The 57671-nt window shown below is 41.3% G+C and carries 49 protein-coding genes and 2 pseudogenes (1 of these 51 running past the window's edge); 22 read left to right on the top strand and 29 right to left on the bottom strand.

Annotated elements, in window-relative coordinates; translation table 11 throughout:
• From OGM63_RS15640 to OGM63_RS15620, 5 genes and pseudogenes are all read right to left on the bottom strand, one after another.
• A protein-coding gene (locus OGM63_RS15640) for a putative bifunctional diguanylate cyclase/phosphodiesterase (protein WP_263746510.1) crosses the window boundary here: on the bottom strand, positions 1-897 show its 5' portion. The gene continues 813 nt to the left of window position 1, outside the view; the window shows 897 of its 1710 coding nt (coding positions 1-897); its start codon is at positions 895-897; its stop codon lies beyond the left edge, outside the window.
• 1149 nt (positions 898-2046) lie between these two features.
• Positions 2047-2709, bottom strand: a pseudogene (locus OGM63_RS15635) (DNA double-strand break repair nuclease NurA); the annotation flags it as partial.
• Positions 2710-2849: 140 nt separating this feature from the next.
• Positions 2850-3410 (bottom strand): annotated as a pseudogene (locus OGM63_RS15630) (SAM-dependent methyltransferase); the annotation flags it as partial.
• A gap of 80 nt (positions 3411-3490) precedes the next feature.
• Positions 3491-4015 carry an IS200/IS605 family accessory protein TnpB-related protein gene (locus OGM63_RS15625; protein WP_263746509.1) on the bottom strand — a complete coding sequence of 175 codons (525 nt, stop codon included), beginning with the start codon at positions 4013-4015 and terminating at the stop codon, positions 3491-3493.
• The gene (locus tag OGM63_RS15620) at positions 4008-4682 is read right to left on the bottom strand and encodes an RNA-guided endonuclease InsQ/TnpB family protein (RefSeq protein ID WP_263746508.1); all 675 of its coding nucleotides are present in this window, start codon (positions 4680-4682) and stop codon (positions 4008-4010) included. The genes OGM63_RS15625 and OGM63_RS15620 overlap by 8 nt, the downstream gene beginning before the upstream one ends.
• Positions 4683-4820: 138 nt before the next feature.
• Here OGM63_RS15620 and OGM63_RS15615 point away from each other — a divergent pair, with 138 nt between their 5' ends.
• Positions 4821-4964: a hypothetical protein gene (locus tag OGM63_RS15615; protein ID WP_263746507.1), complete on the top strand. Its 144-nt coding sequence runs from the start codon at positions 4821-4823 to the stop codon at positions 4962-4964.
• Positions 4965-5098: 134 nt separating this feature from the next.
• Here OGM63_RS15615 and OGM63_RS15610 read toward each other — a convergent pair whose 3' ends face one another.
• The 4 genes from OGM63_RS15610 to OGM63_RS15595 form a co-directional block, all read right to left on the bottom strand.
• Positions 5099-6562: a hypothetical protein gene (locus OGM63_RS15610; protein WP_263746506.1), complete on the bottom strand. Its 1464-nt coding sequence runs from the start codon at positions 6560-6562 to the stop codon at positions 5099-5101.
• 288 nt (positions 6563-6850) lie between these two features.
• On the bottom strand, positions 6851-8404 hold the full coding sequence (locus OGM63_RS15605) for a hypothetical protein (protein ID WP_263746505.1): 1554 nt from the start codon (positions 8402-8404) through the stop codon (positions 6851-6853).
• A gap of 452 nt (positions 8405-8856) precedes the next feature.
• A complete protein-coding gene (locus tag OGM63_RS15600; protein ID WP_263746504.1) occupies positions 8857-9624 on the bottom strand; it encodes a TIGR03943 family putative permease subunit in 768 nt (255 codons plus the stop codon).
• 469 nt (positions 9625-10093) lie between these two features.
• Positions 10094-11137: a permease gene (locus OGM63_RS15595; RefSeq protein ID WP_263746503.1), complete on the bottom strand. Its 1044-nt coding sequence runs from the start codon at positions 11135-11137 to the stop codon at positions 10094-10096.
• A 706-nt stretch (positions 11138-11843) separates the two neighbouring features.
• Between OGM63_RS15595 and OGM63_RS15590 the strand changes: the two genes are divergently transcribed.
• The 3 genes from OGM63_RS15590 to OGM63_RS15580 are packed head-to-tail and all read left to right on the top strand — an operon-like array spanning position 11844 to position 13885.
• Positions 11844-12551 (top strand): thioredoxin family protein, encoded by a 708-nt coding sequence (locus tag OGM63_RS15590; protein ID WP_263746502.1) that lies wholly within the window; start codon positions 11844-11846, stop codon positions 12549-12551.
• Between the two features lie 5 nt (positions 12552-12556).
• On the top strand, positions 12557-13255 hold the full coding sequence (locus OGM63_RS15585) for a cytochrome c biogenesis CcdA family protein (protein WP_263746501.1): 699 nt from the start codon (positions 12557-12559) through the stop codon (positions 13253-13255).
• Positions 13256-13279: 24 nt separating this feature from the next.
• The gene (locus OGM63_RS15580) at positions 13280-13885 is read left to right on the top strand and encodes a cytochrome b/b6 domain-containing protein (protein WP_263746500.1); all 606 of its coding nucleotides are present in this window, start codon (positions 13280-13282) and stop codon (positions 13883-13885) included.
• Positions 13886-14012: 127 nt separating this feature from the next.
• Here OGM63_RS15580 and OGM63_RS15575 read toward each other — a convergent pair whose 3' ends face one another.
• Both OGM63_RS15575 and OGM63_RS15570 read right to left on the bottom strand, forming a co-directional pair.
• On the bottom strand, positions 14013-14456 hold the full coding sequence (locus tag OGM63_RS15575) for a type II toxin-antitoxin system PemK/MazF family toxin (protein ID WP_263746499.1): 444 nt from the start codon (positions 14454-14456) through the stop codon (positions 14013-14015).
• On the bottom strand, positions 14450-14692 hold the full coding sequence (locus tag OGM63_RS15570) for an AbrB/MazE/SpoVT family DNA-binding domain-containing protein (protein WP_263746498.1): 243 nt from the start codon (positions 14690-14692) through the stop codon (positions 14450-14452). Before OGM63_RS15570 ends, OGM63_RS15575 begins: the two co-directional genes overlap by 7 nt.
• Before the next feature lie 276 nt (positions 14693-14968).
• On the opposite strand from OGM63_RS15570, the gene OGM63_RS15565 reads away from it, so the two are divergent.
• Positions 14969-16315 carry a sensor histidine kinase gene (locus tag OGM63_RS15565; RefSeq protein ID WP_263746497.1) on the top strand — a complete coding sequence of 449 codons (1347 nt, stop codon included), beginning with the start codon at positions 14969-14971 and terminating at the stop codon, positions 16313-16315.
• A 112-nt stretch (positions 16316-16427) separates the two neighbouring features.
• On the opposite strand, the gene OGM63_RS15560 is transcribed toward OGM63_RS15565, so the two are convergent.
• Positions 16428-17900: a polysaccharide deacetylase family protein gene (locus OGM63_RS15560; protein ID WP_263746496.1), complete on the bottom strand. Its 1473-nt coding sequence runs from the start codon at positions 17898-17900 to the stop codon at positions 16428-16430.
• Between the two features lie 534 nt (positions 17901-18434).
• Between OGM63_RS15560 and OGM63_RS15555 the strand changes: the two genes are divergently transcribed.
• On the top strand, positions 18435-19025 hold the full coding sequence (locus OGM63_RS15555; protein WP_263746495.1) for a transposase: 591 nt from the start codon (positions 18435-18437) through the stop codon (positions 19023-19025).
• A 279-nt stretch (positions 19026-19304) separates the two neighbouring features.
• Here OGM63_RS15555 and OGM63_RS15550 read toward each other — a convergent pair whose 3' ends face one another.
• From OGM63_RS15550 to OGM63_RS15540, 3 genes are all read right to left on the bottom strand, one after another.
• On the bottom strand, positions 19305-20198 hold the full coding sequence (locus tag OGM63_RS15550; protein WP_263746494.1) for an SDR family NAD(P)-dependent oxidoreductase: 894 nt from the start codon (positions 20196-20198) through the stop codon (positions 19305-19307).
• 698 nt (positions 20199-20896) lie between these two features.
• Positions 20897-23284, bottom strand: coding sequence for a PhoX family protein (locus tag OGM63_RS15545; RefSeq protein ID WP_263746493.1), 2388 nt, complete (start codon positions 23282-23284; stop codon positions 20897-20899).
• Positions 23285-23914: 630 nt separating this feature from the next.
• Positions 23915-25537, bottom strand: a complete 1623-nt coding sequence (locus tag OGM63_RS15540; protein ID WP_263746492.1) for a cyclic peptide export ABC transporter — start codon at positions 25535-25537, stop codon at positions 23915-23917.
• 379 nt (positions 25538-25916) lie between these two features.
• On the opposite strand from OGM63_RS15540, the gene OGM63_RS15535 reads away from it, so the two are divergent.
• From OGM63_RS15535 to hpnI, 3 genes are all read left to right on the top strand, one after another.
• Positions 25917-27575 (top strand): B12-binding domain-containing radical SAM protein, encoded by a 1659-nt coding sequence (locus OGM63_RS15535; RefSeq protein WP_263746491.1) that lies wholly within the window; start codon positions 25917-25919, stop codon positions 27573-27575.
• Positions 27576-27724: 149 nt separating this feature from the next.
• On the top strand, positions 27725-29194 hold the full coding sequence (gene hpnJ / locus OGM63_RS15530) for a hopanoid biosynthesis associated radical SAM protein HpnJ (RefSeq protein WP_263746490.1): 1470 nt from the start codon (positions 27725-27727) through the stop codon (positions 29192-29194).
• Between the two features lie 289 nt (positions 29195-29483).
• Positions 29484-30677, top strand: a complete 1194-nt coding sequence (gene hpnI, locus OGM63_RS15525) for a bacteriohopanetetrol glucosamine biosynthesis glycosyltransferase HpnI (protein WP_263746489.1) — start codon at positions 29484-29486, stop codon at positions 30675-30677.
• 364 nt (positions 30678-31041) lie between these two features.
• On the opposite strand, the gene OGM63_RS29580 is transcribed toward hpnI, so the two are convergent.
• The 6 genes from OGM63_RS29580 to OGM63_RS15495 all read right to left on the bottom strand — a co-directional run bounded on the left by OGM63_RS29580 (position 31042) and on the right by OGM63_RS15495 (position 37367).
• Positions 31042-31530: a calcium-binding protein gene (locus OGM63_RS29580; RefSeq protein WP_318528466.1), complete on the bottom strand. Its 489-nt coding sequence runs from the start codon at positions 31528-31530 to the stop codon at positions 31042-31044.
• A gap of 666 nt (positions 31531-32196) precedes the next feature.
• Complete coding sequence (locus tag OGM63_RS15515; RefSeq protein WP_263746488.1) at positions 32197-32670, bottom strand: transposase; 474 nt, start codon at positions 32668-32670, stop codon at positions 32197-32199.
• 54 nt (positions 32671-32724) lie between these two features.
• Positions 32725-32940, bottom strand: a complete 216-nt coding sequence (locus OGM63_RS15510) for a hypothetical protein (protein ID WP_263746487.1) — start codon at positions 32938-32940, stop codon at positions 32725-32727.
• 1158 nt (positions 32941-34098) lie between these two features.
• Positions 34099-34818 carry a calcium-binding protein gene (locus OGM63_RS15505; RefSeq protein ID WP_318528465.1) on the bottom strand — a complete coding sequence of 240 codons (720 nt, stop codon included), beginning with the start codon at positions 34816-34818 and terminating at the stop codon, positions 34099-34101.
• Positions 34819-36058: 1240 nt separating this feature from the next.
• Positions 36059-36733 carry a 5'-methylthioadenosine/S-adenosylhomocysteine nucleosidase family protein gene (locus tag OGM63_RS15500; RefSeq protein WP_263746485.1) on the bottom strand — a complete coding sequence of 225 codons (675 nt, stop codon included), beginning with the start codon at positions 36731-36733 and terminating at the stop codon, positions 36059-36061.
• A 34-nt stretch (positions 36734-36767) separates the two neighbouring features.
• Positions 36768-37367, bottom strand: a complete 600-nt coding sequence (locus tag OGM63_RS15495) for an REP-associated tyrosine transposase (RefSeq protein WP_263746484.1) — start codon at positions 37365-37367, stop codon at positions 36768-36770.
• A gap of 348 nt (positions 37368-37715) precedes the next feature.
• Here OGM63_RS15495 and OGM63_RS15490 point away from each other — a divergent pair, with 348 nt between their 5' ends.
• The 4 genes from OGM63_RS15490 (at position 37716) to OGM63_RS15475 (ending at position 43402) form a co-directional block, all read left to right on the top strand.
• A complete protein-coding gene (locus tag OGM63_RS15490; protein ID WP_263746483.1) occupies positions 37716-40406 on the top strand; it encodes an efflux RND transporter permease subunit in 2691 nt (896 codons plus the stop codon).
• A 69-nt stretch (positions 40407-40475) separates the two neighbouring features.
• Positions 40476-41480, top strand: a complete 1005-nt coding sequence (hpnA, locus tag OGM63_RS15485) for a hopanoid-associated sugar epimerase (RefSeq protein ID WP_263746482.1) — start codon at positions 40476-40478, stop codon at positions 41478-41480.
• A gap of 83 nt (positions 41481-41563) precedes the next feature.
• Entirely contained in the window at positions 41564-42583 is a 1020-nt protein-coding gene (hpnH, locus tag OGM63_RS15480; RefSeq protein WP_263746481.1) for an adenosyl-hopene transferase HpnH, read from the top strand.
• Positions 42584-42799: 216 nt separating this feature from the next.
• Positions 42800-43402 (top strand): hypothetical protein, encoded by a 603-nt coding sequence (locus tag OGM63_RS15475; protein WP_263746480.1) that lies wholly within the window; start codon positions 42800-42802, stop codon positions 43400-43402.
• A gap of 159 nt (positions 43403-43561) precedes the next feature.
• On the opposite strand, the gene OGM63_RS15470 is transcribed toward OGM63_RS15475, so the two are convergent.
• The gene (locus OGM63_RS15470) at positions 43562-44299 is read right to left on the bottom strand and encodes an SDR family oxidoreductase (protein WP_263746479.1); all 738 of its coding nucleotides are present in this window, start codon (positions 44297-44299) and stop codon (positions 43562-43564) included.
• A gap of 114 nt (positions 44300-44413) precedes the next feature.
• Between OGM63_RS15470 and OGM63_RS15465 the strand changes: the two genes are divergently transcribed.
• The 4 genes from OGM63_RS15465 (at position 44414) to OGM63_RS15450 (ending at position 47130) form a co-directional block, all read left to right on the top strand.
• A complete protein-coding gene (locus OGM63_RS15465; RefSeq protein ID WP_263746478.1) occupies positions 44414-45334 on the top strand; it encodes a LysR family transcriptional regulator in 921 nt (306 codons plus the stop codon).
• Between the two features lie 88 nt (positions 45335-45422).
• Positions 45423-46028, top strand: coding sequence for a vWA domain-containing protein (locus OGM63_RS15460; RefSeq protein WP_318528464.1), 606 nt, complete (start codon positions 45423-45425; stop codon positions 46026-46028).
• A gap of 81 nt (positions 46029-46109) precedes the next feature.
• A complete protein-coding gene (locus tag OGM63_RS15455) occupies positions 46110-46715 on the top strand; it encodes a vWA domain-containing protein (protein ID WP_263746477.1) in 606 nt (201 codons plus the stop codon).
• 25 nt (positions 46716-46740) lie between these two features.
• On the top strand, positions 46741-47130 hold the full coding sequence (locus tag OGM63_RS15450) for a salt stress protein, Slr1339 family (RefSeq protein ID WP_263746476.1): 390 nt from the start codon (positions 46741-46743) through the stop codon (positions 47128-47130).
• 87 nt (positions 47131-47217) lie between these two features.
• Here the strand turns inward: OGM63_RS15450 and OGM63_RS15445 are convergent, their stop codons facing one another.
• Positions 47218-47592 (bottom strand): winged helix-turn-helix transcriptional regulator, encoded by a 375-nt coding sequence (locus tag OGM63_RS15445; RefSeq protein WP_263746475.1) that lies wholly within the window; start codon positions 47590-47592, stop codon positions 47218-47220.
• Between the two features lie 153 nt (positions 47593-47745).
• On the opposite strand from OGM63_RS15445, the gene OGM63_RS15440 reads away from it, so the two are divergent.
• A complete protein-coding gene (locus OGM63_RS15440; protein WP_263746474.1) occupies positions 47746-48369 on the top strand; it encodes an FMN-dependent NADH-azoreductase in 624 nt (207 codons plus the stop codon).
• A gap of 57 nt (positions 48370-48426) precedes the next feature.
• On the opposite strand, the gene OGM63_RS15435 is transcribed toward OGM63_RS15440, so the two are convergent.
• The gene (locus tag OGM63_RS15435) at positions 48427-48924 is read right to left on the bottom strand and encodes a 2TM domain-containing protein (protein ID WP_263746473.1); all 498 of its coding nucleotides are present in this window, start codon (positions 48922-48924) and stop codon (positions 48427-48429) included.
• Positions 48925-49432: 508 nt separating this feature from the next.
• Here OGM63_RS15435 and OGM63_RS15430 point away from each other — a divergent pair.
• Positions 49433-50137, top strand: coding sequence for an ROK family protein (locus tag OGM63_RS15430; protein WP_263746472.1), 705 nt, complete (start codon positions 49433-49435; stop codon positions 50135-50137).
• On the opposite strand, the gene OGM63_RS15425 is transcribed toward OGM63_RS15430, so the two are convergent.
• Positions 50097-50342 (bottom strand): dihydrofolate reductase family protein, encoded by a 246-nt coding sequence (locus OGM63_RS15425; protein ID WP_263746471.1) that lies wholly within the window; start codon positions 50340-50342, stop codon positions 50097-50099. The genes OGM63_RS15430 and OGM63_RS15425 overlap by 41 nt on opposite strands.
• Positions 50343-50447: 105 nt before the next feature.
• Here OGM63_RS15425 and OGM63_RS15420 point away from each other — a divergent pair, with 105 nt between their 5' ends.
• Together OGM63_RS15420 and OGM63_RS15415 are read left to right on the top strand one after the other, a co-directional pair.
• Positions 50448-50747 (top strand): hypothetical protein, encoded by a 300-nt coding sequence (locus tag OGM63_RS15420; protein WP_263746470.1) that lies wholly within the window; start codon positions 50448-50450, stop codon positions 50745-50747.
• On the top strand, positions 50737-51102 hold the full coding sequence (locus OGM63_RS15415) for a type II toxin-antitoxin system PemK/MazF family toxin (RefSeq protein ID WP_263746469.1): 366 nt from the start codon (positions 50737-50739) through the stop codon (positions 51100-51102). Before OGM63_RS15420 ends, OGM63_RS15415 begins: the two co-directional genes overlap by 11 nt.
• Positions 51103-51232: 130 nt before the next feature.
• Here OGM63_RS15415 and OGM63_RS15410 read toward each other — a convergent pair whose 3' ends face one another.
• The 4 genes from OGM63_RS15410 to OGM63_RS15395 form a co-directional block, all read right to left on the bottom strand.
• Positions 51233-52318: a toll/interleukin-1 receptor domain-containing protein gene (locus OGM63_RS15410; protein ID WP_263746468.1), complete on the bottom strand. Its 1086-nt coding sequence runs from the start codon at positions 52316-52318 to the stop codon at positions 51233-51235.
• Positions 52319-52423: 105 nt separating this feature from the next.
• A complete protein-coding gene (locus OGM63_RS15405; RefSeq protein WP_263746467.1) occupies positions 52424-53527 on the bottom strand; it encodes a TIR domain-containing protein in 1104 nt (367 codons plus the stop codon).
• 140 nt (positions 53528-53667) lie between these two features.
• Positions 53668-54714 (bottom strand): RNA 3'-terminal phosphate cyclase, encoded by a 1047-nt coding sequence (rtcA, locus tag OGM63_RS15400; protein ID WP_263746466.1) that lies wholly within the window; start codon positions 54712-54714, stop codon positions 53668-53670.
• 620 nt (positions 54715-55334) lie between these two features.
• Entirely contained in the window at positions 55335-55805 is a 471-nt protein-coding gene (locus tag OGM63_RS15395) for a tetratricopeptide repeat protein (protein WP_263746465.1), read from the bottom strand.
• 443 nt (positions 55806-56248) lie between these two features.
• Here OGM63_RS15395 and OGM63_RS15390 point away from each other — a divergent pair, with 443 nt between their 5' ends.
• Complete coding sequence (locus OGM63_RS15390; RefSeq protein ID WP_263746464.1) at positions 56249-57505, top strand: GTP cyclohydrolase II; 1257 nt, start codon at positions 56249-56251, stop codon at positions 57503-57505.
• Positions 57506-57671 lie beyond the last annotated feature (166 nt).

Genomic DNA, 57671 nt, shown 5'->3' with positions numbered 1-57671 from the left:
TTCTGGCGAATAGAATTGGTATTGGCTACGTCCCTGGTGCTTTGCCTGGTACAGCGCCATGTGAGCCTGTTGCAAGAGTTGATCTACACCATTAGGATCATCAAGATCATTAATTGTGATACCGATGCTGGCAGTGATATGAATTTGGTTGCCCTCTAGAAAGAAGGGTTTTGCCAGCGTACTCAATAGCAATTGGGATAGCTTGATTACATTCTCAAAAGAGAGAATGTCCGTTTGAGCAATCGCAAATTCATCTCCACTCAAATGGGCAAGGATATCTGTTTGGTTTACGCAGGTTGTCAAACGCTGGGCAACTGCTCTTAATAGCAAATTTGATATTTCACGATCTAATGCATGACTCATGCCAGTGAAATCATCGATACCCAGCAAAAGAACAGCTACAAGCCGCTGGTTGCCTTGAGGTTGGGATATTTGATGGAGGCGATCGCGGAATAAATCCCGATTAGGCAATCCAGTCAGTTCGTCATAGTTGGTAATGTAGTGAATTAACTCATCTAACTTGTGAAGAGTTTGTGAGGTATCCGCCATCAGCGTACCCGCTTCATCGGCAAATCCTGTAGGCAATTCTGGTAATGTTTTATTGCTTAGATAGTCTTGCAATGCAGTAGATGTCAAAATGACTGGGGCAAGAAGGTGGCGTAACCCATACAGAGTGGCTGCCGTACCCGCTAACGTAGCCAACAAAGCAATCACCAAAACTCGCACTGCCATTTCCAAGGAATAAGAGTTTGAGGTCACGAAACTAACAAGTAAGGTCAGAAGTGGTACGTGAGTGCCTAGAAATGCCACAAACATGATTTTGGCTGTGTAACTTTTCTTAAGCAATCCAAAATTAGCCAGAGATGAATACAGGGAAAGTTTGGGATTAAGCTGCATATATTCTGAGCGAGGGTTAGCACTTCGCAAATTGTTTATCAGATATCTTGGCAAAAGAGTGTTTTTGATTCACCAGCTAGTGGAATAAAGTCCAGTAACTATAGCGCTATATTAGCTATATATTATGCTTAAAAATATTGCTTTACACTGAATTTATATTTGCCGATAGTCTCTACAAAGCTTATACAATAAGCAATAAAACGAAAACATGTTTTTCAGTATAATTACTGTAAATAATTTTAAAATATACAAATAGTTTGAAGAATTTGATAATTAATTAGTAATTCTCTATCGACTTCATCTAACCAAACTTGATGTTTAAATTCCACTATCAAAGTTGGTTTTTATCGACATATAATATTTGTATGAGCTTCAAAAATACTGACAATATTTTGATGAAGCGGAACTTTTTTTAAGTAAAATCATGTAGTATAGTAGTAACAAGCGTCACTTGTCTTCCGGAAATTAAGCAGTAGTTGCGTTTAAGAATATTACTTATGGCATCACGTTTGAATCGACATAAAGCTATAAGTTCGCTCCGTGAATGGAAAACGTTGACCATCAACCATTAGCTGCCTCTTGTGCTGCTGCCAGAATATCTGACAAGGCTTGAACTGCCTCATGATCCAATACGCGGACGTGTTAAGGATTTTTGGTATTGATTTTAGACCTGTAGAGACGCGATCGTCTGAAGTCTCTACACTGGTATTTTGGCTTAACACCAACGGTATTGCCTCACGATCTGCTTGAGGAGACCATACAACAGCTTCAGTTGATGATAGTTGATTTATAAGTGCGCTTTCTGATTCAATATCTGCAACAGGTTCTAAGCTACATCCTTCTTCCTTCGCAACTGCTAAAAGAAGAAAATGGATCAACCGAAGTTTATCTTCATCAGGACTTACGCACTCTCTACGAATTCTTAGCGTTCTTGGCGTTTTGGCGGTTCGATAAATTAAGCTTTTTGACGATTTTTGCGTAAGTCCTATTCATGAGAAAGTTGACTGACGGTTGGTAAAATTTACCTCAGAGGCATATAGAAAAACAAAAGGGACTGAAAGGTTCTCTTCTCATGCTATTACAGGAAAATTAATCCATTAACAAGCAAAAAACATCATCTGAGAGAGAATTTACTTTCATAGCGTCAAATCAAGCGATGCTACCGCGTTTTCTGGCTTCTTTATAAGAAGTGCCCACATTTTTCAAGCCGGCTTTAATCATTTGTTGTTCCAATAAAGCAAAGAAACGCGCTTTATCAGCACCTTTGACTACAGCTTGATTATGCGCTTCCGCGATCGCTACTGGATACCCATATCCTTTTTGCACTTGCGCTAACATCAATCCCAATGCTTGGTCTAACATGGTAGTATTTTCTGCTACCCATGCCGGAACTTCTATCCGGGCAATTTCGGTCCCAACGTGAACGTAGCAAAAGTAAATTTTTTGGTCTTCATACTGTTCTAAAATGTGAGCATTACTACGCCATAAATTACTGCGTTGTCCTGGTTTGAGTTGAGTTGACCACAGTGTAGTATCTCGTAAAGGTTCAAATATTTTACAAGGTACTTTTTCTAATTGATTGGGGCAAAAACTTTTACAATCAGGTACTGGGTGAGAACAAGCTGTTAAACGTAAAAAGTTCATCGCTTCAATGTTGCGAGAAGCGCTGAGATAACCCATGATGGGAATTTCAGCAGAGCGCATCTGCTTCCAAGCTTCGAGGATGGGAGGTAAAATGCGATCGCGTGCTTCAAAGGGCAACTGTTCCAAAAACCAATAAATTAACGAACCATCCACCATTGCGAGAGTGGGTATTTGAGGAGTGGGAGAGGGGGGGCTTTGGGGTCCCCTACTTGTGGGGTTGGGGGGAATGGGGAGAAAGAAGAATTATTCTCCAAGGAGTCCTCCACACCACGCTTCCCCCACTCCTCCACACCACGCTTCCCCCACTCTTCCCGCGTTGTTACATAAATTTCTCGCAGTTCCCCTGCTTCTAAGGTAAACTGATGCACTGGCAAGGCATCCACTAACTCGTTAGAAAAAAAGCAGCCAGTGATTGATTCAGGTGGTATATCCTCTAAATTGCACCAGCGTAAGGGGAAATCTTGCAAACGTTGCTGTTGTTCTTGCCTTAAGGCTAGAGACTTCTCTACAATCACATACTCTAATGAGTCAAAAAAGTCAAGATATTCCTGTTGTAAATAGTTAAGAATATCTGCTGCTAAAAATCCTTGACCGGCTCCCATTTCTACTAGAGTAAATGGTTTTGGTCGCCCTAAAATCTCCCACATCTGAACAAATTGTTCAGCAAGCAACTCCCCAAAGTCACCACCGAGGTGAACAGAGGTGAAAAAATCACCTTGTTTTCCCAGGTTCACAGCTTTGGTGGAATAATAGCCATGTTCTGGATGATACAGAGCTATGTCCATATATTCGGCAAACGTAATTCGCCGTTGGGGACTTGAGGCAATGCGGGAACTGATGATTTTACATAAAGCTGGATTAGAATCCATATTGGGGACTGGGGATTAGTAGTTCATATGATGAATTTTGATGGGTTTTGACACTCCCCGGTCTGAAGACACGGGGATTCTTAAGACCACAATTTGAGTCTTAAAGGTGCTGACAAATCACCTCTACTGATTCCGCTTAGATCAAGTCCAAGCATCATCGCTACTTTTCTGCCAATATTTGCAGCGCCGTTGCAATCTGCATTGATTAGCCAACCTTGTGCCGTTCGGTACAGACCACGCTTAACCCGCTTACCGCTTGCTTGCCACCCTTCTCCTTCGGAGACGCTAGCGCGAACAGGTTTTTCACCGAATGTAGGTAGCGAGTCATGATCGACAAACGAAGATGACGAAGAATACGATTCTTCCGTTTCCACAAACCTGATACCGTACTGCTCACACAGTTGAGCAATTCTGTCTTTCAGTCTGCCTGTGGGAATCTGCACAAACTTTTGATTTGTCTTAGCACCCATGTTGGCTGAATCTTTCTGACCCTTGTTCCAGCCAAAAACAACCGTACCGATACGATTATCTAAGCAATGCTGAATTACTTTTCTTCCAGCTTTGTTCATGGCATCTCGAAGAAGGCGATTACGTCTTTCAGTCAAAAAAAGCAAGTCGTTTAGACCAAAACCCGTTAGCTTTTCCCTCCATCAAAAAAGCAACTCGTTTGTTGTATCCCTGATTAATCGATTTCAGATGCTTGCCATCAACGATAAAGCTAGTGCCTGCATTGCTCACGCAGGTTAGCCAGTTATTCATCCCGTGATCAATAGATAGGCATTTAGCCACATCAACATCGGCTTGGATATCGTTAGTTTTGTAGATCAATTCCAAATAAAAGCACCCGTTACGGGGAAGGATTCGATATTCTCGGATTGCTTTGAAATCCAGATTTGACGGCATTGGTAGATAGAAAGAATCCAACCCAAACCATGCTTTAACTTTGCTTCCTAGCGGAAATCGAAGCATTCCATCTTTGAGCTTTACTGACCGTCCTGTAAATGTCACTAGCGCCATTCCACCTTGACGGTATCCCGGTAATTTGGGACGTTGCGTAACGGTTCCATTTTTGACACCTTTGAGCAGCCCGAAGAACGACTTAAAAGACTCTGCCACACCCGTTAGAATTTGTTGAGCGGTATCAGAATAGAACGCTTGATAGTGCAAGTTTTGATTCTCAGTCCCCAAAACTTTGTGCAACTCAGCACGATTTGGGATTCTGCCAGTTTTGAAATACAACTGACGGGAATAGTAAATCCCGCAATTAGACAACTTTGAGGACTCGGAGCAAAGATACTCAAGGATTGCTTGAACCAATGAATCCGCTTTGATTAAAACCTGTTGACATCCAAACATTGCTTTACCTCCTGTTTTTATAATAACATAGTGTTATTACGTTCAGGGTAAGTTATGGCTACTAAAAAGCATCCGGTTCCTGCTTATTTAGACGATTACGAATTTGAAAAGCTCGTCAAGATTGCCGCTAAGTGGGGAGGTAGTCTATCAGCAGCAATCAAAAGAATGATTAGAGAGAATGAAGATGTAGGCGAATAAATTCGCTCGCGTGGGCTTTCCTCCCTGCTCGCTCAGAGACAGGGCTTCCAGCCCTACCGCTATTTTCTGTGAAAGTTCGCACCTCAGGGCTGAAGTTGTTGAAATTGAGTGATTTATCGCTCACTACCTAATAACTACTTTTTCTTGGGACGAAAATTCGGTAATTCTACAGATGCTAATGACTTTCGTCCTTTGGGTGGACGCTGGGGATAAATCACCGGTGAGGGGGAGTTGGTATGAGCAGTGTAGTCTGTCAATGGTTCTTGAGAAAAATTAGTTGACTGTAATTCCAACGGGTTAAATGGTGTCACTTCTGACCAATAATCTTCTGGTTCTTCAGCGGTCGTTTCGGTAATGGGTAAATTTATTGTTTTTTCATCGTTTGAAATCGGTGTGGCGATCGCTTCCCATATTGGCGTAATCGGCTGATTTGTTTCTGTATCTTTTTTATCAACACGTTTGACTGCAAAAAACATCTCAATCACATCATCCACCTGCTCGTCTATATTCTTTGATGAAGGTGGGGTGTGGGGTGCGTTATAGCTCACCGTAGGTATCGCTTCATCATCAATTGAGGGCGATTCTGGCTCGGTGTTTAGGTCGATGCTTGCTGGTTGTGAAGTTGAGAATTTCCAGGTAGACGAAATAAAATCAGATCCTTCGCTTGTGTTTGTGCGTGATAATAAAGATTCTCCCCACGGATAATTTAGCTCGTTAGTCAAAGAATCTATCTGTGCCGACCAAGGTTTAATCGGCTCGGCGTTAGAGAATGAAGACGAAGCTTGTTTAAAGTTTCTTGGTTGGCAGATGTTGATATCGTCTGACTTATTGGCGCTATCATCTAAAGAATCATCGCTGGGGACAGGGCTTTCCAGACACTTTTCCAAAGCTGCTTTAAATTGCAGAGTCTGACGCTGTTGTCGCATCAACCGATTACGTAGCTCTCGACAAGTCGTTTCTGATTGTAATACCTGGTGAGACTGTTCGTTGTAGCTAGTTTGAATTTTGGCACATTCCCGCTCTAACTGGGCAAGCCGTTGTTGGCTAATTTCTAGCTGTGATTTATAATTTTCAATTAAACTTTCCTGACGTTGAACAGTTTGCACAGCGGTTTCTAACTGTTGGAATAAAGACTTTATTTGCTCACCGGCTGCGGTTAGTTCCTGAGTTTGTTGCCCAAGCATCGACTCGGCAACGCTTGAGCGCTTTTTCTGCCACTGCAATGCTTTTTCTGACTCAGATAAGTCACCTTTTAACACCTCCACTTGTTCATATAAGTTGGTGTTAGCCGAACGCAATTCTTCATTCAATTCGAGCAGCTTCTTAAATTCGCGATCAACCAGTGCTTGTTTGTCGCTATCAGGTTCTGCCACCCAATCTTGGGAGGGAGGGGATGCGAGAGACTCCGACGCTAGGCTGACTTTGGCTTCGCGTAACTTGTCTTCTGCTGGCATCAAAAGTGGCAATTTCATGATTGCCATGTTGTTATTGGGCAAAACTGAATCAAAAGGACAATTCCCCGGATCTGATTGTGGCGAATTTGTCAAATTTTCTCGTTCAATAAAAGTTTCATTATTTATGTTGTCCGCTTGATTCATCACTCTTTACCACCCAGCAGCTTCAAACTGTTCAGCACTAACACAGTATAATTACTCATGTATCCTGTCTGATCCAAGTTTACTTTAGAAGACAAGTGCAGCTCTCCCAAACACGAGTCATTTGTTATCAATCCGTGTTATTTATTTTCCCGTATAAGGGCGCTGATGACGTTATAACATTTTGAATTAGAGATGGGAAATTATTGCGGCGTTGCAGTGAGGCAATTAAACAAAATCGTATTATTAAGAATATTAAACTAAAGACGTTCCGGACCGAACGTCTCTAGTTCAAGGTAGCCACCTAGGGTGAAATCCAGTTAAGGGAAGTTGTTCAGGCTTGATTTCCGTAGTTGTTCCCGCATCGGTGATGGGTAACAGAGGCATTAACCATAAACTACTAGTTGCGATCGCTTCTCCATCATCACTTCTGAGGGTGTTTTCCGGTGATGGGGGAGTGTTCGGATCTTGAGGTACTACTTGGTCAAATAACAACCCTAAACCATCCGGTGCTAAACTCATTTCGACATTTCGTTGAGCGGGGGGTAACACTAGCAGTGGTTTCTGTTGCGCCGTTTTGATGTCAATTGCAACTAAGTATGGCTGTTCTTGATATACTTCTTTTCCTTGTAATAGCTGTGTTACCAAGCAATATAAAGTGGGTGAGGCACTATCAAACTGACACTGAACAATTGAGCCTGTAGTTTTTAACAGCAGTTTGTTGACACCTTGATTTGTAACTAAAAACAAATCTCGCGTGTAATCTGTATTAAACTTGACCATTGCCGCTTGGGAACCGTCTTTAGAAAAAGCTTGCACCAAGCCAAATTGTGGGAAAAAAGCTAGGGGTTTACTACCATCTGTTTTCAGAGGTAGAATCGCTGTTCCCTCTCCTTGGGCAACTGCTACAGATTTACTATCTGGGGTGATGGTAAAATCTCCCCCTGGGGGACTTTGCACGCGCTTCAGATTGGGTTTTTCTCCTGGTTTAGTGTTTGCTGACATAAACCACAGCCCAAAGTCGCCAGGACTTGCTCTATTTCCTCGCTGGATGGCGATTGTTTGCCCATCTTGAGATATATCAAATTTTAAGTTTTGAAAGTCTTTATTATCTAAAATTAGGTCAACTTTTCCTGCTGGTTCTGCTTCTTTTTTCGGTTGTAAAGAGATGCCTGTGGTTACTGTATATAACTGCGCCGAAAGTAAGTCTTGACTTGATGATGTGCGAGCAGAAAATATAATTTTGTCTCCTTCTGAAAATGGCTTATAGTCCATCACCACCAAATCTTTGGGAGTCAGTATTTTGTTTTGGTCTTGAGTCAAATTAAAAAGAACTAATCGTCCCTTTTCTTCTTTGTCTGCGCCGATATAAAGCATGACGCGATCGCGTGTGCGAAAGTTACCGACAAAAGGTGCGTTCGTCCGTTTTTTTCGATATGATTCCGCAAACTTATCTTTTGCACCTTGTAACTGCACTTTATAAGTTGTACCATAAGGCGCTGGTGTCAAAAGCGTATAAAACATTTTCCGCCCTGCCCAACTAAATTTACCTGCTAGGGGGGGGTCAATTTTCAAGTTTTGCTCAACGCTTTTTGTGTCCATTGGACGACTAAAAGAAAGAGCAAAACGGTTATATTCTGCCCCAATTTTTTGATTCTCCCAATTGGAATTAGTTAAGGATAAATCTTTTGTCTCAGTTTCTTGATGTTGCCAGGTAAAGTCTCGCACACGAGATGTTACCACGTCACCTTGCAATAGCATTACTCCGATCGCGAAACACAGTAGGAGCATACTTGCGATCGCTGCACGATCTAGCGGTTGGATAGAGGCTTTAAAATTGGTCATTGGATAGTGGATGGTGGATAGTTGGAGCGTGGATAGTTGTTATATTATTTCTGTATGAAGATGCGCCTAAGAGTGCCCACGCAGGTAAGCTCTTGTACGCACAACGCCCCACCCTTCCAGGGCTTGTCATTACCAAGATATTTCAAAACCCTCGATCTTGCCGCTAACCCGACGAGCGAATTAATTTATCAGGCTAGTAGCACAAGTCCATTAAAATGGACTGAAATCTTTATTTAGTCCATTTTAATGGACTTTTGCTGTTAGACAACGGTTTACAACCGTTGGCGGGATAAGGGTTTTACGAGATAAATAAATGTTGGTAATGGCAAGCCCTTCTAGGGTGAGGGGAATAAAGCGCAACCTCACATAGAATTGGTATTAGTAAATAGTAATTAGCAACTAACAAATAACTATTAACTACTATCCACTATCAAATAACAACTAATAATTAATTAATAACTATACGGATCTTTTGGTTGGGGAATTTTTTTTATGGAATTAGCCGCGATGGTGAGTTGACGTTTGCCGGACAGTGTTTCTGTCACCATTTCTCCTTCTACTTCTAGCCAGCTATCAGGTTTGTATTGTTCGCTATTTGGAGTTAATTTGACGGGTAATCCTACAGGATAAGCGTCTGCGGCACAACAAGTCAGAACAAATTTACCCAAGAAAAAATAATCTTTTTGTAAAGAAGGTGGGTGAATCACAAATCCTTGTACTTTGACTTTTTGTCCTGAATATTTATCTGGCTCTGGATAAACATTGAGTTCGCGTACCCAATCTACAAGCGATCGCTTCTCTGGAGGAGTGGAAGCACTAAATGCTTGGGGTTTGATGCGGGCTGTTCCCAATAATTCACTGGCATCGCGTTGCAGTGCTTGATCGCTAGCAAAGACTCGCGGTGTAAAAATTAATCCGAGAATTGCCGCTGTTAATACTAAACCACTACCCCAACCAGGGGGAAATAAATTTATATGCTCGGCACTAGGTACAATATCACGCCGTCGTCGCCACAGTTCTTCTGCTCTGAAAAAAGCGATAATTAGTAAGCTGATACCGCTTGCGATCGCTAACCAAAAATAATTCGGATGAATCAACAAATTTAGCTTACCAGTCAGCCAGTATTTCAACAATAAAATTCCCCAAGCTGCAATTGCTATAACATCCAGCCAAGGAAGTAACAAATTTGGTCTTTTAGGTTTTCGATTTTGGGTAGTCATTCTAAACAAAAGTTAGGAGTTATAAGTGAGCAGTGAGGAATTTAACATGATAATTGAGTAGTTAAAAGCAAGCGTTTATGAGTCTCTTTTAATTCTTAACTCCTAACTCATTCTAAACAAAAGTTAGGAGTTATAAGTGAGGAGTGAGGAATTTAACATGATAATTGAGTAGTTAAAAGTAAGCGTTTATGAGTCTCTTTTAATTCTTAACTCCTAACTCCTAACTCCTAACTCTTAATAATTTAGTAGTTTCAAGCAAGCGTTTATCAGTCTCTTTTAATTCTTAACTCCTAACTCATTCTAAACAAAAGTTAGGAGTTATAAGTCAGCAGTGAGGAATTTAACATGATAATTGAGTAGTTTCAAGCAAGCGTTTATCAGTCTCTTTTAATTCTTAACTCCTAACTCCTAACTCCTAACTCCTAATTCCTAACTCCTAATTCCTAATTCCTAACTCTTAACTCATTTATTAAATTACGTGCAAGTTGATGAAAAGTGTCAGTAAAAATGTCAATAGTCCTGACAAGCCAAATAAGTAAAATACAGTTCTTGGCTTGAAAATTGTCAACATCAAACCAACACCTTTAATGTCAATCATCGGACCATATACGAGGAATGCTAATAAAGAGCCGCTGGTAAACGTGGAAGCAAAAGATAGGGCAAAGAATGAATCAACTGTGGAACAAATTGACACAACAACCGCTAATATCAGCATGGTAGTGATTGAGCTAACCGGACCCGCACCCAGACTGAGTATTAAGTCACGGGGGGCTAACACTTGAATAGCTGCGGCGATCGCACTGCCGATAACCATCACCGCACCCAATTCTCGCAATTCTTGGACGGTATTATCTAGCAATAACCGCAGTTTATCTTTTAGCGGTTTGCTGCGGCTAGAAGTTGGCTCAGTCGTCTGCATTAAATTATTATCTATCCTAATGCTTGAACCCGCTTTTCCTCCTAAAAAATAAGTCCCTGACTGTAATAAACCAGAGGAAGCTGCATGTGTACGATGATTTCGTCGTTTGGGTTCTGCTTTGCGTGGTGGGTTAAACTTCAGATAACGAGCGATCGCTGGTTGCAAAATCGGACTCAAATCTTTTTGAAAGCTAAAAACAAACCCGATTATCGTGGCAATTAATAGCGAAAACACCACTCGTAACACCACTATTTCTGGCTGATCTCGAAATGCCGTCCAAGTTGCCCAAATCACAATCGGGTTAACAGTTGGTGCTGCTAGCAAAAAACCAATTGCTACGGGTGTAGGTACTCCTTGCATCAACAACCGTCGCGCTACCGGCACGTTGCCACACTCACACACCGGAAACAAAAAGCCGATCAAACTCCCGGCAAACGCACCCAGCAGCGGATTTTTCGGCATTATTCCCACAAGAGTGCTCTCATCGACAAACAATAACAGCAAACTGGAGAACAAGACCCCTAGCAATAAAAACGGTATCGCCTCTACTAGTAGACTAAGAAATAGGGTGAAACCATTGTTCAGTTGATTCATGTGTGTCGCTGATCGAAGCGGTGTGAGTTATCAGGTGATCCCCAGCTATTTTATCTAAATGGGGATCAAAAACAGATAGAAATCATTAAACATTACTTAAAAAAAGTTGGGAGCTGGGAGAGAAATATTTCTTCTTTCTTACCCTTTCCCCTTTCCCCTTTCCCCTTTCCCCCTCTTTTTCATGAGGTTATAGTTGTGCTAGATTGCTTGAGTTTCAAAATGGTTCCCATTCTAAGCGTAACTACCTAAAAGCATCATTTTTTATCATGCATCTTTAAATACTTACAGTAATTTGGCTAGATTGAGTGTTAGCTTAGACGTATTTTCATCAAAAATTTACAGGTTTTAAACATAAGCGCGATTTTTTGCTCTATGCGATCGCCTCACTAGTCGAAAATATTTGCGTAAATACCCGAAGAGAGAACTATAGATTATAAAGTAAAAATTAAGAATCAGTCAAACAATTTCCAGCAGACGAGGGCAGACTCTGTAGGCGCTACGCCGCACTTGCTGCAATGCGGGCTATTATCATCATCAAGGGGACACATTGAACCGAGTCAGAAGCTAACGTCAAAAATTATTTCTCAGCATTTTCTCAGCAGATTTATCATGTATTTTTAATATTAAGCTGATAAATTAGTTTTATATTAAATGACAAATACATCAGTAAAAAACAAAGAAATTCAATTTACCAAAATCCTTTTGGATGAAACATTGGTTAACATTTCAGTTTTTGGTGATGGTAGCTTTATTTATGCCCATTTTTTACTACCGTGCTCTCAATGTGATAAAATTTACAATGAATAAAAACCTTTTGCGACGACGCCAGTTGCTTTATTACTTTGGAATTGGAGCTATGCTAAGTGGGTGTGGAAAACCAATCATTGACTTAGCTTCAAAAAAAACTGAGAGCTCTACTCCTTTAAATAATAATCCCAGCAAATCATCTCCGGCAACTGTTGTTGCGGCACAGTCTTCAGATAGTAAGGCTTTACCAGAATTTGAGGGCATAAGTCAATGGCTGAATTCTGCTCCTTTAACGACTCAAGACCTGAAAGGTAAAGTTGTATTAATTCACATTTGGACTTTTGCGTGCATCAATTGTCAGCGGACTATTCCTTCTGTTGTTCGTTGGCATCAACAATTTGCTAGTCAAGGACTCCAGGTGATAGGAGTTCATACTCCTGAGTTTGGATACGAGCGGGATGTAAACAATGTCAAAAGAGCATTGAAAGAACACAAAATTACTTATCCAGTTCCCATCGATAACGATTATAAAACTTGGAAAGCCTATAACAACGAGTATTGGCCTCATCTATTTTTGGCAGACCGTCAGGGGTTCGTGCAATATGACCACATAGGAGAAGGTGCTTATGATACAACTGAGCAGAAAATCCGTCAGTTATTAGGATAAGGAATGTGGATATTTCTACTTTATCTACGGCAGGTTTAGCACTGCTAGGGGGATTTTTAACTGTAATGTCCCCCTGTGTTCTACCTATTCTGCCAGTGTTAGTGGGTCGATCGCTTCAATCTCACAAGTATGGTCCGGTGGCTTTGGTTGCAGGGTTGGTAAGTGGATTTGCTGTAGCCGGCAGTCTTTTGGGAGTGACGGCAACCTGGTTGACTTTTTTAGCTAGTGGGCTAAGAAATGTCGCGATTTTCCTGCTTTTATTCATGGGGATTCTCGCAGTTTTTCCTAAGTGGAGTTACCGTTTATTCAGTTATATAAAACTAGGTAAAAGTACTAGAAAGCCTGGACAGATAGGATTAAAGGGAGAGTTTTGGCTTGGAACTCAACTAGGCTTGCTGTGGACGCCTTGTGCTGGACCTGTTTTAGGAAGTATTTTAGTTTTGGCAGCAGTTAAACATCAGATTGCAAATGCCTTTGTTTTGCTTGTTGTCTATGGAATAGGGGCAGCATTACCAATGATTGCACTTGCTTACGGGGGTCGTCGTTTGAGTGAGAAACTGCTGAAAAAGATCCGATCGCATAGTATGATTTTGCAAAGAGTCGGCGGAGTCATGATCGCCGGTAGTGCGATCGCTATTCTCTTAGGCTGGGACGTACAAGTGCAACTTTGGCTAGCTCCATTTTTTCCCCGTTTACCACTATAAAATCTCTTAAAAAAGAAAACACCTATGACTGCATCTACTCCTTCCAAAAAATCACGACCTAAACAACCAAGTCAGGCTCTTTTAGCCAAGATATTTCACTGGGTCAACATCATTGCTTTGTTGTTAATGATTACCAGTGGGTTACAGATTTATAATGCTAATCCGGTTTTTGGTGGACGTGCAGGTTGGCACTTTCCATCTCTATTTTTGCTAGGAGGATGGTTAGGTGCGGGTAGACACTGGCATTTTGCAGCTATGTGGGTGTTTGCCCTAAATTTACTTTGGTACGGGTTATACATTTTTATTACGCAACGCTGGAAGCGTCGCTTTGTTGCTGTTAATGACTTGAAAGCACTGCAAACGAGTCAAAACCCAAAACGCAGAATCTACGTCTGGCATCGATTAGCGTACACTGTGATCATTCCGATTCTTTTGCTAGCTATACTCAGCGGCATCGGCATGTATAAACCTGCTCAGTTTCATTGGATAGTTGGCATTCTCGGTAGCTGGCAAGCTTTGCGAGTACTTCACTTTGCAACCATCCCCATAGTACTTATATTTGTGATTTTCCACTCTTGGTTAGGATTGAAAGCGGGAGGTTATAAATTGATTAAATCGATGTTGTGGTAAAGGTGATTATTTATGACATATATATCAGTCCCGGAAGATCCCCGACTTCTTAAATAATTCGGGGATCTGAATCCTGGGAATTTACACAAATCATATAGGGTGGTTGCGCTTTTAATTAGATTTTTATTTAAAAAATTAATGTTTCAAGTTTTGCTTGTACTTCTTCAATTAAATCTTGTGTAACTTTTTCGACAAATGTGACTTTTCTAGCTTTCCAATCCAGTGTTTTGATTTGGTCAGCTAACACAACCCCCTGTGTTTTCATTCCCTTAACAAGCAGAACTTCAAAACTCAGACCCTTTGTTTTACTAGTGATTGGACATGCTAAAATCAAGGAAGCCATTCGATTGTACCTAATTGGAGACATAACAAGAACCGGGCGGTAGCCAATCTGCTCACGTCCTTGTTGTTCTAGTTCATTATTTAATGTTCTAGCAATATCATCGAACGACATTCCTGATGTCCTGAGAGTAAATGCACGCTGAATCGAATCACCCGTAAATTGTTGTGCAGAGCCGAATTCTAGTTTGACAATATCTCCCCTGTCGGGAAAGTATGAATTAACTACCAATCTTCATTCTCCACAGCGTTTCCAGTTTCAAACTCAGGATGAAATTTATCAGGTGTCATACCTTCAAGTAACTCATCAAGCGTATATTTTTTTCTTTTTTGCGGTGTGATTACAATACTGTTGCCTGAGACAGTAAAAGTTATATCCGTTCCTTCTGTTACATGAACTTGTTCAGCTATTGCTCTTGGAATCCGAATAGCTAAACTGTTTCCCCACTTAGCAACAACTGCTGTCATAGCTATCTCCAAATATTTTGTTAGAGATCCACACCGCTAAATTTCCAAATTTCAGAGTGAGATGCTCTTAATGGTTTTTGGTTGATGTATATACTCTGAATATACATATTTAATTAGCCGGTGTCAACACCCCGCAAGTAGCACAGTTGTTAGTTATTAATGGTTAGTTGTCCCCCACACCACGCTTCCCCAGACAGAGACGTGCAGAAGTGAAAATGTTAGCCTATTGGTTAGCTTTCAGCCTTTAAGCTGTCTTTGTACAAACCAGGGTTTCCAGTGGAACAGAAATTCAATTCGCAAATATCACCACCAATTTTATCTGAGGGTAGCGATCGCAATCTCGTTATAGAGTCAACTCTCCAAGAACTGCCACTATACAACTTCGGCGTGGAAATTAGCTGTACTGGCACAGAAGTTGCTGAATACTTTGAAAAATACCCCCTGCTACCTGGAGTAATCTTGCTAGATCGGGGAAAATTTATTGGTATGATTTCCCGACGACGATTGCTGGAATTTTTGATTCGTCCCCACGGACAAGAGTTATTTTTGACTGAGCCGCTAAGTGTTCTCTACAGCTATGCTCGTACAGGCATTTTGCTACTTCCTGATAGTACAACGATTTTGAGCGCCATGCAAATCGCATTAAAGCGATCGCCTGAACTTTTGGCTGAACCAGTCATCGTCAAAACAGCACCTGATACCCACAGATTATTAGATATACAAGAGTTGGGCATTGCCTCTTGGCAAATTCGCGGAATAGAAACTCAGGTGCGCTATGAACGCAGCCAAGCTCAAATGATTCAAAATGATAAAATGGCGAGTTTGGGACGTTTGGTAGATGGAGTAGCACATGAAATTTTAGATCCCGTAGGTTTTATTTGGGGTAACTTAACTTATGTCTCAAATTACAGCCAAGACTTGCTCAAATTGATCCAAGCTTACGAGAAAGAGTTCCCATTAGCTACAGAAATAATCGCTCTTAAAGAAGATATTGAATTTGATTTTTTAGAACAAGACTTATCAAAAGCGCTGAAGAGTATCCGCACCGGTGCAGAAAGATTAAAAAAACTTGTTTCCAGTTTGCAAAATTTTTGTTACATCGACGAACTTTATCCTAAACCAGCAGATTTACACGCTTGCATCAACAGTATTTTATTGTTAATTAACAGCCGGATTAAAGGAGAAATTGAAATTCTCCAATCTTATGGTAATCTGCCCCCAGTATATTGCTTTGTAGGGCAGTTTAGTCAGGTAGTGATGAATATTTTGAGTCAAGCTGTTGATGCGTTGCTTGATGAAGCTGTCCGACAAAAGTTTAATTCCAATACACATGACAAACCAAAAATTAAAATTACTACAGAAGTTATTTCACAGGCAGCGACGAAATCTGACGCACCAGATTCTCGCTGGGTTTCCATTCGCATCACTGATAATGGTCCCGGAATACCTGAGGAGTTGCAACAGCAAATTATTGAGTCTTTTTCTGTTGAAAAACGCGCTGATAAAGAAACTAGTTTAGCAGTAAGTTATCAAATTATCACCGCAAGACATGGAGGTAAATTAAATTTTACCTCCCAACTTGGCATCGGTACAGAATTTGAAATCCTTTTACCTTTAGTTTGATTTTTCGTAGTGAGCGCTTCAGCGCTCTCTTAATTAAGATTAAATTCCCAACTGAAGTCAGTAAAAAATTTGAAATCCTTTTACTTTTGATGAATTTCGTAGTTAGTGATAACTAATAAAGCGCTTCAGCGCTTACTACGATTAACTTTTCGCCACGTTGGTAAATTTCACGAGCATAATCAGTCCAAGCACCTTGTCCCCAATAACGAAAGCAACTTGTTTGCAACAATAAGTTATGTAGCAAGGCACTGCGGTAATGAGAATCTCTGGTCAGGCTGGAATCAACTTTTTGATGAAATAAACTGCTAAGTTGATTCATCGGACTGAGAACATTTTCATATCCATTTACCCAACTGATATGATTAGTCCAAGAAGCTCCATCCATGTGAAAATTTGAATTAATTTGCTTGATTTCTTCAATTGCTTTTTCTACTTCTCCCGGTTGAATATTCTCGGATGAAACTCGCTGCCAAATTTGATGTTGTCCTACTGGTTGACAAGTTGGATAATCTTCACTTTTGCAACCCGCTGCTTCTATTAATTCTAAATATTCTGTACCTGTGACACCAACAGTGCCTGTTTTTCCGATTTGATGCCAAGCTTGTTTAAAAGCGCTAGGAAATTCATTCATCATCACCCCACCATTTTCACCATCGCCGATTTGACTTACTATTGGGGGGATATTTACACCACCTAATTGTTGTTTAGATAATGTTTTAGCTTCGTAATAAGGTTGCATTTGAGCAACTAATTTAGTATCTGAACCTTGGGTTTTAATTAAAGCTGTGATACTAATTGTTTCCCCTTGGGAGTTGCGAGCAATTAGACGATGTGGTAAATGTTTGTGAGCCAGAGATTGACCGTCAAGAGTTTCTACAGAATGTTCTTGAACTAATAGCCAACGATAGCCGGATTCTTTCAGCGCTCTAACAAATTCAAAGAGAGTATCGGGGTGATTTGGTAAGTGCATTTCTGGAGGAGAAAATCCTTTAACTCGTGCTAATGCTTCCCAACCAAAAATCGCGGCAAAGTGATGTTGCCATGCTAAAATATGCAATTTAATATCTGGAATAGGTGTAGAAGGAACTACAGCATGGCTCCACATTGTACCGAGCCATTCTACATAAGGTTGATAGGTGCGATCGCATGTTATCCGCTTCAGGTTATTTAAAATATCCTCGCGTCCCATTTGTCGCAGTCCCCACAACAAATTGCCAGAATAATCTAGCATGATGCGAGGATTGCAACCTTGGCTTACAAGTTCGGGTATAAAATCCCCCATGCGACTGTAACAATACGCAAAAGGCGTCGCATTATGATTATCCCCAACGTTGGGATGTTCAAACATATGTTGCAGATTGCTGATGAATGCACCATCTTGTCCAGCGGGGATAGTTGGTTGATGCATGTGGAGTGCGATCGCAAAAGTTGCGGTTATATCTTCTAACCGTAGGTTTGTTGTTGGCAAAAATACAGGTGCATCGCGGTTTACCACATCAAGCACCTCTGTTTCCCAACCAGAAATATTAGGCAAACCATCAATGATTTCCGGCAAAGTCGTGAAGCTGATTGTTGGGGAAGGCATTTATGGTTAGCTCCGATACGAGATATATCTAAATATCTTGTATCTTGGGCTGTTTTTTTAACTCAACAGCTTATATCTTAATGAATCACTTGTAGAGACGTTCCACGGTCACGTCTTTATTTTTAATTGAATAATCCTAGCAATAATACCGAAGACATCACTGCCTGACAAAATTACGTTAGTCGTAGAGACGTTCTGGTAGAACGTCTTCAACACAAATCATCGTAGAGACGTTCTGGTAGAACGTCTTCAACACAAATCATCGTAGAGACGTTCTGGTAGAACGTCTTCAACACAAATCATCGAAGGAGACGTTCTGGTAGAACGTCTTCAACACAAATCATCGAAGGAGACGTTCTGGTAGAACGTCTTCAACACAAATCATCGAAGGAGACGTTCTGGTAGAACGTCTTCAACACAAATCATCGAAGGAGACGTTCTGCCAGAACGTCTTCAACACAAATCATCGAAGGAGACGTTCCGCCGGAACGTCTCTACCAATGTAACAATTGCGACAATTGGATTTTGTGATTTATGACCCTATATAAAAATAAATACCGTATTGAAACAGTGCGATGTTCAAAATGGGATTATACATCTGATGGCTATTATTTTATTACTATTTGCACCCAGAATCGACAATCTTTCTTTGGCAAAATAATTGATGGTGAGATGCAGTTATCCCAAATAGGAGAAATTATTGCTGAAGAATGGCAGAAAACATCACAAATTCGCTCTAATGTCCAATTAGATGCATGGGTAATAATGCCAAACCACATGCACGGTATTTTGATTATTAACAAACCCGTCGTAGAGACGTTCCCGCAGGTAGAGACGTTCCCCCAGGTAGAGACGTTCCACGGTCACGTCTCTACGAATAATGTGCGACGATTACAATCTAATTCTTTAGGTTCAATAATTGGTCAATTTAAATCGGTTTGTACCAAGCAAATTTGGATTGCTGGATTTACAGAATTTAAATGGCAAACTAGATTTCATGACTGTATTATTCGTGATGAAGAATCTCTCAACCGCATTAGGGAATATATTATTAATAACCCTGCAAAATGGGAATCTGACGAACATCATCCGGAAAATTTTCCTATCCAAAAACCGAACCACTAGTAGAGACGTTCCGATGGAACGTCTCTATCGCAAATGATCGTAAAGACGTTCCATGGTCACGTCTCTACCGATGTATCAGACGTTCCATGGTCACGTCTCTACCGATGTATCAGACGTTCCATGGTCACGTCTCTACCGATGTATCAGACGTTCCATGGTCACGTTTATACCGATGTATCAGACGTTCCATGGTCACGTCTCTACCGATATATCAGACGTTCCATGGTCACGTCTCTACCGATGTATCAGACGTTCCATGGTCACGTTTATACCGATATATCAGCCTTTACGTGCAGACGCAAAAGAAATTGTGTTTCTTGATAAAAAGCGATCGCTTGTCCACAAACTCAATCTCTGCATTAGTCCTAACCGTTTTTGATAAAGCTGATGTCTTCTGGGTACTTGCTGCGGTGGAGCTGCCATTTTTAAAATAAACTCTAGCAGCCAAGGTGCAAGACGTTGACACCAAACAGCCAAATGACTTTGCCAACCAACTATAATTTCTGGTGAATTTTTTGACAATCCGGCAACGAGTACTTGCGCTACTTCCTCAGGAGTCATGGGGATCACCCACCGAAATAATCGCATGTCACGCACCATGTCTGTGTCTGTCAGAGAAGGCAATAAGGCTTTTACGTCAATATTGTATTGCGCTAGTTCTTGGCGCAGTGCCTGGGTAAATCCTAAAATGGCAAATTTGGTGGCTGAATAAGTCGCCATCGTCGGTGCAGCAATTTTCCCCATCAAGCTGGAGACATTAATGATTGTACCTTGTCTGTGGCTTGCCATGCGTCGCGCTACCAAATGAGTTAGGGTGTAGGTTCCCAATAAATTCAGAGAAATTTCTTCTTGAACCTGCGGTAGTTTAGCTTGCAGAAATGAGTTTTGGTAAGCTATGCCGGCACAATTAACTAGTAAATGAATCGGACCATGATTGCGCCATACTTGAGCAACAGCAATATTTACAGCAGTCGGTTTGGTTAAGTCTATCGGTACGATTACCGCGCTGACACCCATTGTCTCAATTTCTGCGGCTACTTCAGCTAATTTGGCGCGATCGCGTGCCATGAGTATTAGCCGCTTCATGCCTTGTTGTGCTAATTGTAATGCGATCGCTCGCCCAATACCACGGGAAGCCCCTGTAACTAAGGCTACCTTATTTTGTATATTCATCGGTTTTTCATCTCCAAATTTTTGGTCTTACGGTGTTTCTTGTCAAGAAACAAAAATCAAAACTCCGAAGTTTCTCGACGGGTAAGACAAGAATCAATTCTTTATTGAAATATGAAAGTAACTAAGTTCTTAAAAACGAGATAAATTAGGCGCTAATTTGTTGTAATACCTCATAATTACCATTCAAGCCAGAATTTACTCGCTTTCATTCCTAAGGATGGATATAGCTCATAGGTTACGCTTCTCCTAAATACGAGCATTCACCAAAATTGTTTCACTCACACACCTTAACAACTAAATCAAGTAGCTGCAATATTTTTTAATAAGCATTTCTTAATACTTTTTTACAACCTGTATATATACAGAATGATTTGGGAGATAAGTTTTTATTAATACTTGCGGTCAATATCGCGATCCCCTGACAAGCAGTATAAAATTATTCGGCTACATCAAACTTTTCAAGGAAAAGAGTCATAATTCATACGTATATTAGATATAAAAAAGATATATAGACCAATACGCGGGCGTGTTAAGGATTTATGGTAATGATTTTAGACCTGTAGAGACGTGATCGGTCGCGTCTCTACACTCGTATTTGGGCTTAACACCAACTGTATTGATATATAGAGACAAAAAAGATAGGGGAAGCACGCGATCGCTTTTCCCCTATCGAAATTCAACCTAAAACAAACGACTAACTAAACAAAACGACTACCGCTCGACTCTTTGCGTCGAATCCCAATCACTCCTGGACGCGGTGATCCCTGAGGATTGCCCTCAAGATTACTGGGCCAGTTACTGCCACGGGGTACACTGCGTCTTTGGGTGAACAGAGTGCCATCCAAGTTCAACATCTCAATATCTCGGCTGAGAATTTGCTGAGGGGTGAAGGGAGCAGTTTCACCGGGATGCTGCACAGAAATAATTAGTGTATTCCCAACGAAAGTAGGTCCGGTCATCTCACAGCGTGGTGGTCCATAAGCAAAAGGTACAATTTCCCCAGCATCGGGACCAATAGTAGGAATGTAGAACAGCCAGTTATTGCCAAAAACCCCAACTAGGCTAGAAGTCTCAACATTGATATTAGGGTCAATCTGACTGGGGGAGTTAGCACCTACTACCCTATGGTCTATTTGTAATGGAGTGCCGGCAGCACCTATATTAAAGCCATTGTGGGAGCCAGTGGACATATCAGTGACGCCCCAAATGTTACCCTGACCATCGAAGGCAAGATTATCTACATTGGCAAAGCCACTTCCAGGTTCTGCCCCCGCTTCTCCACCTTTAGCAAATCGCTCCCAACGGAAGGTTGTACCTGTACTATCAGCGCTATCTTCGGTAATCTTAAAAAGTTCCCCTGAAGGCTGTCCGGCATTGACATCAGAACTATACTTGGAAACTACAAAGATTCTCGAATCAGGATATCCATCACTTCCCGGTGCACCATCTGTGTAAGCGATAAATACTTCTCTGGGATTTCTGGGATTGATTTCAATATCTTCAGGACGAGCTGTAGGAGTTGCACCGATGAGATTGGCTGCCAAGAAAGCATCAACTAGCATCGCACCTTGACTAGTGTAGAAATCTGACAGTTTCTTACCTTCATAGGCAGGCAGAATAGAGGCTTCAGTAGTCGTCAGAACGCTGACAGATACACTATTTTCTGAAGGTCTGAAAAGCCGAATTGGGGTATTACCATTTCTGGTAGCTCTACCTAATGCGGCAATTTCTACCGAAGCAAGCACCGACGGCAAAATCGGATTGGTGGGAGTATCTAATTCTAAGGGAATCCATTCACCCGTACCGTCAGCACTGTAACGAGCGACATACAGAGTACCATCTTCAAATAAGCGGCTGTTCCTTTTATCTGTAGGATTGGTGACTCTACCAGAACTGACAAACTTCCAAGTATGACCACCGCGTCGGTCATCACCCATGTAGCTAACTAATCGTTTTCTAGGTTCCACACGCAAGGCAATATTTTCATGGCGGTAGCGACCCAAAGCAGTGTGTTTGCGAGGGCGGAAATTCAGGTTATCTGGATCGATTTCCACTATCCAGCCGTATTTTTCGCCAACCAAGCCAAATGCAGCTCCTGTGGTGCCTGAGGTGTAACGTGTCTGAGTGCCGTTGTCGTTGACAGGTTCCGTCACCCCAACGAAAAAGGCTGTACTGCCTTGGAAGTTCTCCTCAGCAGATAAGACGGTTCCCCAAGGAGTTGTGCCACCAGAACAGTTGTATCCGGTGCCGATAATTTTGTTACCCAATCCGTCAGAACTGAGAGGAAAAACTTCACTTGCAGCAGGTCCAGTGCCAATTAGATAATTATCGTCTCCTTTCTGGTAGCTCTTGGAACCCCAGGAGGTGACGTTTTTATAAGCATCAGAGCGATCGCTGTTGATCCCTAAACCGGAAAGTCCGTGGATGCGTCGGTTCTTGGGGTCACGCACAACAGCAAAGCGTCCACTGGGGTTTCGGCGATAAATCCGCACGATAGAACCGCCTATGTTATACATAAATTCACCCAAGACTTCGATATTAGTTCTGTCTTCTGGTAAATTTTGTCCAATAACTAGGGAGTAAGCTGTGGGGAATCCGGCTAAATCACTGGGGGTTTCGGGTGCAACAAATAAAAATGGGTAGGAGACGTATTCGTGATTGTTCCAAAGATAGCCGTCATTGAGGCTTCTACCATTAATGGGAATAAAGCTGGTGTAGTCGCTGTTGTAGCCAAAGTAATCTTCTTGGTTGGGAAAGACGCGATCGCCCCAACTCACAATTAAGTACCGTTCATATTCCGGTGGTACTACAACATCATCAAGTACGGTGTAGCTACTTAACCGTGCATCGGCAGACGCTTCTAATACCTCTCCTTGCTCAATTCCTGTTGGTAAGTAGCTCTTTTGCTGTGTGTAAATCGGTAAAGGATGAGGTAAACGCACCGGCGTAAATCTCAACGGTTTAACCGCATTCGCAATGCCAAAATTGCTGCCAAACGGTTCTTTCCCAAAAGCAGGAGCTAGCACAGCTGCACCAGCACTCGCTCCAAAAAAAGCCAGTAGCTGCCTTCGTGTAAATTTAGACATGGAATTGCCTCTTAATCGGAATAGATAGAATCATTAGCCTAAAAACCATTTTTGCTATCAATAATGTCAATTTTTACTAGCAGATATACTGCCAGATATGGTAATTAATCTGCATTTAAAAAACAAATATACAGGAGCAAGATTAAGGATAGTTTATGTTCCTTGAATACTTTATTCGACTTTTAAATATATCATCTCTAAACATATTCTCTAACTTACTCACTAGGAAAATACCTAATTTTTACCATTACTTATCTAATCGTTAATGTATTGTTAATCTGATATGCAATTGAAAAATAGAACAGCTAAATAGAAATCAAGAGCGATGCATAATAGACATCGACCGCTATGTTTATTATGCGTTGCCCAAAACCTTTGTAGAGACGTTGCATGTGCTACGTCTCTACGTCTTTTATGGAGATGCATAATATAGGGATGAAATTTTCTGATTCTGCATCTGCTCGAATTAACCAGATAATTATATTTACAACAGCCTATAACTCTAATCAAATACATGTAGAAAGACGTAGCACTTGGTAGTCTCTACAAGGATTTGGGTTTTATATATGTACTTCATTTACGTGAAATCTGCTGTATCTCGGAACAACCCCTAAATTAGCCTGGGAATTCTCAACACGGCTTATCGTACTCTACCTTACCGTAGTCGAGTTTGATGATTCGGTCTCCTAGATGAAAATAGCGATCGTCGTGGCTAATTACTAATACTGTTTTGCCTCTATCCCGCAAATTTTGTAACAGTTGGGTGTAAAATATATCTTTGAAAACTGGGTCTTGGTCGGCTGCCCATTCATCAAACAGATAAATGGGTCGATCTTCCAAGTATGCTGTGAGCAAAGCTAGTCTTTTACGCTGTCCTTGAGAAAGATTTGTGGTAGAAAGTTTGCCATTTTCAATTTTAACTTTGTGATCGAGTTGCAATAACTTCAAATATTCTTGCGCTTGAATATCGAGGTGAATATTTTCTAACCCTAAAAGGGTGTCGAATAAATAAAAGTCAGAGAACACGACAGAAAAATGTTGCCGATACCACTCTCGATTCTGTTCGTTAATTAACTCTTTATCTAAAACAACTTCGCCGGATTCTGGGATGTAAAGTCCGGTGATGAGTTTGGCTAAAGTCGATTTACCGCTACCATTACCACCAACAATAAACACTAATTCTTGCGGATAAAATGTCAGATTAATTGGACCGAGAATAAAGTTGCTGTCTTCGGTGTCTGTGCGGAAAGTGTGGGTAACATCCACAATTTGTAAGTTGTGCCAATCAGATTTAATTGCAGGTGGAACTGTTGACATTTCCGCTTGATTATTCAACAATAAACCAAGAGATTCTATCTTTTGTAAAGCAATGCTGGCTTTGCTTAATAAAGGCAGGTTGTTGATGATATTTTCCATTGGCAACATCAAATATGTGAAAGTCAAGATGTAGCCAGATAGTGTTTGCGGACTGATGGGAAAAAGATTGGGAAGCGCAAACAGGATAAAACCTATTGAGAAAAAAAACAGCAGTCTCCCCCAACTCGAAGTTGTGGCAAAAAAAGTCAAACCGCGAATATTATGGTTACGAAATGTGGTAGCTGTTGATTCGAGTTGTTGGGTAAGAAAGACTTGACGCCGATTATAGTGCAATTTGAGTTCTTTGATTCCTTGGGTGATGGTTCCCAAATGTAAAAAAAGCAAATCTTGATCGTCACGCGCTAGACTAAGAAAATGTCTCCCTCTTTGTAACAACCACTGACAACTAGCGATCGCTAAAATTGAAAATACCACTACCATCAGCAATACTTGCCACGAAAGCCAAGTTATGTATAGCAAGCAACCTAAAACTATGGCAATATCAACGCAGAAAAAAGGAAGCTTCTGAACAGCATTGGCAACTGCTTGAACATCCTCGGTGAGGGTTGCTAATAATCGGGGATTTCCTAACTTTTCTAGATGATTCAACTCAGATGCCAGAAGTTGACGACTCAAACTCATCCGTAATTGTAAAACGGCATTTTCAGATAAGCGAATCAGCATTATTTGGGAAATGATACTGGTAGTTAAAGCAACCGTTGCCAGTCCAACGAAACCCCAGGCGATCGCACTGAGGCGTGATGTGGCATCATTACTAGTAGCACGGCTAATTAAGGCAATCAGGCTAGCACTGCTACCTCCGCTCAGTAAACCGGTGCTGATGGCGATCGCTACCATTCCCCAAGAAGAACGCAGAAGGAAGGAAATCAAATTCATCTCGATTATTTGCCAATTTATTTCGCTAACGAACCACCAAGGCAGCAATAAGTTATTTTAGTTTGTTATATAAAAATGCATCTATCTAAAGTTATATTAATTTGTCTTTATTTACCCAACGTTAATAAATGTTACCTTGATTGGTTCTATATTGTCGGAAAGGGGTAATAGAGTGCAAATTGAATACAGCAAGTGGGAAGTTGCTAAGTACTATAATGTAATGATTAGTAGCTTTTTTCAACGCAGAGGAGCGCTAAGGTTAGCGCACTCGTTTCGCAGAGTTTTCTTTCAGATTTTCGTGATGAATTTATGCTGCCGTTGTATTAAGATTGCCTAAGCATCAACGTCTCCAATCCCAAATCTCAAATCTAAAATTGGTATGACTGTTAATCTTAAATATGAAGAAAAGCCAATTTCTCTAGGGGAATTGTCATCCGCTGCTAATAAAAGAACTTCTTACGTTCCTTTGCATCATCGAAATATCCTCTGTATATTTCCTAAGTACAGCCGCTCTTTTGGTACTTTTCATCATGCTTACCCGCTGATGGGTAATGTTAAGGCTTTTATGCCACCCCAAGGTATTTTGATTGTGGCTTCTTATTTACCCGAAAAGTGGAATGTGCGCTTTATTGATGAGAATATCAATGAAGCTAACAAGAGTGATTATCGGTGGGCAGATGTGGTGATTGTCAGTGGAATGCACATCCAGCGACCACATATTAATAAAATTAATGAACTTGCCCATCAAGAAGGCAAAATCACAGTTGTGGGGGGACCTTCGGTTTCTGGTTGTCCAGAATATTATCCGGATTTTGACATTTTGCATCTGGGTGAATTGGGGGATGCAAGCGATCGCATGATTTCATATCTCGACCAAAAGAGCGATCGCCCAAATGAGCAAATTCGTTTTGAAACTAAGGAACGTTTGCCTCTGAGCGAGTTTCCTACCCCAGCTTATCATTTGCTGAATCTCAATGATTATTTTTTAGCAAATGTTCAATTTTCTAGTGGTTGTCCTTATCGCTGCGAGTTTTGTGATATTCCAGAACTGTATGGAAGCAATCCCCGGATGAAAACTCCAGAACAAGTGATCGCCGAATTGGATACGATGTTGGAATCTGGGAATCCGGGATCGGTGTATTTTGTCGATGATAACTTTGTAGGCGATCGCCGCGCCGCGATGAAGTTATTACCACATCTGATAGACTGGCAAAAGCGCAATGGCTATCCGCTGCAATTTGCTTGTGAAGCCACACTGAATTTGGCTCAAAGTCCCAAGCTTTTAGAAATGATGCGCGAAGCTTATTTTTGCACAGTTTTCTGTGGAATTGAAACGCCAGAAACTGACGCTCTGCAAGCTATTTCTAAAACGCATAATTTGAGTATGCCGATTTTGTCAGCCGTGAAAGTTTTAAATAGTTATGGGATGGAAGTTGTATCCGGCATCATCATCGGCTTTGATACAGATACACCAGAAACCGCAGACAAAATTATCGAATTTATTCGGATTTCCCAAATTCCTGTATTGACAATTAATCTGCTTCATGCATTACCAAAAACACCTTTATGGCGCAGGTTAGAACAAGAAGAAAGACTCGTTTTTGATGAAAATAGGGAATCGAATATCGAGTATTTAATGCCTTACGAACAAGTGATGGAAATGTGGCAACGTTGCATTTCCACAGCATATGAACCGGAATTTTTATATGAACGGTTTGCCTATAATATGGTGCATACCTACCCCAATCGTATCAAAGTTCCTAACAGCCCCGCTCGCACTTCTTGGGCAAATATCCGCAAAGGTTTAACTTATTTCACCAATATTTTGTTGCGAGTAGGTGTCTTTGGTAACTATCGTTCAACATTTTGGAAGATGGCAAAACCAGCATTGAAATCAGGTAACATAGAAGACCTGATTCACGTTGGATTAGTCGGACATCATCTCATTAAATTTGCCCAAGAGTGTACCAGAGGTGAAGAATCTGCCTCATTTTATTCTCAGAAATTACGTAAACCTCAACCAGCAAATCTGGTATAGTTTCTTGATAATATTCCTCACAAAGACTCAGCGTCACTTTGTCTTGAAAAGTTGTTCATGGGGGTAACGAACATGACCACACTTTTCGCTGCGTTTACCTCCGCTCACGAGTGCGTTTAAAAAATAGTTTGAAAAAAGGAGAGATATTAGTGAAAAAAACTCTATTCCTCAGTCCTCCCTCATTCGATGGGTTTGACGGTGGTGCAGGTTCCCGATACCAAGCCAAGCGAGAAATTACCTCCTTTTGGTATCCTACATGGCTAGCGCAACCTGCTGCCCTCGTACCGGGTAGCAAGCTTGTAGATGCTCCCCCACACAGTCAAACTGTCGAAGATGTGCTGAAAATTGCCCTAGATTACGAGTTAATTATCATGCACACCAGCACCCCTTCCCTGGCTAATGATGTGAAGTGTGCTGAGGCAATTAAAGCGCAAAACCCAGATGCACAAATTGGCTTGATTGGAGCACACGTAGCAGTGTTACCAGAACCAACACTACGGGAAAATCCAATTATCGACTTTGTGTGTCGGCACGAATTTGACTACACCTGTAAAGAACTGGCAGAAGGTAATTCTTGGGAGCAAATAAAGGGTCTCAGCTACCGCGACAATAACGGTAATATACTACACAACGAAGACCGCTCATTGATTCACGATTGGGATTCTATGCCCAGTGTATTGCCGATTTACGCACGGGATTTGGATATTACAAAATATTTTATCGGTTATCTGCTCCATCCCTACATCTCATTTTACACTGGGCGCGGCTGTCCGGCGAAATGCACATTTTGCCTTTGGCCTCAGACGATTGGTGGTCATTTGTATCGCACTAAAAGCCCGGAAGCAGTTGGACGGGAGATGGATGAAGCCAAAGCTATATTTGGCGATCGCGTGCGGGAATACATGTTTGATGACGATACATTCACAATTGACAAACAACGAGCGATCGCTATCAGCGAACACATGAAGCGACTCAAGCTCACTTGGAGTTGCAACGCCCGCGCCAACTTAGATTATGATACTCTCAAACAACTGCGTGACAACGGCTTGCGTCTACTATTAGTCGGATTTGAATCCGGCAATCAGCAAATATTAGACGGCATTAAGAAAGGCATTAAGCTGGAAGTAGCCCGGAAGTTTATGGAAAATTGCCGTAAACTCGGCATCACCGTACACGGTACATTTATCATTGGTTTGCCCAACGAAAATCAGCAAACAATTGAAGAAACGATTCGCTTTGCTTGCGATATTAGTCCCCATACAATTCAAGTTTCCATAGCTGCTCCTTATCCTGGCACAGAACTTTATCAGCAAGCGCAGGAAAATAATTGGTTTAGCGACACTTCCTTAGTTGCTAATTCAGGGATTCAAATGTCAACACTGCAATATCCAAACCTTGCCGGTGCGGAAATTGAAGATGCTGTTGAACGGATGTATCGTCGCTTTTATTTTCGTCCTCAAGCCATCATCCCGATTGTCGGTGAAATGCTGACTGATCCTCAAATGTTAATACGTCGTCTGCGTGAGGGACGTGAGTTTTTCTCTTATTTAAGAGATCGTCGCAGTCAAGGAACAGCGAAAACGCAATCAATTGTGCCAAGGACTGAAGTCCCTGGCTAATAGCTAAAGTCGTCTTTAGACGACTGAATAGGGGTTTGAGTCCACAAAGCGTGGAATGTGCGCTATTAGCCTTAGTGCCAAGGACTGAAGTCCCTGGCTAATAGCTAAAGTCGTCTTTAGACGACTGAATAGGGGTTTGAGTCCACAAAGCGTGGAATGTGCGCTATTAGCCTTAGAATTCATTCTAAGGCGGTTGTTGGGATTGGTGCAAGATGTCGGATAAATCTGACTGTAATTATTTAGACGGAATGTGCGCTAATGTGCAGAAGTCTAAAATCCCAAATACAAAATGGTATCAGATTATTTGGTTGCGATCGCCTTGGGAATCAACTTGCTATTGCTCATTCTGTGCCTTGCGGGAATTTCCTATTACTGCTATGGGATTTATGCGGCAATTCAGTTTTTTTCCCATCGAACTATCGTTGATCCCGATTTCCATCCACCTATTACTATTCTCAAGCCGATTTGCGGTCTTGATATCGAGACTTACGAAAACTTTGCCTCGTTCTGTCAACAAGATTACCCGGAGTACCAAATCGTCTTTGGTGTGCGGGATGGGAATGACCAAAGTGTGCAAGTTGTCAAGAAAATTATTGAAGATTTCCCAGAAGTTGATATTAGTCTCGTTATAAGCGATCGCACAATTGGCACTAATTTAAAAGTTAGTAATTTAGCTAACGCTGAGGTTGAAGCTAAGTATTCGCTGTTGTTGCTTGCAGATAGCGATGTTCGCGTTGGACGAGATTATTTGCAAAGAGTCATCCAGCCGATGGGCGATTCTGGGGTGGGTGTTGTAACGTGTTTATATCGTCCCTTTGTTCGCGGTTGGGTGGCTATTCTGGAAGCTGTGGGGATATCGACTGAGTACCATGCTAGTGTTTTAGTCGCTAGGTCGCTCGAAGGAATGAACTTTGCCCTCGGTCCAACGATCGCTATTCGTAAAAGTGTCTTAGAAGCGATTGGGGGATTTGTCGCCATAGCCGATTATCTAGCGGATGATTTTCAACTTGGCTATTTACCTACACAAGTTGGTTATAAAGTAGTCCTTTCTGATTATATTATTGATCATGCGATCGCTACAGAAAATTTGCTTGATTTAATTCATCGTCAGACACGCTGGAATTGCTGCACGCGAGTTTCTCGACCTTGGGGTTATTTGGGGTTAATTTTTACCCAGGGTACAGTCATGAGTTTATTATTCTTGATTGCTACAGGTGGGTCAAATTTAGGTTGGGCGATCGCGCTTTTAACTTTAAGCGTCAGATTAATTATGGCATGGTTCGTTGGAGTCAAGGGTCTCAAAGATCCAGTCGCAAGCAAATTTTTGTGGTTGGTGCCTTTACGCGATTTTATCACCTTTGGGATTTGGTGTAATGGCTTTTTTGGTAGCACAATTGAATGGCGAGGACGACGATTGAAGTTAACTCAAGATGGAAAGCTAGTAGCGATCGCTCTGACGACAGAAGAAGTTGTGCCAAATTGACTTCTTACCTCTGTTCAAACCAGGGAATTTGCTCACATCTTGCAGTCGAATAAGGAATTGGTGGTAAAAATTGTATCCATGTAGAGACGTAGCATTGCTACGTCTCTAAGAGGATTTGAGGCTTAACACCAACGGTATTGTGTTATCAGTTAGGGCTAGCCTTTTCAACGTGAGCATATGTACTATCCAATTTTTTACCGCATTTCAAGCATCGGCTGCAATTGAAGAAAGAGATTATGGATTGAACTCCAAATTTTTGGACTGTAAATTAAGCGATCGCAATCGCCAAAATACCGAAATTGGGTGAAAAACATTATTTATTTCATAGTACAAATGTTCACCTTGAAAGGGCTAAAGTTAGGACTTAAAGGATTTGGAACGATTGGGATGTCAGGGTTGGACTACCACTTAGATTAGCAATCAGCTGTTGTCCAGCACTACCATTACCATCAACATCAAAGAACAAATTACCGTTGTTATAGATAAACCGTTGACTGGCATTTGTTGCAGAACTACCCAGAACGAACCGAGAAGCTGAAAGTGTACCTGCCGTTAGACCACCACCAAAACCACCAGCCAAAAACACGAGCTTATCGCCAAGAGTAAAATCAGTGATGGTATCTATACCTTCGTTCCCACGACTTAAGAACTGGAACTGATCGTTGCCAGCACCACCTGTTAAGGTATCGTTGCCAGCACCACCTCTTAAGGTATCGTTGCCAGCACCACCTAGTAAGATATCGTTGCCAGCATTACCTGCTAAGAAATCGTCGCCACCACTACCTGCTAAGTAATCGTCGCCAGCACCACCTGCTAAGATATCGTTGCCAGAACCACCTATGTAGTTAGCCATATACTTTGATTTTCCTTCGGTTGATTTCATATGTGTCTAGAGCTAAATCCAAGGCAAAGGGATCTAAATTCTGTAATCCATGCCCCCAAGGGTTTCAAATTTTACTCATCAAAATGAACAATGCTTGAAACATTTACCCAGTAAGCATTATCAAAATAAGATGCATTTGACCTAGATTTAACTCTAGACATAATGATTTAGAGTTCTATAGATTAAATAGCTTTAGAACAGTATAAATTAAATCATTAGATTCTCCATGCTAAAGGTTTTCTAGAACACATTATATGAAGTTTTCGTGAACCTATCCCACTAATAAAATCCTTGGAATCCATATATATATGGATAGTCGCGAGGTCAATGAAAAAATCAAAATATACTTTTTGACGTTCCCATCGACACGATTACGACGATACTTACCAATGTCGGGTAAAAGGGGTTGATGGTCAGGGGTAAAGTCAGGTTGAAAAAACTTTTCCCCACATGCTATAAAGCCCCTATCTTAATTGTGGACACATCTAAAGGAAGATTTTACCAGACACTTATGCTGATACATTTCCATTGGCTGGAGTTGTACAATAGACCTCTCAAAAGAAAGAATGTAGAGACGCGATACCCAAGCGTCTCTTGGGGTTTGGGTAACGCATAGTTCATTTTCAAATAGGTTGTCTAATTAGCCAACGGCATTCCGTTCCCATCGATTCGTGTATGAATTAAAACATTTTTACCCTTTTTACCTAAGTAATATCCTCGCCTCCTCCTTTCCCAGGGGGAAAAAGAGCCGTCTACAGCCCCAAAATCCCAATTTATCAAGTTTTTCTCATCGGCGATCGCCAATATACGTGCTTTTAAATGTTCAAATGTTCCATCTGAACGCCACCGCTTTAACCATCGGTGAGATGAGCTTTTAGATGCCCATATATCTCCCTTTGGTAAATCACACCATCGACACCCTGTAACCAGGATGTACATTAGGCTATTTAATACATAACGATACGCAGTATGAGGCATTCCTTTTCCACGCTTAGATGGCTCTTCAGGGAATACATCATCAAAAAGCTTCCATTCCAGGTCACTTAGTCCTTCAAAACGCCCAGCCATCAATACTAGATACACCTTTCTTTTACAAAAATAGATTACCATTTCTTGGTATTAGTGGGATAAATTCTTTGATTACTAATAACAAGGTGTAGTCTGCTAGAATTTTTTTCCAACAAAGAGAAATGTTGTAACTTTTTCTAATACTTTTAATCCTCCCAGGGAACCTCTAATTAAACGAGTTGCGGCAATAAATTGACGAATCATGGTAATAGCTAAAGACAAAGGTTGAAGGGAACCATCAGAATTGATTGCTGATGTAAAATTAGGTATATCGTGCTTAGAGTCATCGCTGACAACTCCCAGCATTGCCACTTCTACACCTGCTTGCTGAAAAAATTCTATTTTCTTTAGCCGAACAAATTACGCGATCGCAACTCAACCCCTTCACCAAAGAAACCTTTTCTTGAAGATGTGCGTAAAGTTCTGCTGTGAAAGTCTGTATTACATTTTGTTTCGAGGTTAAACCGCGATACACAGCCTTATACTCTGCTCCTTGAGGAACAATAATGATAGCAAATGTTGATTAATCAAACATAGGTTTTCGTAGTGAGCGCTGTACTCGCGAATGGCACTACTCATAGTCATCCCAACCATTATCATAGGGGTTGCAGGAAATATGGACGACAATGGCTAGGCGATTGTCGTCCATATTCCAATACGCTTGGAGAAGAAGGATTTTTGGTATTGATTTCGGCATGTAGAGACGCGAAATTTCGCGTCTCTACAGAGAATTTCGCGTCTCTACAGAGAATTTCGCGTCTCTACAGAGAATTTCGCGTCTCTACAGAGAATTTCGCGTCTCTACAGAAATTTCGCGTCTCTACAGAAATTTCGCGTCTCTACAGAGAATTTCGCGTCTCTACAGAGAATTTCGCGTCTCTACAGAAATTTCGCGTCTCTACAGAGGATTTCGCGTCTCTACAGAGGATTTCGGGCTTAACTGAACGGTATTAGTCCATATTCTTGTAAATACCAATGAACACTTCCCAAACCTGCCATAACTGCTTGCATACCCATCCCATCCGAGGGGAGTCTTATCGCAATAGACGTCTCCAGAAATTAATTATGCGTTGCCCGAAACCCTTGTAGAGACGTAGCATTGCTACGTCTCTACGTATGACTCCGGAGATGTCTAATGGGATAAAACTATGACTGCGGTCATTGTGGCTGGAAAGGGGACGCCCCAGGGCAAACGCAGCGAATGTCATTAAACAATTAGAGGCAACTGTAAACTGTAGAAAGCGGTTCACAATACCTTAGCTGCAATCTTTCCGCGCTATTCGATTCTAGGGCAACTGACAATACGGTTCGGTTAAGAATATTTGTGAACCCAGAACCCTTGTAGAGACGTTGCACTTGCTAGTCTCTACATACGTTAACCGAACCATATTGGGGCAACTGAGGCGCCCACACTCAGTTGGTATTCCGACGAGTGTGTGGTAGTTTACCCGCTTTGAGGACAAGTAGTCGTTAAGCAATGATACGGATGTCGTTGGATGTCAGATTTGGACTACCACTTAGAGTAGCAATCAGCTGTTGTCCACCAGCACTACCATTACCATCAACATCAAAGAACAAATTACCGTTGTTATAGATAAACCGTTGACTGGTATTTGTTGCAGAACTACCCAGAACGAACCGAGAAGCTGGAAGTGTACCTTGCGCTAGACCACCACCAAAACCAGAGGCAGAAAACTCGAGCTTATCAATGCCAGGAGTAAAATCAGTGATGGTATCTACAGCACCTTGCACACGCTGGGAGAACTGGAACCGATCGCTGCCAGGACCACCAGTTAAGGTATCGTTGCCACCACCATCACCCCCATAGAGGATGTCGTCGCCAAAACCCCCAGAGAGGGTGTCGTTGCCAAAACCCGCATAGAGTTGGTCGTTGCCATTACCCCCAGAGAGGATGTCGGTGCCATCACCCCCTAAGAGGATGTCGTTGCCATCACCCCCATTGAGGGTGTCGTTGCCAGCACCCCCATCGAGGGTGTCGTTGCCATTATCCCCATAGAGGATGTCGTTGCCCAAACCCCCATTGAGGATGTCGTTGCCATCACCCCCATAGAGGGTGTCGTTGCCAGCAAGCCCATTGAGGGTGTCGTTGCCAGCAAGCCCATAGATGCTGTCGTCGTTAATAGTCCCATTGAGGGTTTCGCTATTAGCGGTACCGATGATTGTAGCCATGTACTTTGATTTTCCTTTTGTTGATTTCATATGTGTCTAGAGCTAAATCCAAGGCAAAGGGATCTAAATTCTGTAATTCATGCCCCCAAGGGTTTCAAATTTTACTCATCAAAATGAACAATGCTTGAAACATTTACCCAGTAAGCATTATCAAAATAAGATGCATTTGACCTAGATTTAACTCTAGACATAATGATTTAGAGTTCTATAGATTAAATAGCTTTAGAACAGTATCAATTAAATCATTATATTTTTCATGCTAAAGGTTTTTTAGAACACGTTATATGAAATTTTTGTGAACCTATCCCACTAATAAAATCCTTGGAATCCATATATATATGGATAGTCGCGGGGTCAATGAAGGAATCAAAATATACTTTTTGTCCCATCAACAGGACTACGACGATACTTAGGTTGAACACAGCGCAAAACAACGTTCTTGTTGTCACCTTGGACCAATTCTATGTGAGGCTGCACATTACCTCAGGCTGGAAGCCTGGGGCTACACAAACAAAGCAGGCACACGCAGGCTAAATTATAGCGGTTTGCAATTGAATCCAATACACTCTGACCTCTCCCCAACCCCTCTCCTATGAGGAGAGGGGCTTTTCCCCCTTAAGAGTGCTCTTAAGGGGGTTTTGCAATTGAATCCAATAGACATCTCCGAAAATGAATGTAGAGACGTAGCACTGCTACGTCTCTACAATGGTTTCGGGCAACGCATAATTAATTTCTGGAGATGTCCAATACACTCTGACCTCTCCCCAACCCCTCTCCTATGAGGAGAGGGGCTTTTCCCCCTTCCCTCCAAGGGAAGGGGGTAGGGGGTTAGGTCTGTATTTCACTCAAATGAGAACCGCTATATATGCATCTTCATATAAAATCGGTATTCGACTATTTCATACATGACGATACGCAGCATGAGGCATTCCTTTTCCACGTTTAGATGGCTCTTCAGGGAATACATCATCAAAAAGCTTCCATTCCAGGTCACTTAGTCTTTCAAAACGCCTAGTCATCAATAAATAAGTAGGAGAACTAAATTAAACTTCAGATCGTAGTAAGGACTTTAGTCCTTAGAATGCTTTCCCAGAGCGATAAATCGCTCACTACGAACTCATATTTTATTTTATATTTAATTATGTCCACCTACTTACACCTTTCTTTTCCCGAAATAAATTACCATTTCTTGGTATTAGTGGGATAAATTCTTTGATTACTAATAACAAGGTGTAGTCTGCTATATTTTTTCTCCAGCAAAGAGAAATGTTGTAACTTCTTCTAATACTTTTAAACCTGCCAGGGAACCTCTAATTAAACGAGTTGCGGCAATAGGTTGACGAATCATGGTGATAGCTAAAGGCAAAGGTTGAAGGGAACCATCAGAATTGATTGCTGATGTTAAATCAGGTATATCGTGCTTAGAGTCATCGCTGACGACTCGCAGCATTGCCACTTGTACACCTGCTTGCTGAAAAAACTCTAAAGCTGCAAAGCCTTCCATATCAACAACATCAGCTTTGGATATTTCCCCTAAATGCAGCTTTTCTTTAGCCGAACAAACTACGCGATCGCAACTTAACCCCTTCACCAAAGAAACCTGATCTTGAAGATGTGCGTAAAGTTCTGCTGTGAAAGAGCGATCGCACTGTTGCACCTTCGTTTCATATACACATTCATCGTACAAAACAATATCCCCGACTTGAAAGCGATCGCGCAAGCTGCCACATAAACCCATCACCAGAACTTTTGTTTGGGGCTTCCACTTATCTTGACAACTTCGCAAATATCTGCTTACAGCCTGACCACCCACAGGAATCGGTATTACATTTTGTTTCGAGGTTAAACCGCGACACACAGCTTTATACTCTGCTCCCTGAGGAACCACAATTATCGGAAATGTTGATTCAAACATACATTTTCGTAGTGAGCGCTTCAGCGCTCAATCACTACTCATACTCATCCCAACCATTATCATCATCTTGCAGCGAATATTCAACCCAACAATCACGCAGCCATTGCCGTCCATACTCTTGTAAATACCAATGAACACTGCTATGAACCCAATCGTAAGGAGATTGTGCCCAACCATGTTTAACACAGTTGTAATGAATATAGTTGAGACTATTATAATAGTGCCTTTGGGAGCGAATAGCGCGATCGCTATACCGATACCAAACTTTTCTCTGACGTAGATTTTCCTCAAGATTCCATTGACGAGAAGTCGCACCATGAATTGAGCGAAATAAATTACCCAAAACATCAAAATTAACAATGTGTACTAAAAGATGATAATGATTAGGCAAAATAACCCAAGCAAGGATTTCGACATCGTTGGGAATAAATTTCTCAAATAGCATATCTAGTAGTTGCTGGCGCCGAGATTCCGAGTGAAGATGACACTTGTGTTCGTAGCAAGCTGCTGTTAACAGATAAAATGGTCGATCTCGCACCGTATGTGGTGGTGAATGAGGTGGATAACCACGACTTAAGCGTTGTTTAACTAATTCTGCTTTTTCTTCTGCTGTTAGTTTACGATATTCGTACATGAACCGTAGTGAGCGCTGTACTCGCTCAAATGAATAATGGTGCTTTATACTAGTGTTCCCAAAAAAGCGGTGTAAGAAAGCACTGAAATTAACGTAGCGATCGCTTCAGCGCTCAAATAAACTTAAGTCCTGTTATACTAGTGTTCCCAAAAGCGGTGTAATGAAAGCACTGAAATTAACGTAGCGAGAGCTTCAGCGCTCAAATAAACTTAAGTCCTGTTATAGTAGTGTTCCCAAAAACGGTGTAAGAAAGCACTCTTCGTGCTTACTACGGGAAGAAAGAATTCGCATTCCTGAGATGATTAATGTACGATCACTAATAATTCGTCCGCATGATGATTTTGCCAGATGGGACTCAATAACTCGAAATCCGCACGAGAGCGCTTTAATATTTCCAAGTTAGCGATTCAATTTTCGTGGGTGACGCTCTCGTTTTGGATTGCGGTGACGGTAGCTGGACTTTTGGCTTTCAGTTCTCTCAAATATGCTTTGTTTCCTGATGTTACCTTTCCGGTGGTTGTGGTGAATGCCTCTGCACCGTTAACTACGGCTGTGGATACGGAAGCAAAGTTAACTCAACCTGTGGAAATGCGCTTACGTGAGCTTCCCGGACTTGATGATGTGCGCTCTTCGTCGTATCCTGGTCAAAGTGTGGTGAGTTTGTCTTTTGCTGTTGGGACGAATTTGGAAAAATCGACTCGTGAAGTCGAAACTAGACTGAAGCAGGTAAGTCTGATTGAGGGAGCAAGTTATAAAGTTATTCCTTTAAATTTGAATGAGTCGGCAGCGATTAGTTATGCTGTTGAAAGTGATTCGCGCAATTTAACGGATTTAGCTAAACTGACTAAAGAGCAGATTGTGAGTGCGATCGCTCTTATTCCAGGAGTCCTAAAAGTCTCTTTGTTAGGCGCACCTGTCGATGTTACTTCCGAAGCATCTATACCCACACTTGGAGCAACATTAGTTAGGTTTAATGGTAAGGATGCTTTAGCATTTCAAGTCATCAAACGCGGTAATGCCAACACTTTAGAAGTTGTCAGTCGGGTAGAAAAAGAAGTTCAAAAACTGCAATCTACCCTGAAAGATGTCAAACTGACCTTAGCAGCCACCCAAGCAGAGTATATCCGCAATGCTACCCAATCTACAATAGATGCGTTAATTGAAGCGATCGCTCTTTCGGTAGTTGTCATATTTCCCTTTTTATGGAATTGGCAAGCTACTTTCATTTCTGCATTAGCGATTCCCATCTCTATGTTGGGAACGTTTATTGTCATGGCTTTGTTTGGCTTCAATTTAGAAACGATTACCCTGCTCGCTTTAGCTTTGGTAATTGGTAGTATAGTTGATGATGCGATCGTGGATGTAGAAAACATCATGCGACACATCCAAGATGGCGAAAGTCCTCGTCGAGCAGCACTTTTAGCGACAAATGAAATTGGTTTGACTGTCACCGCTGCCACCTTTACAGCAGTAGCAGTTTTTCTCCCCATAGGTTTGATGGGTGGCACCATCGGTCAATTTTTCAAGCCTTTTGGAATCACTGTTTCCGCAGCCATGCTGACTTCTTTGTTAGTAGCGCGGACTTTATCCCCAGTTCTCGCTCTTTACTGGCTAAAACCGACTTCTTCGCGTCCCCCTCGTCAAACCAGCAACATCGGCGCAAGCTTTAACCGATTGTACCACGATTTACTCGGCTGGTCTTTAAATCATCGCCGGATTGTTATGGGTTTAGCTGCACTCAGCTTGATTGCAGGGATTGCGTTGATTCCGTTGATTCCTAAAGGATTTATTCCCAAACTAGATCGCGGCGAGTTTAATATTGTTTATACTGCTCCTTTGCCGAATATATCAGAATTAGAAAAGCAAGGAAACGCACTCTTAGGAAGCTTGTTAGGTGGAGAACAATCCCCACTCCCTACTCCCTACTCCCCACTTCCCAGTTTTAATCCTTTAAATGATTCTCTCGAAGTTGCTAAGAAACTAGAAGAAGTAGTCAGAAAATCCCCAGCAGTGGAAACGGTATTTACTACCGTCGGTTCTCGCGGAGGTGAGCCGAATAAAGGTACACTTTATATCAAACTAAAAGATAAGCGCACAATTACCACTTTAGAATTGCAAGAGCAGTTCCGTACCTCTTTGCCAAATCTTGTCGGTGTCACTACCAGCGTGGAAGATATTCAATTTGTCGATAGCGGTGGTCAAAAACCGCTACAAGTCGCATTGCAAGGTAATGACTTGAAAGCTTTGAATACAGCCGCAAAAGCGATCAAAGACAAGATAGTGAAAATACCAGGATTTGCTGATGTGACGGTAACAGGTGAAACAAATCCCCAGGATACAATCTTTCAAATTGAGCGTTTAAATAATCAGCGGGTAACTTATATCAGTGCGAATTTGGGTAAAGAATTATCTTTGGGTGATGCAACCGATAAATTAGTTGCGATCGCTTCATCGGTGATTCCCCCAGATGTTACTTTAGATTTGGGAGGAGATTCTGCCAGCCTAAACACAGTTATTAGCAGTTTCGGCACTACTTTAGCAATGTCTGCCTTGTGCATTATCGCGGTACTGATTTGGCTGTTTAAAGGCTGGGTTGATCCGTTGGTAATTGGCGTTTCTTTGCCTTTAGCAATTGTGGGTGCTTTATTGGCATTACTGATAACTAAAAGCGATTTTGGGATGATTTCGCTAATCGGCTTTGTCTTTTTACTGGGAATAAGCAATAAAAATGCCATTCTGATTGTAGATTATATTAACCAATTGCGCGACACCGGTTTAAACCGCACAGCAGCGATTCTCAAAGCAGGACCCGTGCGCCTGCGACCAATCATGATGACCACTGCGGCAACGATTTTAGGAATGGTACCCATCGCTTTAGGATTGGGTGCAGGTTCCGAATTGCGATCGCCGATGGCTGTTGCGATCGCTGGTGGGTTAATTAGTTCTACTGTATTAAGTTTGATTGTTGTCCCGGTGCTTTACACACTGATGGATGATTTGTTTCCCCGCAAAAAATCTTACCTCACGCAAAGGCGCTAAGGCGCAAAGAAGAAGAATATAAAATTTATAGAACTATCTGCGTTCATCTGCGTTCATCTGCGGTTAAAAATGCAAAATCTCAATTCAAAAAGTGTTTTTGTTACAGGTGGTACGGGTTTTGTCGGTGCTAATTTGGTGCGGTTGCTGTTACAAGAGGGATACTCTGTGAAAGCTTTGGTGCGTCCGAACAGCAATTTGGGAAATCTTCAAGGACTGGATGTGGAAGTTGTCAAAGGTGATTTAAACGACTTGAATTTATGGCAGCAAATGCAAGGTTGTCAGTATCTTTTTCATGTCGCTGCTCATTATTCACTTTGGCAAAAAGATCGCGAAGCACTATATCACAATAATGTATTAGGGACGCGCAATGTTTTAGCAGCAGCGCAGAAAGCAGGTATTGAGCGTACAGTTTATACTAGTTCCGTGGCAGCGATCGGTGCGGGAAAATTCGATCGAGTTGTTGATGAAACTTATCAAAGTCCTGTTGAGGAACTTGTTGGGGACTATAAGAAGTCTAAGTTCTTGGCTGAACAAGAAGCAATGCAAGCAGCTAGTAGAGGTCAGGAGGTGGTTGTAGTCAATCCTAGCAGTCCCATTGGACCATTGGATATTAAACCAACGCCAACAGGAGATATTATCCTGCGGTTTTTACGGCGTCAAATGCCAGCATATTTAAATACAGGTTTAAATTTTATTGATGTGCGCGATGTAGCATGGGGACACTTACTCGCATTGCAAAAAGGAAAATCAGGCGATCGCTATATTTTAGGACATCAAAACCTCACCTTAAAAGAACTACTTGATGAACTAGAATTAATCACAGGTTTAAGCGCACCTCAACGCACTGTACCAGCTTGGCTACCTTTAAGTGTCGCTTGGATTGATGAAAAAATTCTCGCACCTTTAGGTAAACAACCGAACGTTCCCCTCGATGGCGTCCGCATGGCGAAGCAACGCATGTACTACAATGCATCAAAGGCAGTACGAGAATTAAACTTACCTCAATCATCTTTGAATACCGCACTCAAAGATGCTGTAAACTGGTTTGTCTCTCACAGATACGTGAATTTATAGAAGCTCGTAGTAAGCACGAAGAGTGCTTTTAAGCGCTGAAGCGCTTACTACGGTATATTTTTATCCGAGGAGTGACACGAGAAATGGCAATTAACTTACAACAAGCGATAGATATCGGGAAGTATCTAGTGACTCAGCGTCTTTTGGGACGCAAACGCTTTCCCCTAGTCTTAATGCTAGAACCTTTATTTCGTTGCAACTTAGCTTGTACAGGTTGCGGTAAAATCCAGCATCCCACAGACATACTCAAGCAAAACCTCACCCCCGAACAATGTTTCAAAGCAGTGGAAGAATGCGGGGCGCCGGTTGTCTCCATTCCTGGGGGTGAACCTCTATTACATCCCCAAATTGGTGAAATTGTCAAGGGATTAATTGAGCGCAAAAAGTATATTTATCTGTGTACTAATGGGTTGTTGTTAGAAAAGAGCCTGGATAAGTTTCAACCTTCCGCTTATTTAACATTTACTGTACATCTAGATGGGTTGCGAGAATGGCACGATCAATGTGTCGATCGCAAAGGTGTTTTTGATACTGCTGTTAAAGCAATCAAAGCTGCGAAAGCGAAAGGATTTCGGGTTGCGACTAACACGACCATCTTTGAAGGTGTAGAACCCAAACAAACGCAAGAGTTCTTTGACTTTTTGGGTACGTTGAATATTGACGGGATGACAATTTCTCCAGGTTACAGCTACGATTGGGCGCCAGATCAAGAGCATTTTTTAGGACGTGAACAAACACGCACTCTTTTCCGCGAAATTCTTGCACCCTTCAAAGCAGGTGAGAAAAAATGGGATTTCAATCACAACCCGCTTTTTCTAGATTTTCTCACGGGGGAGAAAGATTATGAATGTACACCTTGGGGTAGTCCAAGTTACAGCGTCCTCGGTTGGCAAAAACCCTGTTATCTGCTAAATGAAGGTTATTACAGCACCTTTAAAGAATTGCTAGAAAAAACAGATTGGAGTGAATACGGTCACAAGAGCGGTAATCCTAAATGTGCAGATTGCATGGTTCACTGCGGTTATGAACCTACCGCTGCAATGGACGCAATGCAACCACAAAATATGGTGCGATCGCTTGGTAGCGTGTTGGGGATGAGCTAGAAAAGTTTGGGGAATGCGATGCGATCGCATTCCAGTCAAAATCACTCATCAGCTTGTTCTGACTCCTAAGCGCTGAAAACGTGCAATAAAGCAAATTAAAAGCTAAGTTATATCATGTCCGACAAATCACATATATTGTAGAGACGTTCCACCGGAACGTCTTGACAACGGTTGCAATGTTTTTATTAATGTTAATGAGCACGGACATTATATTATATGGCTTATAGCGATTTTAAGCTGAGTGAACTTATCAAAACTTTTGGGTTAACAATTAGTGAAAGCTCCGGATTGTTTGCTAATGTACCAGAAGTTGATTATAGCGATATTTTAGCAACCCTCCTCCAGGAAAATGTTGATTTAGCGGTTTCTATCAATACCGAAAAAGCTCGTTCGGAAATGATAATTGCTCCGATTTTATTAGAATTGAGGCGCAAGTTCAACTATCAAATTGGTTTATTTTCTGGAGTAGATTTTAATGTCGATAACGAACGCGGATTAAATGGCTTTTGTGATTTTATTATCAGTCTTTCCAAAGAACAGCTTTTAGTTCGTGCTCCAGTAATTACAATTGTAGAAAGCAAAAATGAAAATCTGAATTTTGGGTTGGGACAATGTGTGGCAGAAATGATAGCAGCACAATTATTTAACCAAAAGGAAGAGAATGAAATTCCGATTATTTATGGTGCCGTAACTATTGGGACGATTTGGCAGTTTATGAAATTGGAAGAGAAAACTATTTTTATTGATTTAAGTCAATATTATATAAAAGATATTAAGAAAATTCTCGGTATTTTATCAAGTGCGATTAGTCAAGATTAACTGCGACATAACAAATTCTATGCAGTTATTTTACTCTTATATCCTCCTTATGTAGTAAGCACTTCAGCGCTTTAAACGCGGAGCGTCATGTGTCGTAAACACTTTAGCGCTAAAGGGCTGACTACGCTTAAACAAGCAATACATTGATTATGACTATAATTACTGAGGCAACATTGTCGCAAACTGTTTTTCCACAGCTTTGGGATCTTGCCGAAGACCTGCAAATACCTCTTGTGACACCGGATCTGGATTCACATCTTCAATGCCTTGCTCCAGAGCTTGCAATGTAGCTAAAGCGATTTGACTGGGGGGAACCTTGTCTAAAGGTACACCATCCGACATAGCAGTATCTACAGGACCGGGGAAGATTCCCACTACCAAAGTTCCTTGCCCTGCCAATTCTGCTCTTGCTCCTTGTGTGAGAGAATAAAGTGCAGCTTTTGAGGCACTGTAAGAACCGAATACAGGCACATTCACAACCGAAGCAATAGAAAGTAAATTAGCGATCGCACCTCCACCATTGCGTTTTAAAATTGGTGCAAAAGCGCGAATCATATGCAGCGTGCCGAAGTAATTGGTTTCCATTTCCCAATGTGCGGTTTCTAAGCTAGTAGAATTAAAAAATCCACCCGTACCCAACACACCTGCATTGTTAATTAACAAATTGACATCTTGTAAACTTTGGGCAGCAGTTGTAATAGAATCAAGATTGGTAATATCAAGGGCTATGGGAATAATTCTTTCTGGGTCAATCGCGACGATATTTTTGAGAGAATCAATATTGCGAGCGGTTGCATATATGCGTTTTGCACCAGCTTGATGTAACGCTTCGACAAATGCTTTACCGATACCGCGATTAGCTCCAGTCACAAGGGCAACAGATGTGTTGATGTTCATAATAATCCTTTGTGTTTTCTTGTCCGCTTGTATATGTACATCTTGATTCATTCATTTTGATTTGAGAAGACGGCAAAATAGAATATTATTTATTCCAAATAAGAATGAATCCCAATGGATCGCATCGACTGCATGAAAAGCTTTGTGCGGACAGTGGAGACTAATAGTTTCTCCGCTGTCGCAAGGGAAATGAACACCACGCAACCGACAATTAGCAAGCAGATTGCTGCTTTAGAAGAATATTTAGACGTGCAATTGCTTGTGCGTTCTACTAGATCCTTGAGTGTGACTGAAGAGGGACAGCGTTTTTATGAACATTGTCAAGGAATTTTAGAAGCAGTAGCAGAAGCAGAAGCAAGCGTGGGAAAAAGACAAAAGCCTTTTGGTGTACTGAAAGTCAACTGTCCGGTTTCCTTTGGACAATTTATTATTATGCCTTTGTTGAAAGCATTTCTGGAGCGCTATCCAGACATTAAGCTTGATTTGATGATGACAGACCAATTTATTGACTTGGTGGAAGAAGCTGTAGATGTAGCAATTAGAATTGGCAACGTGGAAGATACTTCACTAATTTACCAGCAAATAGGCATAACTCGGCGCGTTACAATTGGGGCAACACCTTATTTTGATTCTTCAGGGGAACCGCTTTCCCCTAAAGACCTAATCGATCATAATTGCATTGTTTACACGCGACTTGCAACCGGCAATGAATGGCATTTTCATTTTAAAGAACAAACGATAAAAGTCAAAGTCAGTGGGAATTTTCAGGCAAATAATTCAACCGCTGTGCGTGAAGCAGTTTTATCTGGTGTTGGGATTGCGGTTTCTCCCATTTGGTTATTTCGTGATGTGGTTAATACGGATGCTGTCAAAGTTGTTCTCAACGACTATCAACCAACACCTTTACCGATTTACGCTGTTTACAGAAGAGGTCGCTTTATACCAGCAAAGGTGTGCTGCTTTATCGATTTTCTTGCTTCAGAGTTCCAGATTGACCCTTGGGTATCAAATTACAGTAAACGTCAGACTACTTAAATGATTATTACAAAGCATTGTCACTTCTCTGCCGTAACAATTACGCAAGAGCTAAACTAGAAGCATCAGGTAACAATTAAAGGAATATATGATGAGCGATCGCGATTACACATTAATCCTTGACAAAAGCGGTAGTATGTCCACCCCAGACCAAGCCGGTGGTAGAAGTAGATGGGAAATAGCTCAAGAATCTACTCTCGCTTTAGCAAGAAAATGCGAACAATTTGACCCCGATGGTCTGACTGTTTATGTATTTTCTGGGAGATTTAAACGTTACGATGATGTAACATCTGCCAAAGTCGCGCAGATATTTTTAGAAAACGATCCCGCTGGCACAACAAATTTAGCAGGTGTACTTCAAAACGCACTTAATGATTACTTTCAGCGCAAAGCAGCCGGCAAAACTAAGCTGAATGGTGAGACAATTTTAGTTGTTACTGATGGTGAACCAGACGATCGCAAAGCAGTATTTGAGGTCATCATCAACGCTACACGGCAGATGGAACGCGATGAAGAACTAGGAATATCTATGATTCAAGTTGGTTCAGATGCCCAAGCAACTAAATTCTTGAAAGCTTTAGATGACCAGTTGCAAAGTGTCGGTGCAAAATTTGATATTTGCGACACCATCACTTTAGATGAGATGGAAGATATGAGTTTAGCAGATATATTAATGAACGCAATTACTGATTAAGAAGCTCAGAATCTAAAGTCCAAGATATTTTGACTATTGACCCAAGACTATTGACTATTAACTAACAAGGAGAATTTAAAAATGTTAGATAATCGCGATTACACCTTAATTATCGACAAAAGCGGCAGTATGGCTACCCCAGATCAAAAGGGTAGCAAAACCAGATGGGTAACTGCACAAGAATCTACTTTTGCCTTAGCGAGTAAATGCGAGCAATTCGATCCAGATGGCATTACTCTTTATGTATTTTCTGGCAGATTTAAGCGTTACGAAAATGTGACAGCGAGTAAGGTAACTCAAATTTTCCAAGAAAACGATCCCTCAGGAACTACTGATTTAGCTGGTGTTTTAAAACACGCGCTAGATAGCTATTTTCAGCGAAAATCTTCTGGTCAAACTAAGTTAAATGGTGAGACAATTTTAGTTATAACTGATGGTGAACCGGACGATCGCAAAGCCGTAATGAAGGTGATTATCGAAGCTTCAAGGCAAATGGATCGCGATGAAGAACTAGCTATTTCTTTCATTCAAGTTGGTAAAGATGCTCAAGCTACCCGCTTTCTCAAAGTCTTGGATGATGAACTTCAAAGCGCTGGAGCCAAATTTGATATTTGTGACACAATCACAATGGAAGATATGGAAGATTTGAGTTTATCAGAAGTGCTACTCAATGCTATTAATGACTAAGTTTCCGTTTGACAGGATTTGAAAAATGGATTTTCTTGATAAACTATTGGCTGAACTTCAAGGTGAATATACTGAACCAGCAACACCCCAACAGTCACCACCACAAAGAAAAACATTCATCCAACCACCGCCAAAATCGACATCTTTAATAGATAATATATTGGCGCAAGTGAAAGCTGATTTTGTGGAAAAAGATACGGCTGAAGAGTTCAGAAGGCAACAAGAATTAGAACAAGAGCGAATTAAACAAGAACAACTCAAAGCTCAAAAATTGGAGGGGTTGAAAAATCAAGCCGAAGATTGGCTGAAAAAATTAGATCCATTTTCAGCAGAAGGACTTTGGTTTGAAAGATTTGCTGAAGGTTATTCATCAAAATTAGAAGCGGCAATTGAATATTTACAAACTAATGAATAAATTATTTAATAATAGGATTTAGATAGAGACGTTCCGTCGTCACGTCTGTACAAAAAAAAGCGGTAGAGACGTGACGACGGAACGTCTCTAAGGGAGGTTAGGAATGCGATCGCTCTTAATTTGACTTGCATTTTCACCCAAATAATGCTGCACTGCCCATTCATGCATTGCATAAAGAATCGGTTGAAGACTTTTTCCTAAAGGTGTGAGTGAATATTCGACTTTTGGAGGAATTTGTGGGTAAATTTCTCGATGAATAATACCATCTTCCTCCATTTCTCTAAGTTGCTGAGTCAGCATTTTTTGAGTAATTCCCGATAAGGCTCTTTGTAATTCACCAAAGCGTTTAACTCCTGGCATTAATTCTCTAATAATTAACACCTTCCAGCGTCCACCAATCACCTTTAGCGTAGTTTCTACTTCACAAGTCAGTCTGCTATAGTTTTCTGTTTCAGCTTTCATAGTTACTTTTAGGTAAGTATCTTACTTTTAAGTGCCTACTGTTTATATTAGCTTTACATAGTTTAAAGTCTATATGGAGGTCAAAGCCTAAATTGATCGGCAGCATCGCTGCAAAGAGCAAAAATGCGTTCAAATTTTTGAGGAAATTAATTAATGGCACATATCCTGCATATAGATTCTAGTCCTCGTAGCGATCGCTCTTTTTCTCGCAAACTTTCCTATGAGTTCGTCACATCCTGGAAAACCGCTCATCCTGATGATACAGTCGCTTACCGCGATTTAGGACACAATCCCGTCCCCCATGTAGACGAATCGTGGATTGCTGCGGCTTTTTCACCACCGCAAGCACGTACCCCGGAACTAAATCAAGCAATTAAAATTTCTGATGAATTAATAGATGAGTTTCTCGCTGCCGATCGCTATGTTTTCGGTGTGCCAATGTACAATTTCAATATACCATCTACCTTCAAAGCTTATATTGACCAGATTGTTCGCGTTGGTCGTACCTTCGCTGTCACCGAACAAGGTGCTTTACAGGGCTTAGTTACAGGCAAAAAGATACTGATTGTTACGGCTCGTGGTAGTAGTTTTACGCAAGGAAGTCCCGCTGCACCATACGATTTTCAAGAACCTTATTTAAGGGCGATTTTTGGCTTTATAGGAATTACGGACGTTTCCTTTATACATGTAGAAAACCTGAGTGCGGGTGACGATGTGCGCGAACAATCGCTTGCTCAAGCTCGTCATGCGATCGCTCAAGCTGTTGCTAGTTGGTAATTGGGAACGTGGGAATAAAGTCAAATCTTTTTCCCATGCCCCATTACCCAATTCAATTTACAATTTGATAAAAAACTTATTCCAAACTGTGTTGAATGTTTGTTTGATTTGATGCTTGCGATGCCATTTTTGAAAAGCAATTTCGTATTCTTCGCTGTTAGTTTGATAAGTACTCCAAGCATCAAGCGCTACTCCGAGTCCCCAGAATAATAAAATGTAAAGCGACCACGAAAGACCACCACTACTAACTAAATTAACTAACATTAAAACACTATTAACAATTGCATACTTGCCAAAACGCTTCTTTAATCTTTTTTGGCGATAGAGGTTAAAAGCTTGACGCTGTTGCATTTCTCCTTGTTTGTCCAACCAATCGCGCTCTGCTAGTTTTAAAGATTCTGGAGGAATTTCTAACTCAGCGGCGATTTCTAACAATTGCTCGTAAGAGAATTCTTTTTCTTTATCGTCCGCTTGACGAGCGATCGCTAAATGAAGAATTTGCTGCACATCTTCTTGATTATAGAAACGGGTGACTTTAGATTCAGAAGCAGTCATAATTCTGTCTCTTGTATTACTTTTAATAAAGTTTTGTTCCCCGATAGATATTCAGCGATAAGTTTGAGCCGAGGATATCTCCGCTCAAAGCTTTAGTAGTTACGCCACTACCATCAGGATTATTTTTATTATCCCTAGGCTAGCAAATATAAATAGTGCTGTGGGTACGGTTTTCATGCCATGCACACAGCATATCAGGCGCTTTTGTATATAGCGTAATTTATAAATTTATAAAGTTATGATTTTTTGATTGGCTTGAGAGAAATTGTGGGACGTAAGTAAGAACGTGAGTGATGTCATAAAAACTTTGGCACTAAATGCGCTTACCCTGATGAACTGGAGACTGCAAGCGCAATAAAGTAATGGTAATGTATTGCTGGGGTTAAGCAGACACCCACTAAGCCGCAATTGAAGCGGTTCTATCAACCTAACCGTTTATAGAAGCCTAACAATAAATACTAAATATTAATTGTTTTTCAGAAAAGACACACCAAGGAGGAAAACCCAAATGACTGAAGATAATAAGATACGCACTTTATCTGTTGATATTGGCGGCAGTGGTGTTAAGGTTATGCTTTTGGATAGTACGGGTAATGCCTTAAGTGAGAGAGTGCGAAAAGAAACACCGCAGCCAGCTAAACCCGAACCTGTGATCAATGCAATTATTGAGTTAGCAGCAACTCAAGGTAAATTCGATCGCGTTTCGGTAGGTTTCCCCGGTGTGGTGCGCGATGGAGTGACGGAAACGGCGGTAAATTTGCATTCAGATTGGATTAAGCTTGATTTGGCAAAGCAATTGTCACAGCGTTTAAACAAGCCTGTGCGGGTAATTAATGATGCTGATATGCAAGGTTTGGGAGCAATTGTCGGTAAGGGTGTAGAATTGGTGATTACTTTGGGTACAGGCTTTGGTTCGGCTTTATTTGTAGATGGTAAATTAGTGCCGAATTTGGAAATGGGGCATCATGAGTTTAGAAAAGGAGAGACTTATGAGCAACAATTGGGACGTGCAGCTTTGGGAAAAATTGGTGATAGTAAATGGAACAGACGCTTAGGTCATGCGATCGCATCTTTACAAAGTCTGTTCAATTATAATTACCTTTATATCGGCGGTGGTGAAGCCACAAGGGTAAAAATTCAGCTACCTGAAAATGTAAAACTCATTCCAAATATTAGTGGTTTACTAGGTGGAATTGCTTTGTGGCAAGATTGAGAATAGTTGGGTAAGCATTGGTTACACCTTCTTTTAGCCCCACCTCGTATATCTTGCATCGCATCAAAACGACATCAAACCACTTGAAAGGCTTCAAATAATCAGTTACATGCTCACCTTCGGCAAGAAAACCGTCAAATGAGCCGTCTTCCTGGGCAATAAACCCATCAACAGTGCAAGCTACGTAATACTTCAGTTTTCGCATGTCTAACCTCCTGGTTCCTAGTGAGCCGTTTACCGCTCAGATCAACGGTTTTAATAAATAGAGCCGCTTACTACGTTAAGATCAAATAAAAAGGTAGGTTAATGTGTGAAATCAACTTTGTATTTGACAGCAAAAGTCTTACCGGGAAATAAAATTGAGATTCAAAATTTCAACCTAACAGAAGGACAAACAGTTGAGGTCATAATTATAATTTCGGAATCTAATACTTCTATTTATTCTGAAAATAACCAGTCTCCTTCTTTGCAGGAACGTCAGGCTTTCCTCAAATTACCTCTTAGCGATCGCAGACGAATTCTGGAAACTCAAGCCGAAACAATGCTGTCTCACTACCAGCAAGATTCTGAATGGCAAGAGTTAATGGCGGGTGACATAATTGACTACTAATCCTGACATGCCTAAGCGTGGAGAAATTTGGTTAGTTAATTTTGACCCGACGATAGGTGCAGAAATCAAAAAAGTACGACCCGCAGTAGTTATTAGTTCTGATGCTGTGGGTAAATTACCTATTAAATTGATTGCTCCAATTACAGATTGGAAAGCTTCTTTTAGCCAAAATATTTGGCACGTCAAAATCGAGCCAGATACTAGCAATTGTTTGACGAAAGTTTCCGCAATTGACGCATTGCAATTAAGAGGAGTAGACTTGCAACGATTCATTCGTAAGCTAGGTATTATCTCAGATATTACAATGTCAGCAATTTCAATTGCGGTTGTGACTATTATTGAAGCGGAAATATAATATAAATATAATATTTTTGACTGCGAAAATACACAGCAATTACTCGTAAATCACGATAAGCATGTTGATTTAGCCGTTATGCTGAAGTGCGATCGCATTCAAAAATCACCAACATTTGATAATGTGATTTTCACTTCTCACAAGTTTTATTACACTTACTAACTTGCGCTCTCAGTTTAATATAGGGTGAATTCGGACTATACTTTGCTATAGGCTCTACTTTGATGATGACTAGCTTGTCTCCCTTTTGAAGTTCACCAAGTTGCTCTGTCAACGATTTATCTTTTCTTAAATTAACCTTATATTTCACATTCACTACTGCCCCTGATGATGGGACAACGGAAGGTTCAATACTAGGAAATAAATCAGGATTTTCAGGTTTCAACAACCGCTCTCCTGCATGCAACCTACCCGAACTATTATTTGTCACACCTATCCATATCCACCCGGTAGGATTAACTTTTGCATTTGAAACTAAAGTATGGTTGGGTTTAGTTTTAGATGAATAAAAGTCTAATAAATTTTGTATTTGAGAAACTAAAAATATTCCACCGAAAATTATTAAAAACATCTTGAGCAGCGGCATCATACTATTTTTATTCCGCCGACGATATCTTGATGTTTTAGTTAATGAATATAAAATTACTCCTGCCACACTAACAATTATTGCAACCATCTTGAAAAAAGCTTTTGCAACAGGTTTTACGACAGCCCTAATCCGTCTAAAATATTTTTTAATATGGAAGGTAGGATCGGTGAGTTCGTCAACTACTTCCCGAATACCTTTAGTAATATTCGCAAAAGCTTTATCATAGGGTCGCCATCCAGTGATAGGTATTCCATTCTTAGGCAAAACTTTGACGTTGGGGAATGCGACCTTCCAATAATTATCAACTGGGCGAAGCAGAATAAGAACAACACGAGCTTTTCCAGCCCTATGGCGTTCCATAGCCTGCTTCGCCAAAACATCCCAGTTATAATCCGAAGCTATAAATTTTGAACTTATCAGTGCCAAAATTATATCAGCCGTCTGGAGTTGCTCTTTTATTTCTTTTTCCCATTCCTTACCTGCGCTAATCATCCTCTTGTCCCAGGTGACAATTACACCATTTCGCCTCAAACCATACAGATGTTCCTCCAATTGTTGCCGCATTTGTTCATCATCATTAGATTCAGAGCGGCAATATAAAATTTTGATAGCTTTGGTAGACGACATTAACCTTAGCACCTATAAATTACAAATCAGCATTACTTTCTTTTCACATCACTTACGCTTGAAATTTTTGGCACTATATTGAGTAATGCCAAAAGTGATATGTATTTATGGGTTAGCAGCCAATTCCCCTGCTACTATCCGAATATTTTGAGCAATCTCTAAAAACGCTTCATCACGATTTCCCCACTTTTTCACAGGTTTGACACCTCTAGGCAGATGTTGAAGTCTGCCAAAAGGTGCGCTCTTCCAATCAACAGAGTCGAGAATTACAGGAATAACTCGCGCTTCTTCAGCTTCATGTCTTTCCATTGCCCGTTTAACTTCAACATCCCAGCAATAATCTGAAGCGATAAAATCTACACTAACAAGCAGCAAAATTATCTGGGCTGTATTCAGGTGTATATCTATCTCATTTTTCCATTCTTGCCCTGCTCCTATTTTGCGATCGTGCCATCCTGTAATCACTTTTTCTCGCTTCAATAGACTTAAATGCTTTTCTAATTTATCTCGCAGTTTTTCATCTTCGGGAGCGTAAGAGAAGAATACTTCAATCGCTTTAGCAGATGGCATAGATATAAGTTGATTTTTTACAGGATGTATATTTTTTGCAAAATTTGGCTCAACAACTGTACTACTTGAATTAGGCTTTTTTTTGAGAATCGGTGTCTGTTGTTCATTTCGATTAATCTGAGAGCAGCCTAACTCAAAAGCAAATTCTATATCTTGTCCCGCTCCTAAAGCATCATAAAATGCCACAGCAAAATTAATCGCTGCTTTATCCCCGATCGCCTGATTCATCCCAATCACATAATTAATGTGTTGGCTAATTGCCTCTGCTTGCACTTCTGAATAGCAAGCATTAAGAACAACACACTCTACCCCATTTCTGGCAAACAGCTTAAACATACTTGCCAGCGCATCTGCCTGGATATACGCTGCTTGCTTCGTCTCATTTTCCAGGATAATTCCATCTTCTCCAGCACCGTGTCCGCAGAAGTGAACAATAGTCGGCTGATAGTCTAGAATTGCCCGGTAAAAATCACGCGATCGCACTGCCCACTTTTGCTCTAGCTTAAACTGTTCGCGCTTGTTTGCTCGTCGCAATCCCTCATCAATCTCCCGTACTTCTTCATCCAGCCGTAGCAAAGAGGTATTTCTGGGATTTGCTGCCAGAACCAAGATTTTCCTGATGAGAGTATCACTGCTCATGCAATGGTTAAGTAAAGATACGATTTTTTTATAGTATAACTTTTTTTATTACTCAGGGATATTATTGAGAGCTATAGGAAAAAATTTGTTTATCTTAAGTGTGTTTACGGTGAAGTTTCAGATGTGCGATCGCTTTCCTCTCAACTTCCCAAAGGTTCCACCACCACTATCTTCTCCACATCATCCACCATTACCCGCGCTAACCCAAACTGCTGAATTACTGCCGCATTTGTCGTCAAATGCAGACTTACCTCAGCTACCCGATACTCACTTTTATCGCTAGCTAATGCTGCTGGTAGCAATAACTGATCCGCCAAATGTTCATCTACTGGTGCGCTCGTTTGATGAAACTTCAGCAGTTCCTCACAAGCGATTTCGGCAACTTTTTCTGATGACAACCGCTTTTCTCCCAACCCAGCAAAGCCAGCCACACTATTTTTATACTTAGCGGTGAGAAACAAACCAGCCCCTGGTGCAATACCCTTTTCTCGCAATGCTTGCACAGCAAGTTTTAATTTGGCTTCTTGCAACAAATTCTCAGCACGATTTGCCATTCTTTGGGGAATATTGGCAGGTAATTCTGTCACCACCGCGAGTCCCCGTATTTGCTGTAAGTCACCGCGTTCCAGCAACTTGAACCCAGTGGGTTTATTACCGCCACTGACGCGCAATTGCACTTCTCCCCCACCTTGAGGATACCATCCCCAAGCGCCAAGCTTTACTTGAGCTTCCACACCCATTTGCTGTAACATTGGCAGATAGACTTGCTCAATGTACGTCGTTGAAGGGCTAAAGGCAACGTGAGTTCCCCCTCGTAGGGTTACTTGAGAATCACCATCAGCTAACGCCAAAGGCAAAAGTATAGTTTGCAACACTAAAGTAACAGCACCCGCAGAACCACCTTCTCGTGCTTCGCTGACATCAAAGGTATAATTTCCCCCTTGCACGGAACTACCAGGAATGAATTCTAGCATCATTGAACCGAAAGCATCACCCCGCAGTTTGGCATGACAAATCGCTGCGGCAGCACGAACAGATGTTAGGTGTTGTGCTGCTAATCCCGGCTTTTTGCGTCCAGCACGAATGTTGTAAATGCGTATGGGTTTACCTGTGATGGCAGCGAGACTTAAGGAGGTACGGAGAACTTGTCCACCTCCTTCTCCATAGGAACCGTCAATTTCAATCATGGGGTGCAATACTTTTGTCTGATTGTAACACAGCTATGCTACAGTTTGTAGGAATAGTTTGTTATGCTGTTAACTATTAAGAATTATTGGCGTTGCATATTAACGTGATGATTTTACATATTATACATCTCCAGAAAACAATGTAGAGACTTCGGACCATCGCGTCTCTACAAGGGTTTTGGGCAACGCATAGTTCATTTTTGGAGATGTCTATTGTAGAGACGTTCCACTCAGAGGCGTCTCTACGATTGATTCGGCGATTATGCAACGCCAAAAATTAATTGTAAATCTAAGAGAAAACCTTTGAAGAATATCCTCACCAGATAAACTATTAGGAAAGGTTACTAGTTTGCTTAAGATTTGAGTCATTGTTATACATTTTTTTTATCCTTTTGGGGTATAATTACCGAATTTGTAATTTTTCACAAATTATAGGTGTCAATTATTTCGGGAAATTTCAGATGGGAGGAGAGCGATCGCCTCCAACCTTCGATAAAATAGGAATGGGGATTGGCAATAAATCTGACTTCGGAATTCTTCTTTATCCCCGCTTTTATGCCATTTATTTAAAATAAAGTTATATAAGGCACTCAAAAACAAAAATTAAAGCGCCTAAATTTTTAACTGATTCGCAGTGTACATTCTAAAATTAACTTTTGGTTTACCAAAGAATATGGTTGAATTTCTAAAGCGCGTTGAAAAGCTTTGATTGCTTCACCATACTCGCCAAGTGCGGCATAACACAAGCCCATACCGTGAAGTGCACCAAAATGTACTGGTATTATTTCCACAACTTTCTGACAATCTGCTAGCGACTTATGATATTTACGGCTGCTGTAGTAGAGAAAAGCACGACGATTCCAAGCTTCAGCAAAATCTGGTTGTTCTTCGATCAGTTGGTTCAGCACTGTTTCGGCTTCGTCTAGTTCCCCAGCGTCTAGTAACTTTTGACTGCGATCAATGGTTTCTAGGGCAGAAATTCCCTTTTGCTTGAACCAGATCCGCCAAAGTTTCCTAGTTGCGTGTTCTCGCACTATTTCGTCAGGATTTTTCAAATCTTCAAGTAAGGAATTGATTGATAAAGAATCCATGAGTTTTAGATTTGGGATTGTATATTAGTAATTTCGCACAAAACTATCTAATTAAATCACTTTTAAAGGCATCTTTAAATTACGACAATTGCAATGCGCGGCAATTATCATGCTATTTTTTGTAGTCAGTAATACTGTTAGTGCGTTTACCAAGGAGGGGAAAAGGTTAAAGGGGAAGGGGGAAAGGGATGGAGTTATTTAAAATTAGTCGATTGGCTTTGAATTACTTCTTCATGAGTCCTTTTTGCCTTTAACATGAGTTTCCTCTTCTCCTCCCCCTTTCCCCTTTTCCCTTTCCCCTTTTCCCTTTCCCCTTTTCCCTTCTTCATGCAATATATCAAGTCATTAGCACAAACTTTATAAAAGTGTAAAGGGTGTCTTGGCAGTTGACAAATCCTTAGGAAATAATAGTTGATAAAAAGATAACAAAAAATAAATTGACTATGCCAAAACAAAACAGCGTTTCTCGGCATATTGTTCTGACTTCTCATCCCAGTCGTTCTGGTCCAAAGCCGATCGCCATTAACTGGGGAGCAGCTGACCCGATGCAACGAGGTCCAGTTATTGCTACTTTAACTCATTCGGCGCACCGCAATGTCATAGGCACTCATTCGGGTGGTTATGCGGTTTATCGCGCTTTAGCAGTGGCTAGCGGAGCGCTGCAATCAGATCATATAGCGGATTTAACCAACACGTCTCCAACAGAGCGTATTGGACCATATCCAAGCTGGTCTGACCCGGAAAAAATCGTTTCTCTTGACCCTTATGGTGCGATCGCTTCTGAGGTGTTTGCATCCTACTACGAACAGGGATATGATATCCGTCCGACCATCGCCATCACCAAAGCTCACATCAATATGCCGGAATTGCAAGAAGCGATCGCCAAAGGACGTTTGCAAGTTGATGGTAAAATTATGAAAGCGGGTGGCGATTTGGTGGTAACTAAAGCCGCAATTGAGCCGGTTTGGTATTTACCAGGACTTGCCAAGCGGTTTAATATCACTGAAGGCGAATTGCGTCGCGCTTTATTTGAACAAACTGGAGGAATGTTTCCAGAATTGGTGACTAGATCGGATTTGGAGCTATTTTTGCCACCAATTGGAGGTTTGACAGTGTATATTGTCGGTGATAAAGATGCGATCGCCGATCCGAATAAACCTTTAGCTGTCAGGGTACATGATGAGTGCAACGGTTCGGATGTCTTCGGTTCCGATATCTGCACTTGTCGTCCTTATCTGGTACACGGAATTGAGGTGTGCGTGCAAACAGCGCAATCCGGTGGTGCTGGAGTAATTGTTTATTGTCGCAAAGAGGGTCGCGCCCTTGGTGAGGTGACGAAATTTTTGGTTTATAATGCTCGCAAGCGTGCTGTTGGAGGCGATCGCGCTGATGCCTACTTTGAACGTACTGAATGTGTGGCAGGCGTTCAAGATATGCGCTTCCAAGAACTAATGCCGGATGTACTCCATTGGTTGGGCATTACTCGCATTGACCGCATGGTATCTATGAGTAATATGAAGTTCGATGCCATAACTCAATCGGGAATTGAGATTGTTGAACGAATCGCGATTCCGGATGATTTGATTCCTCAAGATGCACGGGTGGAAATGGAAGCGAAGAAAGCTGCTGGGTATTATACCACGGGGGATGTGTTAGATGCAAATGGTTTAGCTGATGTGAAGGGTCGAGCTTTGGAGTAGGGACTCCTTGGGGAGCAGGGAAGGGGACTTTCTTGACAAGGGGACTTTCTTGACAAGGAGACAGGAGGGAAGCTGTTTATCAAGGGAATTCAATATGCGGACTCAATGGGTTGCTAAACGCCAGGGACAAGATAATGTCACGCAAATCCACTACGCACGCCAGGGT

The sequence above is a fragment of the Plectonema radiosum NIES-515 genome (genome assembly GCF_025753815.1).
GTDB classification, from domain to species: domain Bacteria; phylum Cyanobacteriota; class Cyanobacteriia; order Cyanobacteriales; family Nostocaceae; genus Hassallia; species Hassallia radiosum_A.
Note: the sequence above shows the minus strand (reverse complement) of the source record. Positions and strands in the feature narration are given on the sequence as shown.

Excerpts from the sequence above, each read along its gene's own strand:
- OGM63_RS15615 (WP_263746507.1), top strand. The coding sequence starts at position 4,821 with ATGGCTACTAAAAAGCATCCGGTTCCTGCTTATTTAGACGATTACGAA.
- OGM63_RS15610 (WP_263746506.1), bottom strand. The coding sequence starts at position 6,562 with ATGAATCAAGCGGACAACATAAATAATGAAACTTTTATTGAACGAGAA.
- OGM63_RS15605 (WP_263746505.1), bottom strand. The coding sequence starts at position 8,404 with ATGACCAATTTTAAAGCCTCTATCCAACCGCTAGATCGTGCAGCGATC.
- OGM63_RS15600 (WP_263746504.1), bottom strand. The coding sequence starts at position 9,624 with ATGACTACCCAAAATCGAAAACCTAAAAGACCAAATTTGTTACTTCCT.
- OGM63_RS15595 (WP_263746503.1), bottom strand. The coding sequence starts at position 11,137 with ATGAATCAACTGAACAATGGTTTCACCCTATTTCTTAGTCTACTAGTA.
- OGM63_RS15590 (WP_263746502.1), top strand. The coding sequence starts at position 11,844 with ATGAAACATTGGTTAACATTTCAGTTTTTGGTGATGGTAGCTTTATTT.
- OGM63_RS15580 (WP_263746500.1), top strand. The coding sequence starts at position 13,280 with ATGACTGCATCTACTCCTTCCAAAAAATCACGACCTAAACAACCAAGT.
- OGM63_RS15570 (WP_263746498.1), bottom strand. The coding sequence starts at position 14,692 with ATGACAGCAGTTGTTGCTAAGTGGGGAAACAGTTTAGCTATTCGGATT.
- OGM63_RS15560 (WP_263746496.1), bottom strand. The coding sequence starts at position 17,900 with ATGCCTTCCCCAACAATCAGCTTCACGACTTTGCCGGAAATCATTGAT.
- OGM63_RS15555 (WP_263746495.1), top strand. The coding sequence starts at position 18,435 with ATGACCCTATATAAAAATAAATACCGTATTGAAACAGTGCGATGTTCA.
- OGM63_RS15550 (WP_263746494.1), bottom strand. The coding sequence starts at position 20,198 with ATGAATATACAAAATAAGGTAGCCTTAGTTACAGGGGCTTCCCGTGGT.
- OGM63_RS15545 (WP_263746493.1), bottom strand. The coding sequence starts at position 23,284 with ATGTCTAAATTTACACGAAGGCAGCTACTGGCTTTTTTTGGAGCGAGT.
- OGM63_RS15540 (WP_263746492.1), bottom strand. The coding sequence starts at position 25,537 with ATGAATTTGATTTCCTTCCTTCTGCGTTCTTCTTGGGGAATGGTAGCG.
- OGM63_RS15535 (WP_263746491.1), top strand. The coding sequence starts at position 25,917 with ATGACTGTTAATCTTAAATATGAAGAAAAGCCAATTTCTCTAGGGGAA.
- hpnI (WP_263746489.1), top strand. The coding sequence starts at position 29,484 with ATGGTATCAGATTATTTGGTTGCGATCGCCTTGGGAATCAACTTGCTA.
- OGM63_RS29580 (WP_318528466.1), bottom strand. The coding sequence starts at position 31,530 with ATGGCTAACTACATAGGTGGTTCTGGCAACGATATCTTAGCAGGTGGT.
- OGM63_RS15515 (WP_263746488.1), bottom strand. The coding sequence starts at position 32,670 with ATGGTAATCTATTTTTGTAAAAGAAAGGTGTATCTAGTATTGATGGCT.
- OGM63_RS15505 (WP_318528465.1), bottom strand. The coding sequence starts at position 34,818 with ATGGCTACAATCATCGGTACCGCTAATAGCGAAACCCTCAATGGGACT.
- OGM63_RS15500 (WP_263746485.1), bottom strand. The coding sequence starts at position 36,733 with ATGTTTGAATCAACATTTCCGATAATTGTGGTTCCTCAGGGAGCAGAG.
- OGM63_RS15495 (WP_263746484.1), bottom strand. The coding sequence starts at position 37,367 with ATGTACGAATATCGTAAACTAACAGCAGAAGAAAAAGCAGAATTAGTT.
- OGM63_RS15490 (WP_263746483.1), top strand. The coding sequence starts at position 37,716 with ATGGGACTCAATAACTCGAAATCCGCACGAGAGCGCTTTAATATTTCC.
- hpnA (WP_263746482.1), top strand. The coding sequence starts at position 40,476 with ATGCAAAATCTCAATTCAAAAAGTGTTTTTGTTACAGGTGGTACGGGT.
- hpnH (WP_263746481.1), top strand. The coding sequence starts at position 41,564 with ATGGCAATTAACTTACAACAAGCGATAGATATCGGGAAGTATCTAGTG.
- OGM63_RS15475 (WP_263746480.1), top strand. The coding sequence starts at position 42,800 with ATGGCTTATAGCGATTTTAAGCTGAGTGAACTTATCAAAACTTTTGGG.
- OGM63_RS15470 (WP_263746479.1), bottom strand. The coding sequence starts at position 44,299 with ATGAACATCAACACATCTGTTGCCCTTGTGACTGGAGCTAATCGCGGT.
- OGM63_RS15465 (WP_263746478.1), top strand. The coding sequence starts at position 44,414 with ATGGATCGCATCGACTGCATGAAAAGCTTTGTGCGGACAGTGGAGACT.
- OGM63_RS15460 (WP_318528464.1), top strand. The coding sequence starts at position 45,423 with ATGATGAGCGATCGCGATTACACATTAATCCTTGACAAAAGCGGTAGT.
- OGM63_RS15455 (WP_263746477.1), top strand. The coding sequence starts at position 46,110 with ATGTTAGATAATCGCGATTACACCTTAATTATCGACAAAAGCGGCAGT.
- OGM63_RS15450 (WP_263746476.1), top strand. The coding sequence starts at position 46,741 with ATGGATTTTCTTGATAAACTATTGGCTGAACTTCAAGGTGAATATACT.
- OGM63_RS15445 (WP_263746475.1), bottom strand. The coding sequence starts at position 47,592 with ATGAAAGCTGAAACAGAAAACTATAGCAGACTGACTTGTGAAGTAGAA.
- OGM63_RS15440 (WP_263746474.1), top strand. The coding sequence starts at position 47,746 with ATGGCACATATCCTGCATATAGATTCTAGTCCTCGTAGCGATCGCTCT.
- OGM63_RS15435 (WP_263746473.1), bottom strand. The coding sequence starts at position 48,924 with ATGACTGCTTCTGAATCTAAAGTCACCCGTTTCTATAATCAAGAAGAT.
- OGM63_RS15430 (WP_263746472.1), top strand. The coding sequence starts at position 49,433 with ATGACTGAAGATAATAAGATACGCACTTTATCTGTTGATATTGGCGGC.
- OGM63_RS15425 (WP_263746471.1), bottom strand. The coding sequence starts at position 50,342 with ATGCGAAAACTGAAGTATTACGTAGCTTGCACTGTTGATGGGTTTATT.
- OGM63_RS15410 (WP_263746468.1), bottom strand. The coding sequence starts at position 52,318 with ATGTCGTCTACCAAAGCTATCAAAATTTTATATTGCCGCTCTGAATCT.
- OGM63_RS15405 (WP_263746467.1), bottom strand. The coding sequence starts at position 53,527 with ATGAGCAGTGATACTCTCATCAGGAAAATCTTGGTTCTGGCAGCAAAT.
- rtcA (WP_263746466.1), bottom strand. The coding sequence starts at position 54,714 with ATGATTGAAATTGACGGTTCCTATGGAGAAGGAGGTGGACAAGTTCTC.
- OGM63_RS15395 (WP_263746465.1), bottom strand. The coding sequence starts at position 55,805 with ATGGATTCTTTATCAATCAATTCCTTACTTGAAGATTTGAAAAATCCT.
- OGM63_RS15390 (WP_263746464.1), top strand. The coding sequence starts at position 56,249 with ATGCCAAAACAAAACAGCGTTTCTCGGCATATTGTTCTGACTTCTCAT.